Raw genomic sequence first — 56,966 nt, forward strand, 5'->3', positions numbered from 1 at the left:
GGCCGGTGCTCGGGGAGCGGCCGACGGTGTTGCGCACGCTGGGGCTGGTGCTGGCCTTTGCGGGGCTTGGCTCGATCATGGGCGGCAACGGCATTGCCGCAAGCGCTTCGAAGCTGCCGGGCATCATCATGGTGCTGGTCGGCGCGTTCGGCTTCGCCCTCGGCACCGTGCTCTCGAAGAAGTACCCGATCCAGCTGCCGCCGATCACGGCCGCGGCCTGGCAGATCGGGATCGGCTGCCTGCCGATCTCGATCGTCGGCCTTCTGATCGAGACCACGGACCTGTCGAAGGTGACGCCGGTCGGCTGGTGGCTCCTGGTCTATTCGGTCGTCGGCCAGTTCTGCATCGCCTATGTCAGCTGGTTCGCCGCACTCGCGCGCCTGCCGGCCTCGGTCGCCGCGATCGGCACCATGGCGGTGCCCGTGATCGGCGTGGTGGCCTCGGCGGTCGCACTTGGCGAGCCGCTCGGGGCAGGGCAGATCGCGGGGCTGGTGTTCACGCTGGCGGCGGTGGTGCTGGCGACGCGGGGTTAGCTCCCCAGCGCCTTCCGGATCATCTCGGCGAGCTGGTTGCGGCGGTAGGGCTTGGTCAGCAGCATCACGCCGTCATCGAGCTTGCCATGATGGACGATGGCATTGTCGGTGTAGCCGGAGGTGTAGAGCACCTTTAGCCCCGGGCGGAGTGCTGCGACCTTCTCGGCGAGCTCGCGCCCGCTCATGCCGCCGGGGATGACGACGTCGGTGAAGAGGAGATCGAACTTCTGGCCGGCCTCGATCAATTCCAGCGCGGACTTGGCGTCGGACGCGGCCACGGTCTTGTAGCCGAGGCTTTGCAGCTGCGCGGTGACGAAGTTGCGCACGAGATTGTCATCCTCGACGACGAAGATGGTTTCGGCGCCGCCTACGGCCTGCGGCGCGACCGGAGCGGTCACCTCCGCCATGCCTTCGCCGGGCGGCAGATAGAGCTTGATCGTGGTGCCGTGCGCTTCCTCGCTGTAGATCTTGATGTGGCCGCCGGACTGCTTGACGAAGCCGTAGACCATGGAGAGGCCGAGGCCGGATCCCTTGCCGACCTCCTTGGTGGTGAAGAACGGCTCGAACGCCTTCTGCTGGGTCTCCACCGACATGCCGGTGCCGGTGTCGCTGACCGCGAGCATGATATAGGGGCCGGGCGTCACGTCGGCATTGGCCTGCGCATAGGCCTCGTCCAGCACGACGCGGTGGGTCTCCAGCAGCAGCTTGCCGCCGTTCGGCATGGCGTCGCGGGCGTTGATCGCCATGTTGAGCACGGCATTGGTCAGCCTGGACGGATCGATATGCGCCGTCATCGGTCCCTGTTCCAGCACGGTCTCGATCTGGATCTGCTCACCGAGCGTGGGGCGCAGAAGCTTTGCGATATCCGATATCGCGGCGTTGATCTCGACGTTGCGCGGCTCGAGCGGCTGCCGGCGCGCGAACGCCAGCAGATGCTGGATCAGCTCGGCGCAGCGCTCGGCGGCGTCGTCGATCAGCCGTGCCGTGCGCTGAAGCTCGGGCTGGTCCTCCAGGCTCTCCACCAGCGTCTCGGTGTTGCCGGAGATGACGGTCAGCATGTTGTTGAAGTCGTGCGCGACGCCGCCGGTGAGCTTGCCGATCGCATCCAGCTTCTGCGACTGGTGCAGCTGCCGCTCGGTCTCGCGCGAGGTGGTGGCATCGTGATAGACCAGCACCGCGCCCGAGACATTGCCTTGCCCGTCCCGCATCGGCCGGCCGCTGATCATGAGATGGCGGGGAGGATCGCCGCTGTGCGGGCGGACGATCATCTCCAGCTCTTCGAACTGCTCGCCGCGCAGCACGCGCGTCGATGGCAGCTCGTCGGCCTCGAGCGGCGTGACGCCGTCGCCGTGAAACACATCGGACAGCGCGCGCAGATTGTTCAAATTCATGCCGGCGCGATGCAACAGCATGCGCTCGGCGGCCGGATTGGACAGAAGGACATTACCCTCGTCGTCGATGACCAGCACCGCCTCCGCCATGCTGCGAAACGTGCTCTGGAGCACGTTGACCGACAGGCGCAGCTCGTCATGTGCGGTGACCAGGTGCTCGGTCCGCTCCGCCACCGCTTCCTCGAGCGCCGCCTTGGCGGCTCGTGTTTGCTCGAGCGAACTCTGGAGCTCACCCGTGGTGCGCCGGCTTTCGCGCATCACCAGCGCGACCAGGAGCAGGATCAGCACGGCGCCGGCGACGTCGATACCGAGCAGCACAATGCCGGTACGGCGCGAATCCTGGGACCGCTCGGTGAGCAGGCGCTCTTCCTCGGCGCTCAGACGGTCGAGATTGGCCATCACCGTGTCCATGAGGCCGCGGCCCTCGGCCTTGCTGTTGAGCGCGGCAATGCCGGCCTGGTCGTTCTCGGCACGGAGGCGCATCGCCGTGGCGGCGATCTCCATCCGGCGCAGCGCCAGCGGTTCGGTGCCCTCCAGCAGCGCGACCTGATCGGGATTGTCGCGCACGTCGCGCTTGAGGTCGGCGAGCGCCGGCGCGATCATGGCGTGCGCCGTCTGGAAGTCCTCGCTGAAGCCCGGGGTGCGATAGAGCTCGTAGCCGCGCGCAGCGCTCTCGGCACGGCGCAGCAGCACGCGCAGATCGGAGATCTTCTTCTGCACCTGCGCGGTATGGTTGACCCATGTCGCGTCGGACCGCGACTTGACGTCGAGGGCGATCGAGGCCGCGGCGATGATCAGGAGGATGGCAAGTCCAGCACCGAAAATGACGCGCTGCGTTGGAATCAAGGGGCCTCTTTCTTGTCCTTCGGCTGTGCGCTCTCGCCAGCGCCGGCGAGGCATTCCCGGATCGTGGTCAGCAGCGCTTCCGGCGTGAACGGCTTGCGCAGGCAGCGCGTTGCGCCAAGCTCCAGCGCCATGCGGAGAAAATCGGGAGAGGGCGCGGCGGATGAGGCGAAGGCGTAGCCCGACATTGCGATCAGCGGAGTGGTCGGCGCGCGCTCGCGAAAGATGCGGATGGATTCGAATCCGCGCATATGCGGCATGAAGATGTCAACCAGCATCACGTCGAAGGCCTGCGATTCCAGCGCAGCCAGTCCTGTTTCGCCGCCGTCGGCTAGCGTGACGTCGAAGCCCTGACGTTGGAGGAGGACCTCGATGGTCGCGCCGACCATCGGATCGTCATCAACCACGAGAACACGCGGCATGACACTTCCCAGGTGATCGAAGTCCCCACTGCATTTGGTGATATCCGCGAATCGTGTGTCCGGTCAATTTTGGATTGGGCCCGCAAGGATATGCACGGCGCAGTGCATAAGGTCGTCTGCACCGGTTCTCCCCTTCCTCTGGCAGCCGCGGGACGGAGCCCTGGCGGAGCGAGGGATACGCCGATTGCGAGAAAGGCGCCGCATCGCTGCGGCGCCTTTTGCCTCATGCCCAGGCGGTCTGCTTACGGGCAGGGATGCCGCCGGCCGTCGTAGCCGAGATAGGTGCCCGAAGCCGGGTCGTACGATTTGAACCGCTGCGCGCAATAGGCAGCGGAGTCGCCGCCGCCATCCTGCACCACAGCAACCGACGGTTCGTCATAGTAGCTGCCGTAGTAATAGGGATCATCGTAATAGCCGTATCCGCCGCCGTAGCCGCCATAATAAGCGTACGAGCCGAGGCCGCCGACTGCGACGCCGGTCGCGAAGCCTGGCCAGAAGCCGCCGTGACGATGATGATGCCAGTGACGGCCGCCCCAGTTGCTCCCGCCCTGCCAGTTGCCCGCGGTCGCGACGCTGCGGGTGCCGCTGAAGGACGGCGAGAAGGACTGACGGGGTGTCGCGCCGGCTACGAAGCTGCCGCCGCTCGGACGCATCGCGGTGCCGGCTGCGAAACTGCCGCCGCTTGGACGCATCCCGGTGCCAGCTGCGAAACCGCCTCCGCTCGGACGTGCCGCGGCCCCGGCCCCGAAATTCCCGCCGCCGCCGCCCATGCGCGCGCCGCCACCGAAGTGGGCGCCGCCGCCACCACCACCACCACCGCCGATATGGGCGCCACCGCCTCCGCCAACTCCGGGACGCTGGGCAAAGCTCGGCGTCGCGAAGGGAAGAGCCAGCGCCACCGCGGCAGCGGCACTCAAAATTTTCAGACTGTTCATGGTTAAACTCCTTTCCCGGAAAGCAAACCCTATGCAAGCGCTGGGGTTCCCGGGGATCACGCCGGTTTGCGTGCGAATCGAGCCTCACGCGTTGCCGCTGTACGGGGCATGAATGGATCGCGTCCGCTTTGTGGCAGGGGCGGAAGCGGCATCGCTGAGGGAGGCCCACGCACTGCCGATCTGGACATTTCGCCGCTCCGATGGCATCAGGACCCGACGAAGCAGGGCCCGTGCCGCATGAAACAATTCTTCCTCAAGTTCTTCACCTGGTGGAACGGCCAGACTTTTGGCACCCAGCTCTGGACCAAGAGGTACGGGGAGCTGGTCGGCCAGGACGAGCAGGGCAATCGCTACTATCGCACCCGCGGCGGGGCGGTCGATCCGACGCTCGGCTTCGAGCGGCGCTGGGTCGTCTATAACGGCTATGCCGAAGCGAGCCGGATTCCGCCGTCCTGGCACGGCTGGATTCATCATGTCGTCGACGTACCGCCGACCGAGGCCAGCTACCAGCCGCGCGAGTGGGAAAAGCCGCACCAGCCGAATCTCACCGGCACGCCGAGGGCCTATCGTCCCTCCGGCTCGACACTTGCCAGCGGCCGGCGTCCGAAGGCGACCGGCGACTACCAGCCCTGGACGCCCGGCTAGCCTTTTCACCCCAGCGAACTGCCGTCGTCCGAAGCGGATGCACATGCATCCGCGCGACACTGCTGTGGACAACGGGAACAGCGGGGATGCCGATTGCGCGGGCGTTGCATCGATGCCGGCGATGCGGCTCAATGATCCCATCTTACGGAGATGGGAGACCGTCGCGTTCGGTTCGGGCCACAGTTCGCGACTGTCCCGAAATGCAGCGGCCGCCGACCAGGACTCGATCGGGAGATAGGCCCCCGGTCTGGAAGCTCCGAAATCGCCCGATGTGAATGTGCAGCCGCCGTAAGACAGGAAGGGCCGCTCGGGAAACCGGGCGGCCTTTTTCTGTTGGGGCGGACGCGGCGCAGCGCCCTCTCTGGCGATGCGCTGCAGAGCCGGGGCCATGTCGCAGCGGTCTGTGTAGTTTCCTGTGTCCCGGCTCGCCGGAGCAGCGTTGCACGCTGCACCGCGTCCGGACACGAGATCGGAGTCTAGTTCACCCGCTCGGCCGCGCGCTTGACCGCTTCCAGGCGCCGCGCCTGATTCTGCGCGCCGCGCTCCCTCAGCAACGCCATCACCTCGGCGGGCGCGGTGTCGGGCGAGCCGGAATTGAACGGCGGGGCAGGATTGTATTCCATCTGGAGCTGGATCGCTTCCGCCGTCGTGCGATCGACCATGATCGACACCAGCGTCAGCGCGAAATCGATGCCGGCGGTGACGCCGCCGCCGGTGATGCGGTTGCGATCGATGCAGACGCGCGTCTTCGTCGGCGTCGCGCCGAACTGCGCGAGCATGTCCATCGCGCTCCAATGGGTGGCGGCGCGGTAGCCCTTCAACAGGCCTGCGGCGCCGAGGGCCAGCGATCCCGTGCAGACCGAGGTGACGTATTTGGCGCCATCGGCCTGCCTGCGCAGGAAGTCGAGCACGTCCTCGTCGCCGAGCAGGTCGTTGGTGCCGCCGCCGCCGGGCACGCAGATCACGTCGAGTTGAGGACAGTTCGCGAACGTCGTGGTCGGCGTCAGCGTCATCACGGAATCGCTCGGCACCGGTTCGATCCGCTTCCAGATCAGGTGCAATTTTACGCCGGGAGCCATGGCGAACACCTGCAGGGGGCCGGTGAAGTCCAGCTGGGTGACGCGCGGAAACACCAACAGACCAATCTGGAGCGGTGACGACATCGGCAGATCCTCCAATTACGAGCTTGACGCCGGCAGGATGTCATGGTGCCTTCCCGTCCGAAATGGCATAATTCCCTCTCTTTCGGACATGTCGTTAGGAGTTGGCCCATGATCGGCATTCTGATCTTCCCGGATTTCCAGCTGCTCGATGCGGCAGGCCCGATCTCGGCGTTCGAGATCGCAGCGCGCTGCACCGGCAAGGCGCCGGCCATCCGGGTGCTGGCAACCAAGCCGGGACTCGTGCGCAGCTCATCCGGTGTCGAGATGATGGCGCGTGACTTCAAGGCCGCAAACGCGATCACGACGCTGGTCGTGGCCGGCGGTGTCGGCGTTGCCGATGCCGCGCGCTGCGAGGTCACGCGGGCCTTCGTCCAGCGGCTGGCAAAGCGTGGCGTTCGGGTCGCGAGCGTTTGCTCGGGAGCCTATGTGCTCGCCGAAGCGGGACTTCTCGACGGCCGCCGTGCCACCACGCATTGGGGGCGGACGCGCGATTTCGTCGCGCGCTTTCCCAAGGTGAAGTTCGAGCCGGACCAGATCTTCACCCGGGACGGCAATGTCTGGACCTCGGCAGGCATTTCCGCGGGTATCGATCTCGCGCTCGCGATGATCACCGAAGACCACGGTGAGGAGATCGCACAGCAGACCGCACGCCAGCTCGTGCTCTATCACCGTCGCAGCGGCGGCCAGTCGCAATTCTCCTCGCTGCTGGAGCTGAAGACGCCGAACGGGCGCTTCGGCGCGCTGTTGTCATGGGCACGTGAAAATCTCGACGCGCCGCTGACGGTGGAAGATCTCGCCGATCGCGCCGGCATGAGCGCACGACATTTTGCCCGCGCGTTTGCCGCCGAGACCGGCACGACGCCATCCAAGGCGATCGAGCGCCTGCGGCTCGAAGTGGCGCGCGAGCGCGTACAGTCCTCGCGCGAGGCGATCGAGCTCGTTGCGGAAACGACTGGATTCCGCGATCCCGAACGAATGCGCCGCGCCTTCATCCGCGCCTTCGGCCAGCCGCCGCAGGCACTGCGGCGCGCGGCGCGGGTGGGGTAGCTGCTTCACGGACACCGTTCGCGACTGGGTGGGCCAGTTCGATCACACGATGTCAGCTCGTGCGCGACGTCCCTTTGCGCGATCGGCTGGCCTGCGCCTGCTGCAAGATAATCGATTTTATCGATTAGTTTTACACGAACAATCCGTTGGATCAATTTATTGGATTCTCCGATCCTCGCTGCGCCAGCGTCGATACCGAGAGATACGCCAATGACCATCGTTCAGAATTCGCGCCCATACCCCGCCACGCGTGCCATGCGCGACAACATCCTGTCATGTTGGAACTCCGCCCTTGCGATCGTCCCCGGCGTCGCGCTGGCCGGGACCATTGCCGCGGTCGCCAACATGATGCGCAGTATTCCCGCCGTCGCGACGTTCAGCCCCATGATCCTGGCGATTGGGATCGGAATGGCCGTGCGCAATCTCGCCGGAACGCCAGTTCTCGCCCGCGCTGGAATCAGCTTCAGCGTGCGCCGGTTGCTTCGGCTCGCGATCGTTCTCCTGGGCTTCCAGATCACGCTGACTCAGCTTGCCACCGTCGGCCCCAAGGGGATCCTCATCGTCGCCAGCACGCTCGTTGCCACGTTCGGGTTCACGCTCGCAGCCGGGCGTGCGCTGGGCGTCGAACGCAAGCTCACTCAACTCATCGCCGCGGGCACCTCGATCTGCGGCGCGTCGGCCGTCGTCGCGACCAACAGCGTCACCGAAGCCTCCGACGAGGACGTCGCATATGCGATCGCGTGCGTCACGATCTTCGGCTCGATCGCGATGTTCGTCTATCCCATGCTGCCTCGCCTCCTGCATCTCGATGCCGACGCGTACGGCCTCTGGAGCGGCGCGTCCATTCACGAGATCGCCCAGGTGGCTGCCGCCTCCTTCCAGAACAGCCAGCGAGCGGGTGAAATCGCAACCGTTGCCAAGCTTGCCCGCGTCATGCTGCTCGCGCCGGTCGTGCTGACCCTGAGCGTCGTCACCCGGGCTTCGGCGCAGCGGGTCGGCGGCAAGTCGGCAAAGCCGCCCATCCCCTGGTTCGCGATCGGCTTTGTCGCGATAGCCGCACTCAACAGCGTCGTGTGCATTCCGGCGGGCCTCAGGAGCGCGACGATCACGCTCTCGACCTTCCTGCTGACGATGGCGCTCGCGGCCATGGGCCTTGAGACCGACGTCTCGAAATTGTACGCGGAGGGGCTGCGTCCGGCTATGTTGGGCGGGCTCGCGTTTCTCTTCATCGCAGGCTTCAGCCTGATCCTCATCAAACTCGTTGGATGACCATGACGCTCGAACAGCTCCGGATCTTCGCCGCTGTCGCCGACAAGCAGCACGTCACTCAGGCCGCCCACGAATTGAATCTGACACAATCGGCCACGAGCGCGGCGATCGCCGCGCTCGAAGGACGCTACGGGGTCAAGCTGTTCGATCGGGTGGGACGCGGCATCGTTCTCACGCATATGGGCCGGACGTTTCTCGGGGAAGCGCGTGCGGTGCTGGCGCGCGCGCACGCCGCTGAGCAGGTCCTGCGTGATTTTGCCGGCCTCAAGGCCGGCCGACTGGTGATCGCGGCGAGCCAGACGGTCGGGAGCTACTGGCTTCCGGGGAGATTGCTGGCGTTTCAGGCCGCCCATCCCGGCATCGAAATCAACGTCAGGATCGCCAACAGCGAGCAGGTCGCAACCGACGTTCGCGACGGCATGGCGGATGTCGGCTTTGTCGAGGGCGACATTGATGACTCCGCATTGTCCGCCCGCCGGGTCGACGGTGATGCGTTGGTCGCCGTCGTGGGTGCGCGGCACCCTCTTGCGAGCCAAAAGAAGCTGCCCTCCGACTGGATGACCCGGACACCGTGGATCCTTCGCGAGCCGGGCTCCGGAACGCGGGCCATGTTCGAACGTGCCCTGAAGAAGCGCGGGGTCCGCCTCGCCGACCTGACGGTGCAGCTCGAGCTGGCCTCGAACGAAGCGATCCGGACCGCGGTCGAGGCGGGCGGCTGCGCTGCAGCCGTTTCAGATCTCGTGGTCGAAAAGGCGATAGCGGCAAAACGTCTGGTCCGGCTCGAGGACGAATTGGCCAAGCGTTCATTCTACGCGCTTCGTCACAAGGAGCGGCACATCAGCAAGGCGGAAGCCGTCCTGATGTCCAGCATCGCTGCCGGCGCTGCACCGTAGGCAGAGCCTGCGCCCGCCCGTAGCACCTATTCCGCAACGATCGAGCCCACGTCCCGCCGGCGAGTGCGCCGGCGCGTGTGTGCAAGCGCATGAGGGAATCGATCGCAATCGACGATCAGAACGATCTGATCATCGCGTTGGATTACCGATGCGCCGAGATCTACCTCTTTGGACACAGGCAGGCACTTCGAACATTGCGTGCCGGAAATACAGAGATGGAGAACGACAATGACCCATTCACGTCGCGCCTTCCTTGCGATCGCCCTGTTCGTCGCTGCCGCGTCCACGCTTGGTGCGCCGTCCGCGCTTGCGGGCAGCCCGGTGCACGTGCCGGATCCCAGGGTTGCCGTTCACCCGGAACGAGGCTTTCGCCAGATCGACAGGCATCTTCCGACCATCCGGCAGGCGCAACCGCACCAGCACGTCGAAGATCCGCTCGCGGACTTGCTCCTCGGATGAGCCCGCGGGACTGATCCAGAAAAACCATTCCAACAGGAGGCTTCGATGTCCCAGCATCTCGACTACGCAGGGTTTCCGGCATTGTCCCGCCGCGCCATGCTTCAAGCCCTCGGGGTTGCCGGCCTCACGCTCGCCGGCTCATCGGTCCGTGCCGATCAGTCGATCCGGCTGCCGATCGCCGGCGAGCCGCGTGATCGGCCGATGACGCATGACTTTCCGCAAAAGGGGAGCATGATCCTGCAGCGCTCGCGGCCACCGCTGCTTGAGACCCCGATGGAGGTGTTCGACCGCGGCGTCTTCACCCCCAACGACCAGTTCTATGTGCGCTGGCACTGGGCGGTGATACCGACGTCCGTGGATGCGGCCGCCTTCAGGCTGTCCGTGCGCGGTCACGTCAACCAGACCCTCTCGCTGTCCATCGGCGAGCTGCTCAAGTTGCCCCGTGTCGAGCTTGCCGCCGTCAACCAGTGCTCAGGCAATTCCCGAGGGTTTTTCCTTCCCCGTGTGCCGGGCGCGCAATGGGCGCATGGCGCGATGGGCAATGCGCGGTGGACGGGAGTCCTGCTCAAGGACGTCCTGGACCGCGCGGGCGTCAAGCCGGGCGCAGTTCAGGTCCGCTTCAACGGACTGGACGAGCCGGTCGTGCCCGACGCACCGGACTTTCGCAAGTCGCTCGACATCGATCACGCCCGTGACGGCGAGGTCATGATCGCCTTTGCCATGAACGGCGAGCAACTGCCGCTCCTCAACGGCTTCCCGCTGCGGCTGATCGTGCCGGGATGGTACTCGACCTATTGGGTCAAGATGCTCAGCGACATCGAGGTTCTCGATCGCCAGGACGACAATTACTGGATGGCGACTGCCTACACCGTCCCGGATACGCCGCACGCCAACATCAAGCCGGGCCAGACAGGCGTAAAGATGGTCCCGATCAGCCGCATGGTGCCACGGTCATTCTTCACGAACATCTCGGACGGCGCATCGCTTCCGGTGGGCGCAGTCGCCACGATCCGCGGCATCGCGTTCGGCGGTGATGCCGGCGTCGCCAAGGTCGAGCTGTCGATGGATGATGGCCGGACGTGGCAACCCGCGACGCTTGGCGAGGACCACGGCAAGTACAGCTTCCGCCGCTGGCAGTTGGACATTCCACAACTGACGAAGGGCGGCCATTCGTTGATGGTCCGCTGCACGAACACCGCCGGCGACATTCAGCCGGCAGCATCAAACTGGAACACCAGCGGCTTCATGCGCAATGTCGTCGAAACGGTCCAGCTCACCGCGATCTAGGAGCAACACCATGCGTCATCCCATCTTCGTCATCGGCACCTCGTTCGCCGCTCTGCTGGCATCCACGCCTGCGCGGCCGGCCCCCGCGATCACCTCCACGACCGTGGAGCTCCCGGCGGGCGACGCGCTCTTTCCCGGTGGGCCCGAAGCGGATGCCATCAACAACAACTGCCTGGCTTGCCATTCGGCAGACATGGTGCTGAACCACCCGGCCTTGTCCAGGTCCACCTGGGAATCCGAGGTGCACAAGATGATCAAGGTCTATGGAGCCCCCGTCGAGGACAGCGACGTGCCCGCGATCGTCGACTATCTTGCCAAGGTCAAAGGAAGCGGCCAGTGATGCCCGGCACCGCTGCCAAGCGCTGCTGAATGGATGAGATCAGGACGTTCTTCCAAAGCGACCACCGCTGAATCTCCCGCCTGAGAAGCGGACTTCGGCGATGCTCATCGATCGGGCTTCTCGCGTACGATCGCGCCCGTCTTGGGGTCGGCATGGAATTCCACCTTCTGTCCGTTCTTGACGCCTTCGCCCTCCCACTGGCCATCGTCGGCTTCAAGTTTGGTGACCTCCGAATAGCCCGACTCCATGACTTTGGCTTTCACTTGCTCCATCGGCATCCAGTCGGGTCCGGGTTGATCGGCTCTCGCTGCCGAGCCCACGGCGAGCGAGCCGAGAACCAGAATTGCGGCAAACTTCATCGCGAACCTCCTTTTCGATGAGAGGCTTCAACGGGGGCCATGAATTGATGTTCCTCCACTGCGTCGGTGCGACGCAAACGGGTGACCGTCAGCCTTGTTTTCCCCGCTGGACGCATCTGCGCCGGCCGTCAGGCGCCGCGCGATCGGCATCAGCATGTACGGCGCAAGATGAATCGGGAACTGCGTCATCGCGAAATAGAGCCAGGTGGTGGGTGGCAGCGCGCCGGCCGTCGCCGCCAGCATCAGGCCGAGATTGCGCTGTGACACCATCAGCCCGAGCGCCAGCGCGCGCTCGTAGCCGATGCGGCGGAACAGCAGCGTAGTGATGGCAAGTAGTGTGAAATAGATCGCGAAGGACAGCAGCGCGAGGCCGATGGTGAACATCGGCTGGCTCACCAGGTCGCTCGCGACGTCGCCCATCACCGCGGAGGCGAACACAAGCAGGATGATGATGTTGAAGCCATCGATCGGCCGCTTCTGACGCTGGATCGCCTTCGCGCCGCAGATCCAGCGGATGGCGGTCGCGGCCAGCAGCGATGCGACGAGAATGCCGAGGAGCTTCAGGCCGAGCGTGAGCGGCGAGATGCTGAGCATGCCGCCGAGAAAGAGGCTCGCGAACAGCGACGCCGTGAATGGCACGAGCGCGGTCGAGCTCACCAGCGTGACCAGCACCAAGGTGGCATCGAGCCCCATCAGCGCGGCGAGTGCCGGCGAGGCCATCATCGGCGAGGCCATGCCCTGGAGCATCAGCGCGAGAGCAAGGCCGGGCGAATGGCTCGTCAGCCCCGTTGCATGGGCGATCAATCCGACGATCAGCGGCACGCCGATCGTGGTCCAGGCCGTGGCGGCCGCGACCAGCGCCGGCCTGCGGAGATGGCTGTAGAGCGCGGCCAGATCGACCCGCATGAACGAGATGCAGAGCAGAAGAAAAATCGCCTCGGTGACATAGGGGCGCAACAGCGCGCCGAGCGGCGGCACCGCGACTGCGATGAAGACGACGGCGGCGACTGCGCGTGTGCCCTGGCTGCCGAGCCATGTCAGTGCGCGCAGGGGGAGAGCGAAGATGGTATGAAGAAAGGAAGGCATGCAGGACGGCAGGTCAGCCCAATCCCTTCAGCCAGACGCCGATCTCGCTCACGGCGACGTTGGCCTGCCGCAACAGCTTGCCCATGGTGAAGAAGCCGTGGAACTGGCCGGGGAAGTGCTTGTAGGTCACGGGTACGCCGGCCTGCCTGAGGCGCTCGGCATATTCGTTGCCTTCATCGCGCAGCGGATCGGCGCCGGCGGTCAGCACATAGGCCGGCGGCAGACCGGCAAGGTTCTGCGCGCGCGCCGGCGAGGCGCGCCAGTCGTGGATCTCGGCGGCGCCATTGAGGTAGTGGTCGCGGAACCAGCGGATCACCGAATGCGTCAGCAGCACGCTGGTCTCGGGCTCGCTATGGGAGCCGTGCGTCATGGCGAAATCGGTCGCCGGATAGATCAACACCTGGCCCGCGAGCGCGGGGCCGCCAGCGTCACGCGCGGCGAGCGCCACGACCGCGGCGAGGTTGCCGCCGGCGCTGTCGCCGCCGATCACAAGGCGCGAGGCGTCGATGCCGAGCTGGCGCGCATTCGCGGCGATCCATTTGGTCGCGGCGATCGCGTCATCGGCGGCGGCGGGAAACTTGTGTTCGGGCGCGAGGCGATAGTCGACCGAGACCACGATCAGCGCGCCCTCGGCCGCGAGCTGGCGGCAGACCACGTCGTGGGAATCGAGATCGCCGATCACCCAGCCGCCGCCATGAAAGAACACCAGCGCCGGCGACAGGCCTTCGCGCTGGCGCGGTTCCTTGGGCACGTAGAGGCGGGCGGGGATCGTTCCGTGCGGCGCCGGGATCGCCAGCGGCGCGACGCGGGCGAGCTCCGGCGGCTCCGGGTTGGTGGCAAAGCGCGCCTGCGAATAATAGGCGCGCGCTTCGCCCGCGCTCAGGGTCTCGTAGGCGGGGCGGCCGGCCTCCTGGAAGGCCTTGTAGACGGCGGCTGCATCGGGATCGAGCACAACGGGCATGAAAGGGACCTTGGGGTTTCCGGTTATTGTTGGATGGTATTTTCGGGACAACGCCCGCGTTCGGCCCCGGGGAGGGGCTCATGACTATCCCATCCGGGAGCTGGCCTGGCCAGACCGCGCCGGGAAGGGCAGGGATGCCGCCCTTCCCCCGCCGTATTCGGCGTGTTAACCGGAGGCCTGCGAGCGGCGGTATCCCCTGTAGAATGTCCAACAAGCCCGATTCGCTGTTCAAGCCGCGCGAGATGTTCAAAACCTTTTCCCTGACAGGCCTTGCGGCGCTGCTGGCCGCCACCGCGCTGACCGTCGCGACCCCGGCCCAGGCGCAGATCGGCACGATCTTTTCGGATCCGCCGCCGCTGCGGCCGCCCGGCAGCATTCCGCGCGGCCAGCCGCAGGTCCCCGAGGACGACGAAGAGGTACCGGAGCTGCCCCCGCAGGGCCGCGTGCTGCCGTCGCGCCCGATGCCGCCGCCGCAGGGCCGCCAAGGTAACGCGATGCCGGGCCCGGTCGAGAGCCAGCCGCTGGCGCCGCCCCCGGGCTCGACCGTCGCGCCGCCAAACCAGCTGCCGTCGGCGGCGATCGCTCCGCCCGGTCCGCAAGGTGCGCCTGGTCAGCGCCAGCCCCAGCAGAAGGGTGCGCCGGGCACCGTCCCGCAGACCCCGGCGAGCCTTCAGCCGGGCGACGAGGTCGTGACCGAGCCGCCGGCCCAGAAGATCGTGAACAAGAAGGCGACCTTCTCCGGCCTCGACAAGATCACCGGGCGCATCATCAATTTCGACGAGGAGATCGGCGAGACCGTCCAGTTCGGTGCGCTCAGGGTCAAGACCGACGCCTGCTATACGCGGCCGGCGACAGAAGCCGCCAACACCGACGCCTTCGTCGAGGTCGACGAGATCACCTTGCAGGGCGAGGTGAAGCGCATCTTCTCGGGCTGGATGTACGCGGCAAGCCCGGGCCTGCACGGCGTCGAGCATCCGATCTACGACATCTGGCTCACCGACTGCAAAGAACCGCAGCAGACCATTGCGACCGCGGCACCGGATCCGGCCGCGGCAAAGCCGCCGCCACCGCCGCCCGCGCAGAAGAAGGCCGCGCCCAAGCAGGCCGTGCAGCAGCGTCCGCCGCAGCCCTTGCCGCCACCACCGCAGCAGCAACCGGCTCCGCCACCGCCGCCGCCGGAGCAGCGGCCAGGTCTGTTCGGTATTCCCGGGTTCGGCCGCTAAGCCCGGCAAACGATCATTGCCGTGAGGCGATGATCTCGAGGGCGCGTGCGCCGGGGATCGCTTCGCCGTCGGAGAGCCTCAGGAAATCTCCAGGCTCGCCCGCCAGCGCCCTGTCGAGCAGTGCCGTATAGCGTCGCCGCGAAATCTCGACCGCTCCAAAGCTCTTCAGGTGCTCGGTGACATACTGGGTGTCGAGCAGCTCGAAGCCGCCATAAATGAGCCGCGCGACCAGATGCACCAGCGCGACCTTCGAGGCATCGCGCGCGGTGTGGAACATGCTCTCTCCGAAGAACGCCCGTCCCAGGCTGACGCCGTACAGCCCGCCGACGAGGTCGTCGCCCTGCCAGGCCTCGACGCTGTGGCAATGGCCGAGCTCGAAGAGGCCGCCATAGAGGTCGCGGATGCGCTTGTTGATCCAGGTGTCCTCGCGTCCGGCCTGTGGCGCGGCGCAGCCGGCGATCGTCGCCTTGAACGCGGTGTTGACGGTCACGCGAAACAGATCCGAACGAACGGTGCGCGCAAGCCGCGAGGCGACGCGAAATCCATCGAGCGGGATGACGCCGCGCAACTCCGGCTCGACCCAGAACAGGGTCGGATCGTCGGCGTTTTCCGCCATCGGGAAGATGCCGCAGGCATAGGCGCGCAGCAGCACGGCCGGCGTGATTTCAGAGGGGGCGGAGTCGCGCGAAGTCATGGCTTGCCATCATAGCAGGATCGCAATGCGGTTGCGATGGGTGGCGCCGCCGAGCGCGAGCTCAGCTCGCGGCGGCGGTGCTGGTCTTGCCGGGGGCTGCGGGCATGCGGCCGAACTTCAGCACGACCCGGGTTCCGGAATGCACGGGATCGCGCTCGACCGAGGCGTCGAGCTTGGAGGCCATGGCCGCGACGATGCGCTGGCCCATGCCGGTGGAGCGTGGATCGGCCTTGGCGTTGTCGCCGACGCCGTCGTCGGTGATCGAGAGCAGGAGATCGTCGCCCTGCGAGATCAGCTCGACATGGATCGGGCCGGCGCCGTCGGGATAGGCGTATTTCACAGCGTTCATCACCAGCTCGTTGACGATGATGCCGACGGCGACCGCACGGTCCGGATCGATCTCGATCGGCTCGGCCTTCAGCGTCAGGCGCGACATCCGGTTGCCTTCGGCCGAGCGGCGGAGATCCTCCAGCAGCGAGTCCAGATACTGGCTCAGGACCACGCTTTTCAGGTCCTGTGAGGTGTAGAGGCGGCGGTGCACCTGCGCGACCGCGGCGACGCGGCCCATCGCGTTGGTCAATGCCGCCTTGACCTCGTCCTGGGCGGCGGAGCTCGCCTGAAGGTGCAACAACGAGGCAATGATCTGGAGCGAATTGCCGACACGGTGGTTGACCTCGCGCAGCAGGAGCTCGCGTTCGGCGGCGAGCGCCGCGTAGCGGTCGCGCGAGGCGTGGATCTCGGCTTCGGCTTCCTCGCGCGCCCTCTGCAACGCGGCCTGGCGCAGCGCGCCTTCGGCGGCGACATGGAGGAGCGGGATGAAGTCGCCCTGGACATCCTTTACCAGATAGTCGGCCGCCCCCGCCTTCAGCGCCGTGACCGCGATGCTGGAATCCTGCGAGGCGGTAACGAATACGACCGGTGGCGCGTCCGGGATCGCCATGATCTGCTCGAGCGTCTCCAGCCCGTCGAGGCCCGGCATGTACTGATCGAGCGCCACGACATCGATGCCGCCTTCGGCGCTGGCGCGGCGGATGCGCTCGAGACCTTCCTCGCCGCTCGCGGCATGAACGACCCTGTAACCGCGCCGCGTCAGGCCGCGATCGACCAGGCGCGCCAGCGCGTCGTCGTCGTCGATGTAGAGCAGTGTCGGCGTGCGCTGGTTCATGTGGCGGCGGGCGGGACCTGGATGACCGAGAAGAACAGCCCGAGCTGCCGGATGGCATTGGCGAAATTCTCGTAGTTGACGGGCTTGGTGATGTAGACGTTGCAGCCGAGCTCGTAGCAGCGCTTGATTTCCTGGGAATCGTCGGTGGTGGTCAGCACCACCACGGGCGAGGCCTTCAGATATTTGTTTTCCTTGATCTGCCTCAGGATGTCGATCCCGGTCATGTCGGGAAGGTTGAGGTCGAGCAGGATCAGGAGCGCATTGCCCTTCTGCACGAGGCCCGAGCCGTCGGCGCCGAACAGGTGCCGCATCGCGTCGGTGCCGTTGGTGAACGAGACGATCTCGTTGTTGACGCCCGAGCGGCGGATGTTGCGCTCGATCAGGCGGGCGTGGCCCTCGTCGTCCTCGATCATGATGATGGTGACAGGCTGGGTCATCGATCTCTGTTCCGGTTGCTCACATTCCAGGCGATCGGCAGCGTGATCGTGAAGGTGCTGCCCGCGTTCAGTTCCGATGATACCGACATGGTGCCGCCGAGGCGACGCACAAGTGCACGGACATGCGCAAGACCGATGCCCTGGCCGGGCTTGTCCTGGGTTCCCGCGCGGCGGAATAGGTCGAATATCCGCTGGTGATCCTTCGGATCGATTCCGCGGCCGTTGTCGCTGATCTCGAAAATAGCGTAGCCGAGCTTGGTCCGCCCGCGGATTCTGATCTCGCCGGGCGCGCCGGGCTTGAGATATTTGATCGCGTTGTCGATCAGATTGGAGAAAATCTGCTCGAGTGCGAGACGATCGCTCACGAGGTTCGGCAGGGGCTCGACGTGGATCTCGGCCTGTGCCTCGGCCGCCTGGTGCGCCAGCGTCGAGACGATGGCCTCGATCAGCTCGCGCGTGTCGATCTTCACCGGCTGGAATTCGCGCCGGCCCTCGCGCGTGAGGTTGAGGATAGCCGAGATCAGCCGGTCCATCTTGGCGATCGACGTCTTGATAAAGCCTAGAGCTTCGGAAAAATCCTCCGAAAGCTGTTTGTCGGCGCCTTCGAGCGCGATCTCGCCCGGCCCGGCGGGGGCCAGCGGCGCTCCCTCCGCAGGGACGTGAGCGAGGCTGCTGATGCGGCGGAAGATATCGCCGCCGAGCTCCTCGAGCTCGCTGGTGAAGCCCATGATGTTGACGAGCGGCGAGCGCAGATCGTGGCTGACGATATAGGCAAAGCGCTGGATCTCGTCGTTGGCTTCGCGCAGGTCGGCCGTGCGTTCGTCGACTACGGCCTCCAAATTGACGTTGGCATCGCGCAGGCGCGATTCGGCCTCGTCGCGGGCGCGGGTCGACCGCCGGACCAGCCAGATCGAGAGCATCGCCAGCACCACCACGAGGCCGGAGCCGATGCCGGTCATCGACGCGGCGAGGGTCTGGCTGCGGTCGGAATTGGCAGTGCGGAGGCGGAATAGGCGCTCCTCCTCCTGGATCATCGCATTCGCAACGGTGGCGATCCTCGTCGTGGTGTCCTGGGCCGCGGCCTCGCGCACCAGTGCCACGGCCTTGTCCGGCTGGCCCTGCCGGATGAACACCATTTCCTGCGCGAACTGGCCGAGGCGGATTTCGATCGCCGCGCTCAGCTTTTCGACGTTCTCGCGTTGCGCTGGATTGTCGCCGCTCAGGCGCGTCAGCTTGTCGAGGGCGGGGATGATCGCCGCCACGGCCTTTTCATGGTCGACCCTGAAATTCTCACCCTGCGTCAGGAGATAGCCGCGAGCGCCGCTCTCGGCGCGCCGGACTTCTAGCAGCAGAGCGTTGACCTGGTTCTCCACCTCGATGGTGTGAACCACCCATTTGCTGTCCTCCCGCGCCTTGTTGACGAGGTAGACGGAGCCGGCACTAATCACGGTCAGCACCAACAGCCCCGCCGCGAACAGCAGGATCTGCCAGAATGCGCGCCGTCGGTGGGCTTCAGCCGTCACGACGGTTCACCTGTCGATGTTCAGTGGAGTTCAAAACGCCCCCTTGGAACTGCGCCCGCCGTCCAGAACGCGATCGGGGCCAAAGGGTTCCAGAAGGGGCGGAAGATTATCTCGCTGCAGGTTCCGGCTTGCCGGCGAGGTACTGCTCCAGCCAGTGGATGTGGTAGTCGCCGTTGATAATGTCGTCTTCGCGCACCAGTGCACGGAACAGCGGCAGCGTGGTCTCGATGCCTTCGACCACCATCTCATCCAGCGCCCGGCGCAGCCGCATCAGGCATTCGGCGCGGGTCTTGCCGTGGACGATCAGCTTGCCGACGAGCGAATCGTAATAGGGCGGGATCGTGTAGCCCTGATAGACGGCGGAATCGATCCGGACCCCGAGGCCGCCGGGCGGATGATACTGCTGGATCCGCCCGGGCGAGGGGCGGAAGGTCTGCGGGTTCTCGGCATTGATGCGGCACTCGATCGCGTGGCCGATGACCTGGATTTCATCCTGTCTGGCGGGCAGGTCGCCGCCGGCGGCGATGCGGATCTGTTCCAGCACGAGGTCGATATCGGTGATGCTCTCGGTGACGGGATGCTCCACCTGGATACGCGTGTTCATCTCGATGAAGTAGAACTCGCCGTCCTCGAACAGGAACTCGATGGTGCCGACACCGAGATATTTCATCTCGCGCATCGCTTTCGCGCAGGTCTCGCCGATCTTGGCCCGCGCGGCGGCGGACAGCACGGGCGAGGGGCCTTCCTCCCAGACCTTCTGATGACGGCGCTGCAGCGAGCAGTCGCGCTCGCCGAGATGGATCGCGCCGCCGCGGCCGTCGCCGAGGATCTGGATCTCGATATGGCGCGGCTTCTGGAGATATTTTTCCAGATAGACGGAAGCATCGCCAAAGGCGGACCTGGCCTCGTTGGCCGCCGTCGACAGCGCCAGCAGGAGGTCGGCCTCGCTGTGCGCGACCTTCATGCCGCGGCCGCCGCCGCCCGCCGCCGCCTTCACCAGCACCGGGAAGCCGATCGCCTTGGCGATCGCCATCGCGTCGTCATCGGGACCGACCGCGCCGTCGGAGCCGGGCACCACGGGGATGCCGAGGCGCTTCGCCGTCTTCTTGGCCTCGATTTTGTCGCCCATCAGGCGGATGTGCTCGGCCTTCGGGCCGATGAAATGCAGATTGTGCTCGGCGAGAATTTCCGCAAAACGCGCGTTCTCGGAGAGGAAGCCGTAACCGGGATGCACAGCGTCGGCGCCCGTGATCTCGCAGGCCGCGAGCAGCGCGGGCACGTTGAGATAGCTGTCCTTGGATGAGGGCGGCCCGATGCAGACGCTCTCATCCGACAGCCGCACATGCATGGCATCGGCGTCGGCCGTGGAGTGCACGGCGACGGTCGCGATCCCGAGCTCCTTGCAGGCCCTGAGGATGCGAAGGGCGATCTCGCCGCGATTGGCTATGAGGATCTTGTCGAACATGGTGCCTCGGGGCGCGAATGGGGAATAGCGAATGGCGAATAGGGCAGGAGCAGCTATTCGCTACTCGCGATTCGCCACTCCCTCACTCAATGATGACGAGCGGCTCGCCGTACTCGACCGGCTGGCCGTCCTCGACCAGGATCTGCGTCACCGTGCCGGCGCGCGGCGAGGGAATCTGGTTCATCGTCTTCATGGCTTCGATGATCAGCAGCGTCTGGCCGACCGCAACCTTGGTGCCGACCTCGATGAACGGTTTTGCGCCCGGCTCCGGCGCCCAATAGGCGGTGCCGACCATCGGAGAGGTCACGGCGCCGGGATGCTTCGACAGATCGGCCGCGGCAGTGGCGGGCGCGGCGGCGCTTCCTGCCGCCGCCACGGCGGCAGGACCGGCTGCCACCGGCATCGGCATGGTCGCGGCAACGCTGATGTTGCGGGCGACGCGCAGGCGCAGCCCCGCCCGCTCGATTTCGATCTCGGTAAGGCTGGTCTCATCGAGCAGCAAGGCAAGCTCGCGGACGAGCGCGGAATCCTCGCTGGAAAATTTTGCGGCTGCTTTGTCGTCTGGCTGGCGCGCCATGTTGTTTGATCCGAATGTTCTGTTGAAAAGGGGGCGTCAGGCGTTGGGCTTGATGCCGAGCTTGGCGGCAAGGCCCTGAATGGCGAGGCGGTAGCCCTCGATGCCGAAGCCGCAGAGCGAGGCGAAGGCCGCGCGTGCGGTGTAGGAATGGTGACGAAAACTCTCGCGGGCGTGGATGTTGGTCACGTGCACCTCGACCGTCGGGATCTGCACCGCGAGCAGTGCGTCATGCAGCGCGATCGAGCTGTGGGAATAGCCGCCGGCATTGATGACGATGCCCTTCATCTTGCGCCGATGCGCCTCGTGGATGAAGTCGATCAGTTCGCCTTCGCGGTTGGACTGCCGGCAATCGGCCTTCAGGCCGAAGGTCGCCGCTGTCTCCCGGCATAGCGCCTCGACGTCGGCCAGCGTCGCATGGCCGTACTTTTCGGGCTCGCGCGTCCCCAGCATGTTGAGGTTCGGCCCGTTCAGGACGAGGATCGTGTCGGTTGCAGGTTCGGCCATTCCATTCCCGGAAGAGGTGCTTCGGCGTGGCGGGGGTTATAGGTAACAAAGCGCGTGAGGGGAAGCCTCGAAGGGCCTGAGGAGTGGGTTCAGGCACCTCATCCAGCGCGCAAAAACCTGTGCGCAAACTACGGAAATTGCTTGTTAACCAGTCCGAAGCATGGCTGCGGGCCGAATGCAAAGGGGCGGGCATCGCTGCCCGCCCCCGAAGTTGCCGCTGTCCTGCCTTAGGCGTTCAGGACCGCCACGATCTCGTAGGTGTCCGGATTGATGATCACGATCTCATCGCGGACCAGGACGTACCTGTAGGTCCGCCACTCCGGATAGATGGTCGCGACCCGCGAGGGCAGGGTGTGCAGCGTAATGCCCTCACGCGGGATGCGAGTGCCGACCGCGATCGAGAAGTTCACGTTCGTCACCGGAGCAACGCGCTGCTCCCGGATCACCGACGTGATCTGCGTTCGCTGCTCCGTCGAAAGCTTGGCAGCGGCGCCGGCCTGGCCGACCGTGGTCGAGCTCTGGCCCTGCGCGTTCTGGGTCGTGCTGGTGCCGGTCTGGCCCTGAGCATTCTGGTTGGTGCTCGTGCCGGTACCCGGCCGGTTCTCGGCGTTGTTGGTCGAGGAACCGCTCTTGCTGCCCTCAGCCTTCATGTCCTTCTGGTCCCTGCTGCCGGACTTGCTGGTGTCCTGGCTCATGCTCTTGGACTTGTCGTGCTGGGACTTATCCATTTGACCCTGCGCGCGTTCGTCGGTGCGCTGGCCCTTGGTGGCGCCAGCCTTGTCCTCGGCCGCGTTCTTGTTCATCGCGCCGCCCGAGCGCTCGTCCTTCATCGCGCCGGACTTGTCTTCGGACGCGCGATCGGACTTCATCGTGCTGGAGCCGCCAGCCTGGCCGACGGTACCCTTGTCGTGGCTCATGGAATCGCGACCCATCGAGCCGCCGCGCTCTGCGGCGCCGCCGGAGGGCTGCGAGTGCTGCATCTGCTGCGAGCCACCGGCGCCGCCACCGCTGTCGCGGCCCATGGTGCCCTGTGCGTTTGCCAGACCGGTGCCCGCGACGAGTGCGATTGCGGCAACCGAGATCATAAAGCGGTTCAACATCGAAAATTCTCCTCACGTGTCTTGCGTCATTGCCCGCGCCGACAACGAAAGGAGATTTGAGTTGTTCCGGAACTTCGCCTGTTCCGCGGCATTTGTTTGTTGAACGCCAGATGAATGACTTTGCACGAGACAACGTTAGGCGCGCGAAAAAGGCCGGCTCTTCAGCCGGCCCTTTTGCTTGCATGCACGAGTTGCGAAGAGCGCGATCAGCAAGTCGCCTCTAGCAGGTCGCTTCTAGCAGGTTGCCTTGCCGCAGCGGGCGATGCCGATCTTTTCTCTGAGGCCTTCGACGCCGACGGCGCCGATCACGATCTGCTTGCCGATGACGTAGCTCGGCGTGCCGTTCATGCCCATCGCTTCGGCAAGCTTGAAATTCTCCTCGATGGTGGCGCGCACCTCGGGGCTGGCCATGTCCTTCTCGATTCGAGCAGTGTCGAGGCCGGCTTCCTTCGCCGCCTGAATCGCGCGCGCCTTGTCGGCCGCGCCCCGGCCGCCGAGCAGTCTCTGGTGGAAGTCGAGGTATTTCTTGCCTGAGGGATCCTGCATGCGCACCGCGACTGCGACCTGGGCGGCTTCGACCGAACCCTGGCTCAGCACCGGAAATTCCTTCAGCACGATCTTCAGCTTCGGATCGCTCTTCATGAGGGTGAGCATGTCGTCCATCGCGCGCTTGCAGTAGCCGCAATTGTAGTCGAAGAACTCGACGAAGGTGACGTCGCCATCCTTGTTGCCGAGCACGACCTGGCGCGGCGAGTTGAAGATCGCATCAGCGTTCTGCGCGATGCTGGCCTCGTGCTTCTGCGTTTCGGCCGCGGCCTGGCGCTTGCTGAGCTCGGCCATGGCCTCCTCGAGCACCTCGGGGTGGCTGACGAGGTAGTTCTTGATGATGGCCTCGATGTCGGTGCGCTGGGCACCGGAGAAGCTGTCGGCCGAGGCGGGCACGGCTGCGCCGAACATGGCGAATGCGAACAATGCAGGAGCAAGCAGGCGCAGCGAAGGCATAGGCAAATCCTCTTATCCAAAGCAGGTTTCGAAAAACGTCCCGGTGGACTTGGGCTCGGTGTCGTGACGTCGTGGTATCGGGGCGTCGAGTTGCGTCGGTTGCATCAATTGCGCGGCGGCTTCGCCGCCACGATGTCGTCGGCCTTGACCCATCCGGGCGTGCCGACGGCAAAACGGGTTTTCGCGCGCGTAGCAAGCTCGCGGGCGGTCTTGTTGTCGCCGCGCAGGTAAGCGGCCTGGGCCGAGGCGAGATCTGCCTCGGCATAGTCTCCCTTCCGGCCGTAGGCCATCGCGAGCTGGGTATAGCCGAGCGCCGCCTCGGGCTCTCGGGCCACAGCAGCGCGGAGAATCCGAACGGCATCGTCCGTGTAGGCTTTATTTTCGGTTCCAACCAGAGCCTGCCCAAGTAACATCTCGATGAGGGGGGCGTTGTTCGAGAGGGCGACCGCCTTGCGCAGGGCAGGGATCGCCTCGGCCGGCTTGCCGCTCTCCAAGAGCGCCTGGCCGCGCACCTCGTAGAAGTAGGGGTTGTTCGGCTGAACCTGGATCAGCGCGTCGATCTGAGTGAGCGCGCTGCGCAGATCCCCGTGCAGATAGGTGCTGATGGCGCGGGCATAGCGCGCCGGCAGGCTGTCGTTGGTCTGGGGATAGCGGCGGTACACCGTCTCCGGCCGCTCCATGAAGGCGGATATCTTGGCGCGGACCATGTCGTGCCGGAGCTGAAGCGCGGGATCGTCCTTCTTGTTCCAGTATGGGCTGGAGCCTGCGAATTCCTGGAGTGCGGCGACGCGTTCGGCCGGCATCGGATGCGACTGGAGATAGGGATCGGCGCCGCGCGATGCGAACAGGCTCTCGCTGGTGAAGCGCTTGAAGGTCTCGTACATGCCCTTCGGCGATTGCTGGGTCGCAGTCAGGAATTTCACGCCGGCGCGGTCGGCATTCTCCTCCTGCTGGCGCTGGTAGGACAACAGCGTACGGCGGATCATCTCCTGCGGAGCGGCGATCGCGGCCGCACCGGCATTGGCCAGCCCGTTGTTGCCGGCGCTCGAGCTGCGGGTGCTGCCGGCGGCGATCGCGCCGGCGCCGAGCAGCATCGCGATGATCATCTGGGTCTGGGCCGTGGCGAGCTGCTCGCGCAGCTTGGACAGATGACCACCGGCCAGATGTCCAGTCTCGTGCGCGAGCACGCCGATGATCTGGTTCGGCGTCTCGGACTGGAGGATCGCGCCCCAATTGACGAAGATGCGGCGGCCGTCCGCGACGAACGCGTTGAACGAGCCGTCGTTGATGATCACCATCTGGATGTTCTGCTTTTCCAGACCGGCGACGCGCAGGATCGGGCGGGTGTATTCGCGCAGCAGCTGCTCCGTCTCGGTGTCGCGCAGGACCGGCGGCCCTTTGGCCTGTGCCCGCGCGGCCGAGAACGGCGTCAGCGCGATCGCCGCGGCCGTGACGAGGGTGGTGAGAGCGGAAGACTTCTGGCGCAATGCGATCTGGAGCAACATCGAGCGGTCTGGGTCAAACGGTCTTGGTCAGGCAGTTTCGTGATTGGTTTTGGCGATTGGCGGCGGACCGGATACGCGATATGCCCCTTGTGAGCCGCGCCCTTTATGAGCCGTACAATGCGGCCAGTCTGGGGCGCAAGCGCCCTGTTTTCCGGACCGGACGGATCGGTCCGCCAGCGAATAGCAGAAATCGATGCACGAGGCGACATTGAGGAATCGGTTGGGGCAGTGGCTCGAGCCCTCCCGCCGCAGCGAAGTTCCCCCGTTCATGGTGATGGACGTCATGGCGGCGGCGGCCCGAATCGAGGCCGCCGGTGGCCATGTCATCCATATGGAGGTCGGTCAGCCCGCGGCCGGCGCGCCCAGAACGGCGATCGCCGCCGCTCATGCGGCGCTGGAGGCCGGACGGATCGATTATACCTCCGCGCTCGGCATCCCCAGTCTGCGCGAGCGCATCGCACGCCATTATCGCGACACCTATGGCTGCGACGTCAGCTCCGAGCGGATCGTGGTGACCACGGGCTCCTCCGGCGGCTTCATCCTGGCTTTCCTATCGATGTTCGAGCCCGGCGATCGCGTCGCCGTAACCGTGCCGGGCTATCCACCGTACCGTCACATCCTCACCGCCCTCGGCTGTGAGCCGGTGCTGATCGAAACCACGGACGAGACGCGCCACGCACTCACCGGTGAGGCGCTGCTCGCCGCCCATCGCAAGGCGCCGCTGAAGGGCGTGCTGGTCGGCAGTCCCGCCAATCCGACGGGCACGATGATGTCCCGCGAGGCGCTTGCCGGCCTCATCGCGGCCGCGGAAGACGCGGGCATCCGCTTCATCTCGGATGAGATCTATCACGGGCTCGATTACGCGTTTCCAGCCGTGACGGCGGCGGCGCTGTCCGAGCACGCACTCGTGATCAACTCCTTCTCGAAGTATTTTTGCATGACGGGCTGGCGTGTCGGCTGGATGGTCGTGCCCGAGATCATGGTGCGCCCGATCGAGCGGCTTCAACAGAACCTCTTGATCTCGGTGCCGTCCCTGTCGCAGATCGCGGCAGAGGCTGCCTTCGACGGCGCGGCCGAGATGGAGGAAATCAAGCACGGCTATCAGGAAAACCGGCGTATCCTGATCGATGGATTGCCCAGAGCCGGACTGACGAGATTCCTGCCCGCCGACGGCGCCTTCTATCTTTACGCCGACGTCTCGGATTTTACCTCGGACAGTTTCGAGTTCGCCAAGCAAATGCTGGAGCAGGCGCGCGTGGCGGCGACGCCCGGCGTCGATTTCGATCCCATCCATGGCCGTTCATTCATACGGTTTTCCTATGCCCGCTCGCTCGATGAGATGCGAGAGGCAGTTGACCGGATTGCTGAGTGGCTTAAATAACTGCGCCAGTTTTCTTCAGCCTTCCGGAGTTCAACTTGTCAGACCGTTCCATCCCGTCCGCCGCTGCGCCACATTCCTCTCTCTCCGCTTTGATGTGGCCGACCCGGCCGGGCGAAGCCGTCGGCGCTCTGCGTGCCGTCGTGCTGATTGTGCTCGGCACCGCGCTGATGGCGCTGTCGGCCAAGGTGAACCTGCCGCTGCCTTATGTGCCGATGACGCTGCAGACGCTGGTGGTGCTGATGATCGGCGCCGCCTATGGCTGGCGGCTTGGCAGCGCAACCATGATTGCCTACCTCGCCGAGGGCGCGATCGGGCTGCCGGTGTTCGCCGGTCCCGTGGGTGGGATTGCTCCGCTGGTCGGCCCAACCGCGGGCTATCTGTTCGGTTTCGTGCTGGCTGCCTTCGCGACCGGCTGGCTCGCCGAGCGCGGCTGGGATCGCAGCGTGATGCTGCTGTTTGCGGCGATGGCCGTTGGCCATATCGCCATTCTGGCCGCCGGCTTCGGCTGGCTGGCGTTCGGACTCGGCTTTGGTGCCGCCAAGGCCTGGCAAGTCGGCATCGCGCCGTTCATTGCGGCCTCACTGGTCAAGAATGCGCTCGGCGCGGCCCTGATGCCGGCGGCACGCCGGATCGTCGAGCGCCGCGGGTAAGACGCGCTACAACCAGCAGTTCCAGTTGACAGGGCCGGCCAAGTTGATCTTGGCTGGCCCGGTGTTTTGAGGGGGAGTGAAACCATGACGACGACAACGATGGCGGGAGCGCCGGTCGCGCCGCCCGTCGCCAAGCCGTGGTACAAGGTCCTCTACGTCCAGGTGCTGATCGCGATCGTGCTCGGTGCCATCGTCGGCTGGCTGTGGCCGCAGGTCGCCACCAATGAATGGATCAAGGCGCTCGGCGACGGCTTCATCAAGCTGATCAAGATGGTGATCGCCCCGATCATCTTCTGCACCGTCGTCTCCGGTATTGCCCACATCCAGGACGCCAAGAAGGTCGGCCGCATCGGCGTCAAGGCGCTGGTCTATTTCGAGGTCGTCTCGACCTTCGCGCTGGTGATCGGTCTCATCGTCGGCAATCTCGTCAAGCCGGGCTCCGGCTTCGGCAATGCGGCGGCGAACGAGGCGGCCGTTGCAGGCTACGCCAAGCAGGCCGCCGGCCAGAGGTCCGTCGACTTCGTGCTGCACATCATTCCCGACACGGTGGTCGGCGCCTTCGCGCAAGGCGAAATTCTGCAGGTGCTGCTGTTCGCGGTGCTGTTCGGCTTTGCCTTGATGAGCCTCGGCGAGCGCGGCCATACGATTCGCAGCTTCATCGACGATGCTGCGCACGCGGTGTTCGGCGTCATCTCGATCGTGATGCGCGCGGCGCCGATCGGTGCGTTCGGCGCGATGGCCTACACGATCGGCAAGTTCGGCACCGGCGCCATCCTCAACCTGGTCGGTCTGATCGCCACGTTCTATGTCACCGCGGCGCTGTTCGTGTTCGTCGTGCTCGGCCTTATCGCGCGCATTGCCGGGTTCTCGATCTTCAAGTTCCTGGCCTACATCAAGGACGAGCTGCTGATCGTGCTCGGCACCTCGTCGTCGGAAAGCGCGCTGCCGTCGCTCATGGAGAAGCTGGAGCGGCTCGGCTGCTCCAAGTCGGTCGTCGGCCTCGTGGTGCCCACGGGTTACTCCTTCAACCTCGACGGCACCAACATCTATATGACGCTGGCGACGCTGTTCATCGCGCAGGCGCTCGGCGTCGATCTTTCCTTCGGCCAGCAGCTCACGATCCTGGTCGTGGCGATGCTGACCTCGAAGGGCGCCTCCGGCATCACCGGCGCAGGCTTCATCACGCTGGCCGCGACGCTCGCCGTGGTCGACCCGCGCCTCGTGCCGGGCATGGCGATCGTGCTCGGCATCGACAAGTTCATGAGCGAGTGCCGCGCGCTGACCAATCTGTGCGGCAACGGCGTCGCCTGCGTGATCGTCGCATGGTGGGAGGGTGAGCTCGACCGCGACAAGCTCAACGCCAATCTCGCCAAGCAGATCGATCCGACCGACATGGAGACGGCGATCACCACGGACTGATCCGACGATCGCCTGTGGCGGCGCAATGCGCCGTCGGGTCCCGAACCAAAAGAGCTGGTCGATATCCTCGATCAGCCCTTTTCCTTTATGCTAGAACCGCTCAGGCCGATATGGCGTGGGATCGACCGCCGGCGTCTCGCCGCTCATGATCTCCGCGAGCAGGCGTCCGGTTGCCGGTCCTAGCGTGAAGCCCTGATGGCCATGGCCGAAGTTCATCCAGAGGCCGGGGTGGCGCGGGGCGGGGCCGAGCACCGGCAGCATGTCGGGCGTGCAGGGCCTTGTGCCGAACCACGGGTCCGGCTCGACCCGCTTGCCGAGGTCGATCAGCTCGCGTGCAGAAGCTTCGGCGCTGGCGAGCTGCACCGGCGTTGCCAATGCGTCCGCGCCCGTTAATTCCGCGCCGGTGGTGATGCGGATGCCCTTGGCCATCGGTCCCATGGCGTAGCCACCGCTTTTGTCGATGAGAGGCAGGTCGAGCGAAGCGCCGCCGCTGTAGTGCATGTGGTAGCCGCGCTTGCGCACCAGCGGGATGCGATAGCCGAATTTGTGGAGGAGGTCGGGCGACCACGGTCCGAGCGTCACGACGGCGTCGGGAGCATCGAGGCGTCCGTTGTCGGTGTCGACCGACCAGCCGGTCGCGGTCTGTTGCAGCGACTGCGCATCACCGAGTACGATCCTGCCGCCGAGGCGCTCGAACAACTCGGCATAGGCCGTGACCAGTGCCCCGGGATCTGACACGGTCCAGGTGTCGAGCCAGTGGATCGCGCCTGGGAGATCGTCGCGCAGGATCGGCTCGGCCTTGGCAAGCTCGCTGCCCGACAGCACGCGAAAGTTCACGCCGAATTCGCGCTGATCCTCTTCCGCGGCCTTGATCGAGAGATCCAATGAAGCGGGGTCGCGAAACAACGCTCGGTAGCCGGCACGGCGGATGAGATTGTCGGCATGGGCCTCGCGGATCAGGATGTCGTGCTCGGTCGTTGCGTAGGCGATCAGCCGTGCCCATGCCTCGATCGCCTCGCGATGCCGCTTCGGCGCCGAATGCCACCAGTAGCGGAGCAGGGGCTCGATGTGGAGATGGAGGGAGGAGAGGCTGTAGCGCACGTCGTTGGTGCGGCCGGTCGCGATCTTCAAGAGCGAAGCGAAGTCGCGCGGCATGGGATAGGGGCGTACCGCTTCCGCCTGGATCATCCCGGCATTGCCGTAGCTGGTCTCGCGGCCAGGCTCCCTGCGGTCGACGAGCGTGATGGACCAGCCGCGCTGCTGCAGGTGCAGCGCCGCGCTCACACCGACCATGCCGCCGCCGAGAATTATTGCACGTCGCATCGAAACTGACCTCGCCAACCAAAAAACCGCCCGGTTTGGCCGGGCGGTTTCATCTGGATGTCCCTCTTATTCGCCGCCGCCGAAGCGGCGCGACCACCAGCCGGCGCGACGTGGGGCTGCCGGGGTTTCGCGCGCGGCCTCCGGCGCGGGCTCAGGTGCCGGCGCGGGCACAGCAACCGGTTCGGTCACTTGCGCGACCGGCGTGGCCGGCTCGGGCTGGCTGTTCAGCAGGAGGCTCACCTTCTCCCGGACCGTGGAGCGGCGCCTCGCGGCCTTGTCTCCGGCGGAATCTTCGTCTGACGCTGCAATCGTCGTGGCGGGAGCCGGCTCCGGCTGGGCCGGCGCCTCGGTCTGTACCTCGGCGCGCGGCTCGGGCTGCGCAACTTGCGGCTCGGTGCTGAGTTCGGCCTGCGCGATCGAGGGCGAAGCCTGGCTGCCGAAGCCATCGAAATCGGCAACTGCGTCGACGGCTTCGAGCGGCTGGCTGGTGCCGAGCTCGTCGCTGATGGAGCCGGCAAGACCTTCCTCGCCGCCACCGCGACGGCGGCGTCCACCGCGGCGACCACGCCGGCGCCGGCGATCACTGCTGCCCTGCTGTTCGCCACGGGCTGCCTGTTCTTCGCCTTCCTCGCCATCCTGCTCGGACTCGGTCTCCTCCTCGCCTTCGCCGGCGATCATCGCGGGCTCGGGCAGGGTCGGCGCCGTATCCTCGCGCAACTCACCCTCGCGCTGGCCACCGCGGCCGCGCCGTCGGCGACGGCGCTTGCGGCGCTGGCCGTCCTGCTCGGAGGTTGCCTCGCCGCCAGCCTGCTCGTCAGCAAGGCCTTCGGTCTCGTCGGTCTCGACCTCGGATTCGGTCTCCAGGTCGAAGCCATCCTCGTCGTCATAGGCTTCTTCGGCCTGTGGCGGCGGGCTCGCAGCCACTTGCGCCGCGAGCAGCGCCTTGGCGGCTTCGAGCGTATGCACCTGCTCGCCGCGGTCGATCACATATGCCTGCGGCCCGCTGACGCTTGCGTCGGCGATGACTGACAGCGTGACCTTGAAGCTGTTCTCGAGGTCGCGCAGATGGCCGCGCTTGTGGTTCAGCACGTAGAGCGCGACATCGGTGCGGGTGCGGACCACGAGATTGTGGGTCGCGCCCTTCATCAGGATCTCTTCGAGGCCGCGCAGCAGCTGGAGCGCCACCGAGGATACCGAGCGGACATGGCCGGTGCCGCCGCAATGCGGACACGGATCGGTCGAAGACTCCAGCACGCTGGCGCGGATGCGCTGGCGCGACATCTCGAGCAGGCCGAAATGCGAGATGCGGCCGACCTGGATGCGCGCGCGATCCTGCCTGAGGCAATCGGACAGCTTGCGCTCGACCGCGCGGTTGTTGCGCTTCTCGTCCATGTCGATGAAGTCGATGACGATCAGGCCGGCGAGGTCGCGCAAGCGCAGCTGGCGGGCGACCTCTTCGGCCGCTTCCAGATTGGTCTTGAGCGCGGTGTCCTCGATATGGTGCTCGCGGGTCGATCGTCCGGAATTGACGTCGATCGAGACCAGCGCCTCCGTCTGGTTGATCACGATGTAGCCGCCGGAGCGCAGTTGCACGGTGGGCGAGAACATCGCATCGAGCTGGCTCTCGACGCCCATGCGCGAGAACAACGGCTGGCCGTCCCGATATTGCTTCACCGCGCTGACATTGGCGGGCATCAGCATCTTCATGAAGTCGCGCGCTTCGCGGTAGCCGGATTCGCCGGCCACCTGGATCTCGTCGATCTCCTTGTTGTAGAGGTCGCGCAGCGAGCGCTTGATCAGCGAGCCTTCTTCATAGACGAGGGTCGGGGCCTGCGACTTCAGCGTGAGGTCGCGTACCGTTTCCCACATCCGGATCAGATATTCGAAGTCGCGCTTGATCTCGGGCTTGGTGCGAGAGGCGCCTGCCGTGCGCAGGATGATGCCCATGCCCTCGGGCACGTCGAGATCCTGCACCACTTCCTTCAGGCGCGAACGATCCTGCGCGCTGGTGATCTTGCGGCTGATGCCGCCGCCGCGCGCGGTATTCGGCATCAGGACGGCGTAGCGGCCGGCGAGCGAGAGATAGGTCGTCAGCGCCGCGCCCTTGTTGCCGCGTTCTTCCTTGACCACCTGCACCAGCATCACCTGGCGGCGCTTGATGACTTCCTGGATCTTGTACTGGCGGCGCGGACGGAAGGTGCGCTCCGGCACTTCCTCCAGCACGTCGTCGCCGCCGACGGATTCGACGACTTCTTCCTCGGCTTCCTCGCCGTCCTCGTCCTCATCCTCGTCGTCTTCGCTGGTTGCTTCCGCAGCCTCGGCGGACGTCTCGGCATTCTCGACGGCGGCGTACACCGCATCGGCCGGCTCAGCGGCCGATGTCACGGCCTCAGCCAGAGCTTCCGCATGGGCTTCGGAAGCGTGCGCTTCGGAGGCCTCCGCATCCTGTGGCGCGGCAACGGTCTCGGTCGCAACCACCGGCTCGGCACCGACGGCCGCGACGGGCGCTGGCGTCTCGTCGGCATGCTCATGGTCGTGATGATCGTGATCACGGGCGTGCTCGTCGTCATGGCCGTGATGATCGTCGTGATCATGCTCGCCATGAGCATGTTCGCCGTGATCGTGGTCGTGGTGATCATGGCCTTCGTGCTCGCCGTGGTGCTCCGCATCCGCCTGCAGATGCTCGCCTTCGGGCAGGGCGTTCTCGGCATGCTCCGGCAGCGCCTCGCCCTCCAAGGGCTGGGCTGCGGGATCGGCGCCGACCTCGAGCCCTTCGACGATGTCGCTGCGCACGCGCTCGCCATGACCGCGGCGGCGGGCGCTGCGGTGGCGCGAACGGCGGCGGCCGAGCGAGCGGTTCTCGCTCTCTTCCTCGGCCTCGCGATGGGCCTGTTCCTCGGCCTCGATCAGCGCCTGCCGGTCGGCGACCGGGATCTGATAATAGTCAGGATGGATTTCGCTGAAGGCGAGGAAGCCGTGGCGATTGCCGCCATATTCGACAAAGGCGGCCTGGAGCGAGGGTTCAACCCTTGTGACCTTGGCGAGGTAGATGTTCCCGCGCAGTTGCTTGCGTTGCGCGGTCTCGAAGTCAAACTCTTCGACGCGATTGCCGCGGACCACGACGACCCGGGTCTCTTCCGGGTGGGTGGCATCGATCAACATCTTGTTGGGCATGTCTTAACTCTTGGCGGCGGCGGGCGCGATAAACCGTGGGCGCGTATCGCGCCGCCGGGTGACGCGACGGTCCACCTGATTCGGGGGTGAGGGGAAGGCCGAAACGCCGTCTCTCGCGCCTTGCCGAACCGGAAGCTTCGGGACCATTGCGACGCGCGGGATTGTCACTCCGCAGCGTCGCGAATGGTCCTTCAGATTTCGTCGGCACAGTCTGGCGCATCAAGCGTCGGCCCGTATGAAACATTGGGCGGCGAGGCCGCCCTTCAATCAGTTGCTGTTGGCCAGGCACGGCGCGAGCGCGCTCGCCTTGAGACCACGAACCGCTCCCCTGGGATCAAGGGACCGGGTAATGGGTTATGCCGCTGTCAGAACCGTCCCGGTAACGTGAGTGGTAACCCGAGACCGTCCACCGCCGGTGCCTGACCCGCTCCACCTCGCTGCCGCGCACCGCGCTGGTCTTCGAGGGAAGCGGAAAACGCTGGAATTCCCAAATCTTGGGAGTTCCGGCGCAGCGCCGGGAGGCTGAATGCGACACAACCTGAAATATCGGCCGTCAGCATCCCGTACATACGAGGAATGAGCCATCCGTGCAAGGGAGCGTCGCACGGCGGTCACAGTCGGCGATTTTCGCGCTTCCGTCATTAAGGAGCGATTAACCCTGTGGTTCTATTGCGTTAAGAGGGCTGCTCGGAGGCACGGAATTGGTGGCGAGCCGCACAAATCGACGGGTTTTGCTGGCGGGCGTGTTGCTGTGCACCGCAGCGCTTCCGTGTGCCGATTCCTCGCGCCTCATTGCTGCAGAGAGCCAGCCGCAGCCGGCTATTGCGGCAGCGAATTTTCCGGTGGCCTCGGCCGCCCGGCTGGCCGGCGATGGCAAGCAGACCCGCTTCATCCTCGACCTCGACCGGACTGTCACCTTCCGCACCGCCACGCTGGCCGACCCATACCGCGTGGTGGTGGACGTGCCGCAAGTCAATTTTCAGCTGCCCGCCGGTGCCGGGAGCGGGGGGCGGGGGCTGATCAAAGCTTTCCGCTACGGGCTGGTCATGCCCGGCGGCTCGCGAATCGTGTTCGACCTGACGGGACCGGCGAAGATCGCCAATTCCTACGTGGTGGAAGCCGCGAACGGCCAGCCGGCGCGGCTCGTGCTCGACCTGGAGGAGGTCGAGCGCGCCGCCTTCGTGGCATCGCTTCCCCCTGAAAACCGTCCCGAGTTGCGGTCCGCGATCGCGGAGGCGCCGCCGGCCACGGTTCCCGCCAAGGCAACCACGGATGCCACGCAGCAGAAGGCCGATGGCCGTCCGGTGGTCGTGGTTGATCCCGGCCATGGCGGCATCGACAACGGCACGCAGTCGGGCGGCGAGAGCGAGAAGAACCTGGTGCTGGCTTTTGGCCTGGCGCTCCGCGACAAGCTGGAGAAGGCCGGTAAATACCGCGTGGTGATGACACGCGAAGACGACACCTTCATCCCCCTCAGTGACCGGACCAAGATCGCCCGCAACCAAAAGGCCGCTTTGTTCGTCTCGATTCATGCCGATGCGCTGCCTCGTGCCGAGGGTGATGCGCAAGGCGCGACTATCTACACGCTCTCCGACAAGGCGTCCGACGCCGAGGCCCAGCGGCTGGCGGATGCCGAGAACCGGGCCGATGCGATCGCCGGCTTCAACCTCGCGGAGGAGCCCACCGACGTCGCCGATATCCTGATCGACCTCACGCAGCGGGAAACCCGCACGTTTTCAAACCGTTTCGCCCGCCTTTTGATGGGGGAAATGAAGTCGACGGTGCGGATGCACAAGCATCCCCTGAAGTCCGCCGGCTTCCGGGTCCTGAAGGCGCCCGATGTGCCCTCGGTGCTGGTCGAGATCGGTTACGTCTCCAACAAGGGAGACCTCGAGCACCTGGTTTCCGAGGGGTGGCGGTCCCGTGCCGTGGGCTCGATGGCGCAGGCGATCGACGGATTTCTGACCAAGCGGATGGCCACGGCCGGGACTCCGAACTGAAAGGGTTTAGCCCTGCCGACCCAAAGGCCCTAGTTTGGCCACAGCGGACGCTTTATAAAAACCGCGCAGGGGGTTCCGGAATCGGCGAGAATCCTGCTCGGCAAGCGTCTGAAATCCGGCATCGATGTGATTGCGTAAGCTGGCGAATTCGCGACGTGAGGTTGGCGCCTGTTTGGGGCGCCAAGGGGCTGATACTGGGCTGATCCAGAGTTTGAACGGATAAACAGATAATGCGCTTGCTGGTGCGGTTCATGGGCTTCCTGTTCGCCGCGGGAACGGTGGTGTTCCTTGTTGGTGTCGGGGCCGTGGCAGGCCTGATCTGGCACTTCTCCAAGGACTTGCCGGACTACTCTCAGCTTCAGGATTACGAGCCGCCGGTGATGACCCGCGTGCACGCGGTCGACGGTTCGCTGCTTGGCGAATACGCCAAGGAGCGGCGGCTGTATCTGCCGATCCAGGCCGTGCCCAAGCTCGTGATCAACGCGTTCCTGGCCGCCGAGGACAAGAATTTCTACGAGCATGGCGGCATCGACTACACCGGCATGGCGCGCGCCGGATTGCTGTATCTGCAGAACTACGGCTCCAACCGCCGCCCGCAGGGGGCGTCCACCATCACCCAGCAGGTCGCCAAGAACTTCCTGCTCACCAACGAGGTCTCCTTCGCCCGCAAGATCAAGGAAGCCTTGCTGGCGATGCGCATCGAGAAAACCTACTCGAAGGACAAGATCCTCGAGCTGTACCTGAACGAAATCTATCTGGGCCTCGGCGCCTATGGCATCGCGGCCGCCTCGCTGGTCTATTTCGACAAGTCGGTGAACGAGCTGACGGTGGCGGAAGCGTCCTACCTGGCGGCGCTGCCGAAGATGCCGGCGACGCTGCATCCGGTCCGCAACCGCGACCGCGCCATCGAGCGCCGCAATTACGTGATCGACCGTCTCCTGGAGAACGGCTGGATCAAGCAGGCCGATGCCGACAAGGCGCGCAAGGAGCCTCTGGCCGTCACCAGCCGGTCCAACGGCGCCCACACCTTCGCCGGCGAATATTTCGCCGAGGAAGTCCGCCGCGACATCTTCGAACGCTACGGCGAGAAGAAGCTATATGAAGGCGGCCTGTCGGTTCGCACCACGCTCGATCCGAAGATCCAGGTCATGGCGCGCAAGGCCATGGTCGCCGGCCTCGTGAACTACGACGAGCAGCAGGGCTATCGCGGCGCCATGAGCAAGCTCGATGTTTCGGGCGACTGGGGCGTGAAGCTCGCCGAGATCAAATCGCTCTCCGACATCTCGCCATGGCGCATGGCGGTGGTGCTGGAGACCAGCGACCAGTCGGCGCGCATCGGCTTCCAGCCGAGCCGCGAGCTTGGCGGCGCCGTCAGCAAGCAGCGCGAGACCGGCATCGTCACGGTCGACGGCGTGCGCTGGGCGCGGGCGTTGCAAGGCGGCACGAAGGGCAAGACGCCGACGGCGGTGTCGCAGGTGCTTCAGCCTGGCGACGTGATCTATGCCGATCCGCTCTACAAGGACGGTCACCCCGTCGAAGGCCAGTACCGGCTCCGCCAGATCCCCGAAGTCTCCGGCGCCATGGTGGTGATGGATCCCTGGACCGGCCGCGTGCTCGCGATGGTCGGCGGCTTCTCGTTCGACCAGAGCCAGTTCAATCGCGCCACGCAGGCCTACCGTCAGCCGGGTTCTTCGTTCAAGCCGATCGTCTATTCGGCCGCGCTCGACAACGGCTATACGCCCTCGACCGTCGTGCTCGATGCGCCCATCGAAATCGATCAGGGTCAGGGCGCCGGCGTGTGGCGGCCTGAAAACTTCTCCTCGGGCAAGTTCCAGGGACCGGTGACGCTGCGCAACGCGCTACGGCAGTCGCTGAACACCGTGACGGTGCGCCTCGCGCAGGACATCGGCATGCCCCTGATCGGTGAATACGCCCGCCGTTTCGGTGTCTATGACGAGCTGCCGAACTATCTCTCCTACGCGCTCGGCGCCGGCGAGACGACGGCGATGCGCATGGTCACCGCTTACTCGATGCTTGCCAATGGCGGCCGCCGCGTGAAGCCGACGCTGATCGACCGCATCCAGGACCGCTACGGCCACACCATCTTCAAGCACGACCAGCGCGAATGCCGCGGCTGCGACGCGCCGGGCGGCTGGAAGAACCAGCCCGAGCCGCAGCTGATCGACCGCCGCGAACAGGTGCTGGATTCCATGACCGCCTATCAGATCACCGAGCTGATGGAAGGCGTCGTGCAGGCGGGTACGGCCACGGTCATCAAGGATGTCGGCAAACCCGTCGCCGGCAAGACCGGCACCACCAACGAGGCCAAGGACGCCTGGTTCGTCGGTTTCTCGCCCGATATCGCCGTCGCCATTTATATGGGCTACGACAAACCGCGTCCGCTGGGCAGGGGCAATGCCGCGACCGGCGGCCATCTGGCAGCTCCGATCGCGCGCGATTTCCTCAAGCTCGCGCTCGCCGACAAGCCGGCCGTGCCGTTCAAGGTGCCGGCCGGAATCAAGCTCGTGCGCGTCGTCGCCAAGACCGGCATGCGCGCCGGCCCGGGCGAGACCGGCGGGACCATCCTCGAGGCCTTCAAGCCGGGCACGGCGCCGCCGGATAATTATTCGGTTATCGGCGTTGCCGACGCCGATGGGCGTATGCCGGCCTCGCAGCAGCAGCAACCGGATTCCGGCTTCTTCATGCGGCCGGGCACCGGCGGGCTGTACTAAGGCTTAGGACAAGACAGACGATCGCGGTTCCGGCGGTTGCGCTTTGCAGCCGCCGCCGCTACATCCCATCTCGAATTGCACGCGGGATTCCGCGAGAGCCGAGAACAACATGCGCGCCGAAATCGAACGGTTGGTAGAAGAGATCAAGCAGTCAGTCGGGCTGCTGAGGAGGCATCTTTGACGTCGAGAAATCGACGGCGCGCCTCGCTGAGCTGAACAAGCTCGCAGAAGATCCCAACCTCTGGAACGATCCTCAGAAAGCCCAGAAGCTGATGCAGGAGCGCACCTCGCTCGAGGATGCGCTCTCAGGTATCGGCAAGGTCGAGCAGGAGCTCGAAGACGACATCGGCATGATCGAGCTCGGCGAGGCCGAGGGCGATGACGGCGTCGTTGCGGAAGCCGAAGCTGCGCTGAAGAACCTCAAGAAGGAGGTGGCGCGGCGCGAGCTCGAGGCGCTGCTGTCGGGCGAAGCCGACCGCTTCGATTCCTATCTCGAGGTCCATGCCGGCGCCGGCGGCACCGAGAGCCAGGACTGGGCGCAGATGCTGCTGCGCATGTACACGCGCTGGGCCGAAAACCACGGCTTCAAGGTCGAGTTCCTGGAAGAATCCGAGGGCGAAGAGGCCGGCATCAAATCCGCGACCATCCAGGTCTCCGGGCACAACGCCTATGGCTGGCTGAAGACGGAAGCCGGCGTGCATCGCCTGGTGCGCATTTCGCCGTTCGATTCCAACGCGCGGCGTCACACCTCGTTCTCGAGCGTGCAGGTCTTCCCCGTCATCGATGACAGCATCAAGATCGACATCAAGGAATCCGACGTCCGCACCGACACCATGCGTTCGGGCGGCGCCGGCGGGCAGCACGTCAACAAAACCGAATCCGCGGTGCGCCTGACTCACATTCCGACCGGCGTTGCCGTGGTCTGCCAGGCCGGCCGCTCCCAGCACAAGAACCGGGCGCAGGCCTGGGACATGCTGCGCGCGCGCCTCTACGAGATGGAGCTGAAAAAGCGCGAGGAAAAGGCCGCCGCCGATCAGGCGGCCAAGACCGATATCGGCTGGGGACATCAAATCCGCTCCTACGTGCTGCAGCCCTACCAAATGGTGAAGGATCTGCGCACGGGCGTGCAGACCTCCGACACCTCGGGCGTGCTCAACGGGGAGCTCGACGAGTTCATGGCCGCGACGCTGGCGCAGCGCGCGTTCGGCACCACGACCGGCGAGATCGAGGACGTGGACTAGCCATGCCCCGCGTCGCCTTCATCGGGTTGGGGCGGATGGGTCATGGCATGGCCGGCCGCTATCTCGATGCCGGCTTCACGGTGACGCTGTGGAATCGCAGCAAGGCAAAAGCGGAAGACCTGATCGCGCGCGGCGCGCATTGGGCGACATCGCCCGAGGATGCCGCGATCGATGCCGACGCTGTTGTGACCATGGTGGCCGACGACGAGGCATCGCGCGCGGTCTGGCTTGGGCCGAAAGGCGCCGCCAAAACCGCAAAGGCCGGCACCATTGCGATCGAATGCTCCACCGTCTCCTATGACCACGCGCGCGAGATGGGCCGCGAGCTCAATGCGCGCGGGCTGATCTACATCGATTGCCCCGTCACCGGATTGCCGGACGCGGCGGCCGCCGGCAAGCTGACGCTGCTGGCCGGCGCCGATCCGGCCGATCTCGAGCGAGCGCGGCCCTATCTCGAACCGATCGGCTCGACCATCCGCCATTTCGGCCCGGTCGGCGCCGGCACGGTCTACAAGCTCATCAACAATCTGATGGGTGCGATCCAGATCGCCGGTCTCGCCGAAGGCCTTGCCATCGCCGAGCAGGCCGGGCTCGACATGAACCTGGTGCTGGAGTCGATCCAGGCGGGCGTCGCCGCAAGCCCGCAGGTAGCGCGTCACTCCAAGCGCATGGTCGCCCGCGATTTCAGCGGCGCGACCTTCACGGCCGCGCTGCGGCACAAGGATGCCGCGTATGCGGTGAAACTCGCCGAGAGCCTCCTCGCCGATAAGCCGCTGGTCGCACGCGCCGCGGTCGAGGCCTACGCGCAGGCGAAGGCGGAGATGCCGGATGATGATGAAGGCAGGATGATCGAGCTGGTGTCGCGGCCGAAGAAGCCGTCTTAGGCCAGGCGCATCAGCATGGGGCAGACTCGTTCGGAACGCGGTCTCGGCATTGCCCTCGTCGTCGCCGCCGCGATTGCGTGGAGCACCGCTCCGTTCTTCACCCGGTTGCTGCCGTTCGATCCCTGGACCATCCTGTTCTGGCGCGGCCTGTTCGGCGGCAGCCTCATCACCGCTTTTCTCGTGCTAATGCAGGGCCGCGGCGCACTGCGGCAATTGGCGGCGCCGGGACGCAGCGGCCTGCTCGTCGCGTCGTTGTCGACGATCGGCATGGTCTCCTTCATCCCCGCGCTTCAGATGACCAAGGTAATGAACGTCGCTGTGCTGATCGCCACGCAACCGTTTGTCGCTGCAGCCCTGGCATGGCTGTGGCTCGGTGAGGCCGCGACATGGCGAACCTTGATCGCGAGCCTCGTCGCCTTCGCCGGCGTGGCCATCACCGTCGGTGGCCTCGCGGCGGGCGCCGATATCGGCGGCATCGTATTAAGCTGTCTGATGGTGCTCGCGATCTCGGCCATGACAGTCGTCGTTCGGCGCCACCGCGAGACGTCGATGGTGGCGGCAGCCGCGCTCTCCAACTTCCTGGGAAGTCTCGTCAGCCTGCCGTTCGCCCGCGACATCGCCCATGTCGGCGGCCACACCCTCGCGATCCTCGCAATGTTCGGCTGCCTTCAGGTCGCGCTCGGCCTGACATTCTACATGCTCGGCTCGCGCCTGCTGCCGTCAGGTCAGGCCTCCCTGATTGCGACGCTGGAAACGCCGTTGATGCCATTCTGGATCTGGGTTGCCTTCCGCGAGCTGCCTGCCGTCCACGCGCTCATTGGGGGTGCGCTGGTGATCGGAGCCGTTCTTGCTGACATCGCCGGCGATGCGCGGAAGCGCGGGAGGTCTGAATCTGCGCCTTCGTGAAACACTGGCCTTTGCCGGAACCCGGGTGGAACGTTTTCAGCACCACCCAATTGAAGCTAGCCCGCGCTGAGCCGCACGCCGGCGCGCAGGAATTTCTGCGGATCCACCGCTTCGCCCTCGATGCGGGTCTCATAGTGCAGATGCGGACCGGTCGAACGGCCCGTCGAGCCGACCAGCCCGACGACCTGGCCGATCTTCACGATCTCGCCGACCCTGACATTGATCTCGGAGAGATGGCCGTAGCGAGTCGAAAGCCCGTTGCCGTGGTCGACCTCGACCATGCGGCCGTAGCCGCCGGACCATCCCGCTGAAACCACCTTGCCGTTGGCCGTGACGCGAACGGGATCGCCGGTGGCGGCACGGAAGTCGAGCCCGGTATGCATCGCGGGCCGTCCGAGGAATGGATCGCTGCGCACGCCGAAACCGGAGGTGAACTCGACCTCGCCGATGACGGGCTTGCGGTAAGGCACCAGTGCCAGCGTGCGGTTGAGGCGGTCCATCTCGGCGCGCGTGGTGTTGATGCGGTAGAGCTGCTTCTCGAACGGTCCGGCATTGGCCGTCAGCTTGACGGGGACGAATGGACCGCCCATCGCGCTGCGGGGCACGGCGGATTCGAGATGGGCAAGGTTCAAGCCGAGGTCACTGACCACCCCGCGCATCCGGCGCATGCGTGAATCCATGCTTTCCTCGACGGCGCTGAGCGCCGCCATCTGGCGCCGCTCGACCTGGTCGAGTGAGTTCGTGAGCCGGACCAGCACGTTGTCGAAACCGTTGTTCCTGGCAAATTGGCTGGTCGGCGGCGCCGCCACGGTCGGGGCGCGCGATTCGAGGCGCGCTTCACGGTCCGGCGGCGCCACGAAGATGACGGTGTCGCTGATCGGCGACGGCTTCGGCGTGGCCTGGCTCGAATCGCCCCGCTGCGGGGCGGCGCGGGGAATCGAGCCGGTCACGTCGGGCATGGCCCCGAGCGCCGTGGCCCGGGACTCCAGCGCCGTCTGGCGCTTCATGATCTGGTCGAGCTTCTGGTCGAACTGTTCCTGGTCGAGCAATTGGCGGCTGGTGGTGCGGTCGACCTTGGCGCGCAGCTCGGCGATGCGGTCCTCATAGGCATATTGCATCTCGGCCTGGCGGGCGATCAGCCGGGTCAGGACGTCGTCACGGAACGCAAAATAGGTGGCGGTCGCTGCCGACCACAGACCGAGCAGCACCACGGTGCCGACCACGATCCAGAACACCACGGGTCCGAACCGAACCTGCTTGCCGGCATGGACGATGGTGTAGGCGTCGTCGGTCGCGGGCAGGGGAATCGCGGTTGCGGCGGCCGCAGCGGCCGGGCGGCGCTGGTAGGCTCGTCCGTGGTCGTGAGGGTGATGTTGGGGGTACTGCGAGTATTGAGCAGAACTTTTCGACATCGGCACTCCCGCGCCGGTCGGATGGGTTCCTTGCGGCTCAATTGCCGCCGCAATCTGGGCCGGTCATGGTTAATTTTCCGCAAATGGGAACGGGCGAATTTAAGGGACTGGTTAAAGGCTTCTTGCCGCTTCCAGCACCTGGTCGGCGTGGCCATCGACCCGCACATTGCGCCAGATCCGAGCAACCCGGCCGTCGGTCCCGACTAGTATCGTGGTGCGAAGAATTCCCAGAAAGCTCTTGCCATACATGGATTTTTGGCCCCAGGCGCCATAGGCCTCCAGCATCTCATGTTTCTCATCCGAGATGAGGGGGACGCCGAGCTTGTGTTTGTCGCGGAATCTCTCCTGGGCCTTTAACGGATCGGCGGAGATGCCGAGCACGGCGGTACCGGCGTCAGCGAAAGCGGCGGCCAGGCGGGTGAAGTCGATCGCCTCCCGGGTGCAGCCGGGCGTGTCGGCCCGGGGATAGAAGAACAGGACGAGCTTTCGGCCGGTATAATCCGCCAGTGTGACCACGTCGCCGCCATCGCGGGGCAGGCGGAAGGCGGGGGCTTTCTGGCCCTCAACCAAGCCGGACTTCGCCTCAGCGGGCGCGGAGGAGGCCGATTTGGATGAATTTAACTGTTTCGATGCGGCTCTATGTGATCCTGCTTTTGCTATGCTCCGGGTTGATTTGCTTGCCGGTGTCCGCTGTGTTGTCGCGGACCGTGTTCGAGTCGATGCCCGCGTTTTCGCGGTTCTCTTTTTGGCGGTCGAACTGCCGGAGGACGTTTTGGACGATTTCTTTCGGGATTTCTTGGACATACGCCTTCCTTTCGACGCTTTCGGCGGGTCAATCGAAGCGGTATTGCAGCCCTCGTCCGGCGCGCCGGAATCGCGCCCTCCGTTGGGAAAGTCTGACGACGCCGGAGTATGGTTACAAGGAATTCGACAGACTACCCCACTGCTCGTTGAACGCGCTCCCGGGGCGAAATGACGAACAGCAGGAACATACGAGGTATGGCGGCAGTGCCGGCGCAGGGAGCATCAGCTCCCGTGGCCGGCTGCGGTCCGGGCGGCGCTCAATCCTATGACGGGCGCCTGTATCGAGAAGCAATGGCAAGGAATACGTCGCCCCAGAACCATAACCGGGACTTCGATCGGCGCGGCGGCCAATATGAGCCGCAGGAATGGGACGGCGCCGACTGGGATCCGGATCAGGAAGCGGCGGCGGGCCATCGTGCGCGCCGGCTGCTGGCGCGTTCCGGTTCGGGCTTCCATCGTTTCGGGGACGGATTCGGCGGGGTGCGCCGCTGGGTGGGTGGTGGTCGCTGGCTGAAGCGCATCGCGGTGGTTCTCGGCACCCTGCTCGTCATCTTCGTCGGTTGTTTCGGCGCGCTGTGGTGGCGGCTCGGCGCCGGTCCCATCAATCTGGATATCGCAACGCCATGGTTGGCGGCCGCGATCGAGGACAATATCGGCCACGGCAACACGGTTGAGATCGGCGGCACCCAGATCGAGCGCGCCGGGCGTGTCCGCATCGCCGTGCGCATCCGAGACATCATCGTTCGCGACCGCGATCACGCCGTCGTCGCCAGCGCGCCGAAGGCCGAGGTGAAGCTGTCGGGTGCGGGTCTCCTGATGGGGCACCTGCGCGCCGAAAGCCTCAATCTCGTCGATGCCGAGCTCGCGATCCGCATCGCCCCCGATGGCACCGTCACCGTGTCGGCCGGCGACACCGCCAAGCCGCTGGCGACTGGCGTCGCGTCCAAGAAGGACGCGGGCCTGCCACCGACATTCCCGCGTAGCGGTGTCCCACCGCCGCCATTCGCGACCGCGCCTGCGAGCCCCGAGGTGTCGCAAGCCGCTCCGCAGACGACAGCGCAGAGTGGCATTCTCCAGGGCCTCGACTGGCTCGACAGTCTGAGCATGACCGGCCTCGACGGCCAGAACCTCAACGAGATCGGTCTCAAGAACGGCAACCTGATCGTCGACGATCAGCAGCGCGGCAGCAAATGGTCGTTTGAGAACATCACGCTCAGCCTGCGCCGGCCGAGCCGCGGCGGCGTCGCGCTCAGCCTCGGCGAGGAGGGCGCGCGCCCCTGGATGCTGCGCGCCACGATCGGTCCCGCCGAGAACGGCGTGCGATCCGTCGACATCAAGGCCGACAAGGTCTCGACCTCCAATATCCTCCTGGCGCTGCGGGTGAAGGACTTCACCTATACCGCCGACCTGCCGCTGACCGGCGAACTCAAGGGCGAACTCGGCCGCGACGGCGTGCCGACCTTCTTCCGCGGCAAGATCGCGGTCGGCGCCGGCAACATCATCGACACCGACACGCCCGACTATCCGATGGGAATTGACTCGGCCGAGATCAATGTCGAGTGGGACGCCAACCGGCGCGTGCTGGTCGCTCCGTTCAAGATTCTTTCCGGCGCGAACCGCCTGACGCTGCTGGCTCATCTCGAGCCGCCCAACGGCACCACCAACGACTGGCAGCTCGGCTTCAGCGGCGGTTCGATTCTCCTCGGCGGTATCGACGATGAGCCGCCGCTCGTCTTCAACCGCATTGCGATCGGTCTCCGCTTCGACACGGATCACAAGCGCCTCTTGCTGACGCAGGCCGACATCAGCAATGGCGAGATTGGCGTCGCCGGCACCGGTGCCATCGACTATTCCGGCGAGCCGCGGCTGACGCTCGGCTTTGCGGGAACGCCGATGTCGGCCTCCGCCTTGAAGCGGATGTGGCCGACGCTGATCGTCCCTGAATTGCGTGAATGGGTGATCGAACGGATCGAGCGCGGTACGCTCCAGCGCATCGAGATCGGCGTCAACTCGCCGACCAAGAACCTGCCCCGCAGGGGCCCGCCCATTCCGGACGACGGCCTGTCGGTCAATATCGTGGCGAGCGGCGTCGCGGTCCGCCCCGTGGATGGCATGCCGGTGGTGCGCGATGCCGATTTGAAGGCGCGCGTGACCGGGCGCACTGCGACCGTGAACATCGGGCAGGGCGTTGCGGATACGCCCTCGGGTCGCAAGGTCACGATCTCCGATTTCGTCTTCGAGGTACCCGACATGGCGCCCAAGCCGTCGCCGTCACGGAGCAGGTTTCGGGTCGATGGTCCGGTGCCTGCAGCCGCTGAATTGCTCGCCAATGATCGGCTGAGCGATCTGTCGTCGACAGTCGTCGATCCCAACACCAGCAAGGGGACGTTCTCGGCGAACATCCAGCTCGGCATGCCGGTCAAGGGCGAATTGACCAAGGCTGACACCACCTATGCCGTCACCGCCGACCTCAACGGCTTTGCCGCCGAGAAGCTCGTGATGAACCAGAAGCTGGAGGCCAACAACCTGAAGATCGTCGCCAACAACCAGGGCTATCAGGTCAAGGGCGACGTCAAGATCAACGGCCAGGCGGCCTCGGTCGATTATCGCAAGCCGGCCGAGGGCGACGCGGACGTCCGATTGCAGGCGACGCTGGACGATGCCGGCCGCGCGCGCCTCGGATTCGATTTGAGCCCCGCCGTCAGCGGATCGTTGCCGATCAAGCTGTCTGGCAAGATCGCAAGCGGTCCGGATCAGACGACCAAGCTCGGCGTCGAGGCCGACCTGACCTCGGTCAAGCTCGACAATATCCTTCCCGGCTGGGTCAAGCTGCCGGGCAAATCCGCCAAGGCCAGTTTCAAGGTGGTGCCGACGACCCAATCGACGCGATTGGAGGACATCGTCATCGAGGGCGGCGGCGCCTCGATCAAGGGCTCGCTCGAGGTCGACGCGAACGGCGATCTCATGAACGCGAACTTCCCGACCTACGCGCCCTCCGACGGCGACAAGGCGTCGCTCAAAGTGGAGCGCAGCCAGGACGGCGTGGTGCGCGGCACGATGCGTGGCGACGTGTTCGACGGCCGCGGTTTCCTGAAGTCGGCGATCTCGGGCAATTCCAAGGATGACGGCAAGAGCAAGCTGAAGAACGTCGATTTCGACATCGACGTGAAGCTCGGCGCCGTCGCCGGATTCAACGGCGAAGCCATGCGCAGCGTCGATGCCAAGATGTCGAAACGAAGCGGCGCGGTCAAAGCGTTCACGCTGAGCGGCAAGATCGGCCGCGACACGCCTGTGGCAGCCGATCTGCGCGGCGGCCGCGCGCAGGGCAACCGCGAGGTGATCTATCTGCAGACCAACGATGCCGGCGCGCTGCTGCGCTTCACCGACACCTACACCAAGGCGGTTGGCGGCCAGATGGTGGTGGCGATGGAGCCTCCGACGTCCGAGCAGAACACCGCGCGCGAAGGCCTCATCAACGTGCGCGACTTCACGGTGAAGGGCGAGGCGCAGCTCGAACGCGTTGCCGCCGGCGCGCCCAACGGCACCGGGAATGGCATCTCTTTCAGCGCGCTTCGCGCCGAGTTCACCCGGCAGAATGGCGCGCTCACGATCCGCGACGGCGTGGTCAAGGGGCCGATGATCGGTGCCACCATCGAGGGCTCGATCGACTATCCCGGCAACCAGGTGTGCATGAGCGGCACCTTCGTGCCGATGTACGGTGTCAACAACATCTTCGGCCAGATCCCGTTGTTCGGCATCTTCCTCGGCGGCGGCAACAACGAGGGACTGATCGGCGTGACCTACGAGGTCGTCGGCACCCCGGCGGCCCCGGTGATGCGCGTCAATCCGATCTCGGCGATGGCCCCGGGGCTGTTCCGCAAGATCTTCGAGTTCAACACCGGCAAGCAGAACTCGCCGTTCGACGAATTCCCCTCGCAGTCCAACGACGGCTCGACGGGATCGACGCGCCAGCTGTCGAGCGGTTGCAACCTCGCGCGGCGATAAACGCCCACCTTCCCAAGTGCTCGTCATCCCGGGCTTTCCCGGGTATCCACATTCTTCGTGCGGCGCGGCCAAAAACGTGGATGGCCGGGACAGGCCCGGCCATGACGAATGTGGCGACGCTTTCGCGCTAAACGTCTCGAGTCGGGGGGCGCGTCAGGCGGCGCGCACGCCCTTCAGGAACGTTCCGACTTCGCCGGAGAGCTGCTCGGCCTGCTTGGAGAGGTTCGAGGCTGCGGCGAGCACCATGCCGGCGGCGTTGCCGGTCTCGTTGGCGGCGGTGGAGACGACCCCGATATTGGTGGTGACCTCCTTGGTCGCCTCCGCCGTCTGCGAGACGCTGCGGGCGATCTCGGCGGTGGCGGCGCCTTGCTCCTCGATGGCGGCGCCGATCGAGGTCGCGATGCGGCTGACCTCCTCGATGGTGGCGGTGATGCCGCCGATCGCATCCACCGCTTCCTTGGTCGCACCCTGGATCTGGGCGATCTTGTCGCCGATCTCGCGGGTGGCTTCCGCGGTCTGGCTTGCCAGCGACTTCACCTCGGAGGCGACGACGGCAAAGCCGCGGCCGGCTTCGCCGGCGCGCGCCGCCTCGATGGTGGCGTTGAGCGCGAGCAGGTTGGTCTGGGCCGCGATGCTGGAGATCAACTCGGCGACGTGCTCGATCTGCTGGGCGCCGTCGGACAATGCGCGCACGATGGTGTCGGTGCGGCGGGCGCTGTCGACGGCACGGCCGGTGACCTCGGCTGATTGCGCGACCTGACGGCTGATCTCGGTGATGGAGGAGGAGAGCTCCTCGGCGGCGGCCGCGACGGTCTGGACGCGCTGGCTGGCTTCGGTGGCGGCGGAGCCGACCACGGAGGCACGGCGGTTGGTGCCTTCGGCGGTCGAGGACATCGACTTGGCGGTGGCCTCGAGCTCACCGGAGCCGGAGGCCATCAGGCCGACGAGCTGGCCGACGGAGGCATCGAAGCGGTCGGCAAGCGCGATCAGGGCCTCGCGCTTCTCCTGCTCGGTGCGCGTCTTGGTGGCGGCCTGTTCGGCCTCCAGCGCGCGCGCCGTCAGTGCCGTCTGGCGCAGGATCTCGAGGGTCTCGGCCATGCGGCCGATCTCGTCGCCGCGATCGGTCTCCTCGACCGGCTTGTCGATGGCGCCTTCGGAGATCTCCTGCATGCGATTCTTCTGGCGCTCGAGCGCGCCGAGCACGTCGCGGGCGATCAACCAGGACAGCGTCGCCATCAGCAGCATCAGGCCGAGGCCGATCGCGCCGAGCTCCAGCGTCAGCGCGCGCACGTCGGCGTCGATGTCGTCGACATAGAGGCCGTAGCTGATGGTCACGTTCCAGGGCGCGAATTTGCGTGCGAACACGGTCTTGCGGACCGGCTCGGTCTGGCCGGGGCGGGGATAGAGATAGGAGGTCACGCCGCCCTGCGCGGTCTCGCTGCCGGCCTTGATGATGGCGTCGGCGATGAGCACGCCGTTGGAATCCTTGGCGCCGGTGATCTTGCCTTCGAGCTGCTGATTGGCGCCGTTGACGACCAGGGAGCCATCCTGATTGTAGACCACCGGATAGCCCTGGTTGCCGTTGAAGTTCATGCGACGGCCGCGCTGGTGGAACAGGCTCTTGGCCTCGGCCGGCGTCAGCTTGCCGGCGGTCACTTCGTCCTGGAGCGCTTGGGCGTAATTGTAGAGGAGCTCGACGGCGGTCCGCATCTGCTGGACGCGGTCCTCCATCATGCGGCTCTTGCTGAGCACGGCCGATACGCCGATGATGGCCGTGACTGTGAGAGCCGCAAGGCAGACCATGCTGGCAAGCTTGGTGCGGATCTTCAAATGGCTCAGCAGCTTCATCACAGCCCCTACGGAATGGTTGTTGTTGCTCGCATGGGTAGCAGGAAGTTCTTACCAAACGTGAACATGCGCGCGCAGAACCGCGCTGCGCGAAAGCTGCCGTGCGGTCTTATGCGCAAGCCTGCAACCAGACCGACGACAGGCGCCGGTGCAGGCCAATGCGAAGGCCGGAGAGAATTGGTTTTTCGCTTTGGTGGTCGGCCGGTCTGGCAGGAGCGCTCATGAACCGATTCGTTCACCGAATCATCATGTCCGTGCTGCTCGTGGCGGTCCTCGTTCTCATCTGGAACGTGCTGGGCGCGCGCTGAGCCGCACCGGCTGATCCGCCGGTGCCGTCTTACTTTCAGGTTAACCGGCGAAGCGCGTCAGCGCCGCGCATAAGCGTCGCCGCCTGCGCCGCTCTCCTTGCCCATTGCGGCATCGACGCTCACCGAGCCGCCGCCGGCCGCCGAGAGATAGAGACAGGCGAAGCAGAACAGGATCGCGGCGGTGCCGCCGTTCAGCAGCGGCAGGAACACCGGCGTCTCGCCCTTGAGCATGTGGCCCATGAAGTAGGCGAAGGCCATTTCACCCGAGAGGATGAACGCGGTGAGCCGCGTGAACAGGCCGAGCATCAGGAGCGCGCCGAGCACGAGCTCGATCGCGCCGGCCGTCCAGATCAGCGGCGGAATGTTGGCGAAGTAGGGAAGCACCGGAAACTTGAACAGCTTGGCGACGCCATACTGGAACAACAAGAGGCCGGTGATGAAGCGAAACAGGCTCAGAAGAACCGGCTGAAAGCGAGAGAGATAAGGAAAGTCCATCGGTTTGCCCTCCATCCAATGCTGCGACTTGGACCGCATTCGGTTTCGTCTCGCAAGCCACCCGGGATCAATTCCGCGCTGACATTTTTGTCATGTCGGACAAAACACCGCAGGCACGACTTTTCATCCGCGCGCGATCCGCTTTTTCGCACATGTTCGCCTCGCGCCCGTACGTAATAGCCCGGTGATGCCAAGGGATGCAGGTTACGTCGAGGAGACCTACTCCCGCAAGGCGGGGACGATCAGGAATGGAATCATTCCGAGAATCACGCTCGCAAGTGCGAAGACCAGCAGGAGATTGTAACCGTGCGTTGCATCGTGAATCAGACCGCCGCTCCATGAGCCGAAGGCCGAGCCCAAGCCGCTGCCGATCGAGATGGTGCCGAAAATTGTGCCGACGCGCTTGCCGCGAAAGATCTTCATCGCGGTTGCGGTGATCAGCGGCCCGCGGGAGCCCATCATGCTGCCGAAGCAGACGACGAAACCGGTGAGCAGGATGACGTTCGGATAGTACTGCAACAGCCAGAGCAGAACGATGCCGAGAATCGAGATCGCGTAGCTGAGCAGCACCGACGGCCGGCGTCCGATCAGGCCATCGAGCGCCGAGACCCCCAGCATGCCGAACACCAGCACGATGCCGGAGAAGCCCCAGGCGGTCGCGGCCTGGAGCGGCGGAAAGCCGGCGTCGATCAAATAGGCCACGATCTGCGCCGCGATGGAATACATGCCGACCGCGGTGAAGAAGAAGGTCGAGAACAGCGCCCAGAAGGCATGATGACGCATCGCGCTCGCAAGGGTCCAGCCGCTGTCAACGAAATCCGGATCGCTCTTCTTGGTCACGTGCGGTGAGCCGGCCGCGAACATGCGCCAGGGCAGGAGCAGCAGCGGCACCAGCAGCCCGAGCGCGGCGAGGCCGTAGACCTGATAGGTTTCACGCCAGCCGAGATGATCGATCAGAAGCTGCGAGGCCGGAAGCAATGCCAGCACGCCGCCGCCCATCGCCGAGAAGACCACCGCCATGGCTGTCGGCAGCTTTGGGCCGAACCAGCGGCCGAGCAGGATCGAGTTGGGCACATTGCCGATGAAGGCAACGCCGATGCCGACGCAGATGCCGATCGACAGCTGGAATTGCCAGAGGGCTTGCGCATGGCTCGCGATCAGAAAGGCCGAACCGAGCAGGAGCAGCCCGAGCGCATAGACGATACGGGGCCCGGAATGATCGAACAGGCGCCCGACCAGCGGTGCGGTCAGTCCGCTGACGAGCCAGGTCAGTGAATAAATCGAGACGACCTGGGCGCGATCCCAGCCGAAGTTTTCGGAGATCGGCTTGAGGAAGACGGTGAAGCTCTCGCTGAGCCCGCGTCCAAGAACCGCCAGCGTAAAGCACAGGCCCAGCACGACGAGAGCGGTGCGCACCGCCTTCGGCCTGGTGCTTCCGGCTTGTTCCTTGCTCGCTTCCGCTGTCGTTTCTTTAGTCGCGTTCTGGTCCATTGCCGGTCAGGAGGCGCGCTTCGGCGCGACCTGACAAGCAGTGAAAAGCTCATACGCCTATGCAGGCTTGATGAGCACGTGCTTCTTCTTGCCGAAGGACAGCTTGATCACGCCTTCCGGCGTCAGATTGCCCGCCGACAGGGCCATCTTCTCGTCGGTAACTGGCGCGTCGTTGACGCGCAGGCCGCCGCCCTTGATCTGCCGTCGGGCTTCGCCGTTGGAGGCAACGAGGCCTGCCTTGACGAAGGCGTTGAGCACGCCGAGGCCGGCGTCCAGCTCGCTACGCGGAATTTCCACGGTCGGCAGGCTTTCGGCGAGCGCGCCTTCCTCGAAGGTGCGGCGCGCGGTCTCCGCGGCTTCGTTCGCGGCGTCGCGGCCGTGCAGCAGCGCGGTCGCTTCGGTCGCGAGCACCTTCTTGGCCTCGTTGATCTCCGAGCCGCCCAGCGCCTCGAGCTTCCTGATCTCGGCCATCGGCAGCGTCGTGAACAGCTTCAAGAACCTGGCGACGTCGGCGTCCTCGGTGTTGCGCCAGTACTGCCAGAAATCGTATGGGCTGAACTGGTCGGCATTGAGCCAGACCGCGCCTTGCGCGGTCTTGCCCATCTTGGCGCCCGACGCAGTCGTCAGCAGCGGCGTCGTCAGCGCGAACAGCTGGTGGGTCCCCATGCGGCGGCCGAGATCGACGCCCATGATGATGTTGCCCCATTGGTCCGATCCGCCCATCTGGAGGCGGCAGCCGGTGCGCTTGGCTAGCTCGACGAAGTCGTAGGCCTGGCAGACCATGTAGTTGAATTCGATGAAGCTCATCTCCTGCTCGCGCTCGAGACGCAGCCGCACGGAGTCCATGGTCAGCATGCGGTTGACCGAGAAGTGGCGGCCGACATCGCGCAGCATCTCGATCCAGTTCAGCTTGGTCAGCCATTCCGCATTGTCGAGCATGATGGCGTCGCTCTTGCCCTCGCCATAACGCAGCACCTTCGCGAACACGCCGCGGATCGATTCCTTGTTGGCCTCGATCTCGGCAATGGTGCGCATCGCGCGCGTCTCGTCCTTGCCGGAGGGGTCGCCAACCATGGTGGTACCGCCGCCCATCAGCGTGATCGGCTTGTTGCCGGACTGCTGCAGCCAGTGCAGCATCATCATGGTCAGGTAATTGCCGATGTGCAGCGAGCGGGCGGTGCAATCGTAGCCGACATAGGCGATGGCTTCGCCCTTGGCGGCAAGCGCATCCAGCCCCTCGAAATCGGAGCATTGGTGGATGAATCCTCGTTCCTGCAGGATATTGAGGAAATCCGATTTAAATGCAGTCATCTGTCGGCGCGCCTGACAATTTTTGGTTTACTGTTTTGGGGGCAATTTAGGGGTCTTCCGCGGGAACCCGATGTCGCCCGCCACCTGGCGCGTTGGCATTATAAGATGTGTCCCTCTGGCACAAGATCAGCAGGCCAGGGCGGGTCTCTTGAGGACGCTGATCCATGATGTTGACGGCACTCGGTCTGATGAGCGGCACCTCGCTGGATGGGGTGGATGTCGCGCTGATCGAAACCGACGGAAAGCAGGTGAAGGCGTTCGGGCCGACCGGCTACCGGGCCTACAGCCCGGCCGAGCGCAACCTGCTGCGTCAGGCGCTGAACGAGGCCTTGCATCTGCAGCAACGCGACGCCCGCCCGGGCATTCTGGCCGATGCCGAGCGCGCGGTGACGCGGGCTCATGCCGAGGCGGTCACGGCCTTCCTCGCCCAGAACCGCATGAGACCGGAGGACATCGACATCGTCGGCTTCCATGGCCAGACCGTGCTGCACCGGCCCGAGAAGCGGCTGACGGTGCAGATCGGCGATGGGCCGGCACTGGCCAAGGCGATCCATATTCCCGTCATGTATGATTTCCGCGCCGCCGACGTCGAGGCCGGCGGGCAGGGCGCCCCCTTCGTGCCGGTCTACCACCGAGCGCTCGTCCAATCGCTGGAGCGCGAGGCGCCGATCGTCGTGGTCAATATCGGCGGCGTCTCCAACATCACCTATATCGACGGCAACGACGCTTTGATTGCCTGCGATACCGGCCCCGGCAATGCATTGCTGGACGATTTCATGTACCGCACCATGAGCCAGGCGTTCGATGCCGAAGGCAAATTCGCAGCGCTCGGCAAGGTGGATGAGGCCTGGATCAGCCGGGCGCTGGAGCTGCCGTTCTTTGCACTGCCGCCGCCGAAATCGCTCGACCGCAACGATTTTGCCGCCCTGAAGCTCGGCGACGTCGCGCCGGCCGACGGCGCCGCGACGCTGACCGCCTTCACCGCGGCGGCGATCGCCCGCATCATTCCGCTGTTGCCGCGGCGACCGCGGAGCTGGATCGTCTGCGGCGGTGGCGCGCGCAACCTCACCATGCTGCGGATGCTGCGGGAGGGGGTGGGCTCGGCCACCGTCGAGGCCGCGGAGACACTCGGCTGGGCCTCCGATGCCATCGAGGCGCAAGCCTTCGGCTTTCTCGCCGCCCGCGGCCTGAAGGGCCTGCCGCTGTCCTATCCGGCGACGACGGGCGTGCCGATGCCGATGACGGGTGGGATCATGACCCGGCCCTGAGATCACGGCCGATTAATGCAAGTGCATTGATCTTGACAGTTTCATGCAAATGCATCTAGATTGGATGCATCTGCATCTAGCCGCCGGGATCATCGCCATGACCGCCTCGCTCAAACTGATCAGCCACAAGCTTTGTCCCTATGTGCAGCGCGCGGTGATCGCGCTGAAGGAGAAGGGCGTGCCGTTCGAGCGGATCGACATCGATCTCGCCAGCAAGCCCGACTGGTTTCTGAGGCTGTCACCGCTCGGCAAGGTGCCGGTGCTTGTGGTGACGACGGAGAAGGGCGAGGTCGCGCTGTTCGAGAGCAACGTCATCTGCGAGTACATCGAGGAGACGCAAGGCGGTGCGAAGCTGCATCCGGCGGATGCTTTGAAACGCGCCGAGCACCGCGGCTGGATGGAGTTCGGCTCGGCGATCCTCGGTGATCTCTGGGGCCTGGAAACCACGAGTGACCCGGCGATCTTCGAGAACAAGCGCCAGGCGCTCGCGGCGAAATTTGCGCGCGTCGAGGCCGCGCTTGGCACAGGTCCACTCTTTGCCCGCGACGCGTTCAGCCTCGTCGACGCCGTATTCGCGCCGATCTTCCGCTATTTCGACCTGTTCGACGAACTGACCGAGCACGGCATCTTCCGCGATGTGCCGAGGGTCCGTGCCTGGCGCGCCGAGCTCGCGAAGCGTCCGAGTGTGCGCACCGCAGTCGGCACAGACTATCCGCAATTGCTGCGCGCCTTCCTCCTTCGCCACGACGCGCATCTGCTCAAGCTCGCGGCCTGAGCACGGTCCGATGTCGCAATCCCTGGCTTGGCTGATGCTGGTGATCGCAGGCGCGCTCGATGTCGGCTGGGCGATCTCGATGAAATATGCGGAAGGCTACACGCGCGTCGGCTGGAGCGTCGCTTCGCTGGTGCTGCTCGCAGCCTTCGTCTTCCTGCTCGGCCGGGCCTTGAAGGTGCTCGAGGTCGGCGTCGCCTATTCGGTCTGGACCGGCATCGGTGCCGCCGGCACCTTCTTGATGGGCGTGGTGTTGTTCGGCGAGTCCTTAAGCGCGATGAAGCTTGCGGGCATCGCGCTCGTCTTAATGGGGATCGTCGCGCTGAAGCTGGCGTAGACAGTTGTGTGATCAGATGCACCCATCGGCAAGGAGCAGCCTGCTGGTCGTCGTCGCCTGGCGCAGTTTGAACAGAGGCTGAATGTCGGGATCATCCAAGAAGGCCTGAGCTTTCTCGCGATCCGCAAATTCGATGATGACGAGGCGCTCGGGCGCCCAGTCGCCCTCGATCGTGGTCGGCTCGACGCCGCGCACGATGTATCGTCCTGAATGCTTCGCAATGAATGCCGGGATTTCAGCGATATAAGTCTTGAATCCGGCGTGGTCGTTCACCGACAGATCAAGAACCAGATACGCCTTCATCGCTCGCAATCTCCAGCGTGACGGTCCGTAGCCATGCCACGAACCTGTCTACGCCGGAAGATCTCACCGCACGTTGGCCAGGCGCATGTCGAGATAGGCCGTGATGGTTTCCATCAGCGGCTCGAGCTTGGCGTCGAAGAAGTGGTTGGCGCCGGGGATGATCTGCTGGTCGATCACGATGCCCTTCTGCGTCTTCAGCTTCTCGACCAGAGTGTTGACGTCCTTGGGCGGCACCACCGCATCCTTCTCGCCATGCACGATCAGCCCCGACGACGGGCAGGGCGCGAGGAACGAGAAGTCGTAGAGGTTCGCGGGCGGCGCGATCGAGATGAAGCCTTCGACCTCGGGGCGGCGCATCAGCAGCTGCATGCCGATCCAGGCGCCGAACGAGAAGCCGGCGACCCAGCAGGCGCGCGCTTCGGGATTGATGGTCTGCGCCCAGTCGAGCGCGGCGGCTGCATCCGACAATTCGCCGGTGCCGTGGTCGAACGAGCCCTGGCTGCGGCCGACGCCGCGGAAATTGAAGCGCAGCACCGAGAATCCGCGATGTGCGAAGGCATAGTAGCACTGGTACACGATCTGATGGTTCATCGTGCCGTGGAACTGCGGATGCGGATGCAGGATCATCGCGATCGGCGCGTTCTTCTGCTTGGCGGGGTGATAGCGGCCTTCGAGACGGCCCGCAGGGCCGGTGAAAATGACTTCAGGCATGGATGTCTCTGATTGAGTCCCTTGGAGGTGATCCCTGCGCAATCAACCGACTGTGGCTCCATCAGCGTTGCTGCCGACGGGAGCACGAATGAGGGTGGAAAGGCGCGCCCTCGGATGATGCGTGAGTGGCGCGCAGGTGAACTGACGCGCGCGTTCTAACACAAGGCAAGGGTCAAAAAGCAAGCTTCTTCGACATCTCTCAATGCGCTCAAGAGCTTAGTCAGTCAAGGCAACGTCATCTTCGGCCTGCCGCCCATGACCGGACCTGCTCGGGTTCAACCGGAGAACAGTGGTGGTTGGCCGCTCTGCCGGAGGGCAGTGCTCAACCAATTGGAATCATGACTGTTTCGCCGGTCGATCGGCAGTGGTGATTTCCGCCGGGGCGGTTCGGCCTCCGAGCGAAGCGACCGCCGGCCGGTAACGTCGGCTGCCCCCGAGCGACTGGCCGTTGTCGAAGGCGAGCTCGAAATCTCCGGAAGGCTTGAGGTCCACGCCGCGCACCCGGTCGAGATTGGCAAGCTTGGTTCGATGAACGCGGACGATGGAAAAGCGCGCCAGCTCGCTTTCCGCGGCGGCCAGCGTGCCCCGGATCAGGTGCCGGGTGCCGTCGGCGAGGCTGTATTCGATGTAGTTGCCGGCGGACGCGACCCAGAGGATGTCTTGAGGCACCACGCGAACGCGGCTCGTGCCGTCGCGCAGCCAGATCACATCTGGCGATAAAGCCTGTCGGCGGGCCGGTGGTGTCGGCGGAGCAGCCGCGGCGCGCTTCAGCTCGCGGCGGCTTTCGAGCAGCCAGATCGTGCCGACGATCAGGACGGCCGCCACGGCATCCTTGCGGAATTCGTAAAGGACCGTCGCAAGCGAAAAACGGAAATCGTAGGCGCCTCCTGCGAGCCAGAGCGCAAGCTTCCGCACCCAGACCATGCCGCTGATGTGGAGCGCCGAAAAGCCGAGCAGGGTGATCGCCCCGATTGCTGCGCGGGCGGCAAGGCCGGGCGTCCGGCGCATGCGGCGGACCGCCCGCACCAGGATCGGCAGCAGCAGGAGGATGACGGCAATGCTCGACATCTCCCAGAACAGCCGCCGGCCGATGTCGTAGCGGTCGCCGCGCCAGGCGGCGTCCTGGGCGAACGAAAACGCATTGACCATTCCGATCGCGAGCGCGACGGCCGCAATCGCGGCGAACATCATCCGGTCGCCGCCGCTGATCCCAAAAGACCCGCGACTCGTCCCGGCCGCGGGCGGCTCGTCCCCTCGCGCCCGAGTCTGATCCCAAACCGGCTCGACGCGCGCCGCAGGCGGAGCATTTTCGGTGTCAGCAGCCATGGCCCGGAAACCGCGTTCGTCGTCCCGTCAAGGAGCA

The 56,966-nt window shown here is 65.4% G+C and carries 49 protein-coding genes (1 of these 49 only partly in view); 20 read left to right on the forward strand and 29 right to left on the reverse strand.

Annotation, left to right across the window (positions count from 1 at the left end; translation table 11 throughout):
* Positions 1–533: the 3' portion of a DMT family transporter gene (locus ABIG06_RS29430; RefSeq protein WP_370139545.1), read on the forward strand. Its footprint begins 367 nt before the window's first position; the window shows 533 of its 900 coding nt (coding positions 368–900); its start codon lies off the left edge, out of view; it ends in the stop codon at positions 531–533.
* Here the strand turns inward: ABIG06_RS29430 and ABIG06_RS29435 are convergent.
* The 3 genes from ABIG06_RS29435 to ABIG06_RS29445 form a co-directional block, all read right to left on the reverse strand.
* Complete coding sequence (locus ABIG06_RS29435; RefSeq protein ID WP_370139546.1) at positions 530–2,770, reverse strand: CHASE3 domain-containing protein; 2,241 nt, start codon at positions 2,768–2,770, stop codon at positions 530–532. The genes ABIG06_RS29430 and ABIG06_RS29435 overlap by 4 nt on opposite strands.
* A complete protein-coding gene (locus ABIG06_RS29440; RefSeq protein ID WP_370139547.1) occupies positions 2,767–3,189 on the reverse strand; it encodes a response regulator in 423 nt (140 codons plus the stop codon). Before ABIG06_RS29440 ends, ABIG06_RS29435 begins: the two co-directional genes overlap by 4 nt.
* A 242-nt stretch (positions 3,190–3,431) precedes the next feature.
* Positions 3,432–4,124, reverse strand: coding sequence for a BA14K family protein (locus tag ABIG06_RS29445; RefSeq protein WP_370139548.1), 693 nt, complete (start codon positions 4,122–4,124; stop codon positions 3,432–3,434).
* A 237-nt stretch (positions 4,125–4,361) separates the two neighbouring features.
* Between ABIG06_RS29445 and ABIG06_RS29450 the strand changes: the two genes are divergently transcribed.
* Positions 4,362–4,769: an NADH:ubiquinone oxidoreductase subunit NDUFA12 gene (locus tag ABIG06_RS29450; RefSeq protein ID WP_124162603.1), complete on the forward strand. Its 408-nt coding sequence runs from the start codon at positions 4,362–4,364 to the stop codon at positions 4,767–4,769.
* 476 nt (positions 4,770–5,245) lie between these two features.
* On the opposite strand, the gene ABIG06_RS29455 is transcribed toward ABIG06_RS29450, so the two are convergent.
* On the reverse strand, positions 5,246–5,932 hold the full coding sequence (locus ABIG06_RS29455) for a DJ-1/PfpI family protein (RefSeq protein WP_124162604.1): 687 nt from the start codon (positions 5,930–5,932) through the stop codon (positions 5,246–5,248).
* 108 nt (positions 5,933–6,040) lie between these two features.
* Here ABIG06_RS29455 and ABIG06_RS29460 point away from each other — a divergent pair, with 108 nt between their 5' ends.
* The 3 genes from ABIG06_RS29460 to ABIG06_RS29470 all read left to right on the forward strand — a co-directional run bounded on the left by ABIG06_RS29460 (position 6,041) and on the right by ABIG06_RS29470 (position 9,141).
* Positions 6,041–6,979, forward strand: a complete 939-nt coding sequence (locus ABIG06_RS29460) for a GlxA family transcriptional regulator (RefSeq protein ID WP_124162605.1) — start codon at positions 6,041–6,043, stop codon at positions 6,977–6,979.
* Between the two features lie 255 nt (positions 6,980–7,234).
* Complete coding sequence (locus ABIG06_RS29465) at positions 7,235–8,248, forward strand: YeiH family protein (protein ID WP_370139549.1); 1,014 nt, start codon at positions 7,235–7,237, stop codon at positions 8,246–8,248.
* 2 nt (positions 8,249–8,250) lie between these two features.
* Complete coding sequence (locus tag ABIG06_RS29470; RefSeq protein WP_370139550.1) at positions 8,251–9,141, forward strand: LysR family transcriptional regulator; 891 nt, start codon at positions 8,251–8,253, stop codon at positions 9,139–9,141.
* A 237-nt stretch (positions 9,142–9,378) separates the two neighbouring features.
* Here the strand turns inward: ABIG06_RS29470 and ABIG06_RS29475 are convergent, their stop codons facing one another.
* Positions 9,379–9,633: a hypothetical protein gene (locus ABIG06_RS29475; RefSeq protein ID WP_124162608.1), complete on the reverse strand. Its 255-nt coding sequence runs from the start codon at positions 9,631–9,633 to the stop codon at positions 9,379–9,381.
* A 12-nt stretch (positions 9,634–9,645) separates the two neighbouring features.
* Here ABIG06_RS29475 and ABIG06_RS29480 point away from each other — a divergent pair, with 12 nt between their 5' ends.
* On the forward strand, positions 9,646–10,887 hold the full coding sequence (locus tag ABIG06_RS29480; protein WP_370139551.1) for a molybdopterin-dependent oxidoreductase: 1,242 nt from the start codon (positions 9,646–9,648) through the stop codon (positions 10,885–10,887).
* Between the two features lie 10 nt (positions 10,888–10,897).
* The gene (locus tag ABIG06_RS29485) at positions 10,898–11,227 is read left to right on the forward strand and encodes a cytochrome c (RefSeq protein ID WP_370139552.1); all 330 of its coding nucleotides are present in this window, start codon (positions 10,898–10,900) and stop codon (positions 11,225–11,227) included.
* A 104-nt stretch (positions 11,228–11,331) separates the two neighbouring features.
* Here the strand turns inward: ABIG06_RS29485 and ABIG06_RS29490 are convergent, their stop codons facing one another.
* The 3 genes from ABIG06_RS29490 to ABIG06_RS29500 are packed head-to-tail and all read right to left on the reverse strand — an operon-like array spanning position 11,332 to position 13,633.
* Positions 11,332–11,586 (reverse strand): PepSY domain-containing protein, encoded by a 255-nt coding sequence (locus ABIG06_RS29490; protein WP_370139553.1) that lies wholly within the window; start codon positions 11,584–11,586, stop codon positions 11,332–11,334.
* Positions 11,587–11,613: 27 nt separating this feature from the next.
* Positions 11,614–12,672: a Na+-dependent transporter gene (locus ABIG06_RS29495; RefSeq protein ID WP_370139554.1), complete on the reverse strand. Its 1,059-nt coding sequence runs from the start codon at positions 12,670–12,672 to the stop codon at positions 11,614–11,616.
* Positions 12,673–12,685: 13 nt separating this feature from the next.
* Positions 12,686–13,633 carry an alpha/beta hydrolase gene (locus ABIG06_RS29500; RefSeq protein ID WP_124162611.1) on the reverse strand — a complete coding sequence of 316 codons (948 nt, stop codon included), beginning with the start codon at positions 13,631–13,633 and terminating at the stop codon, positions 12,686–12,688.
* 203 nt (positions 13,634–13,836) lie between these two features.
* On the opposite strand from ABIG06_RS29500, the gene ABIG06_RS29505 reads away from it, so the two are divergent.
* Positions 13,837–14,856 carry a DUF2155 domain-containing protein gene (locus ABIG06_RS29505; protein ID WP_370139555.1) on the forward strand — a complete coding sequence of 340 codons (1,020 nt, stop codon included), beginning with the start codon at positions 13,837–13,839 and terminating at the stop codon, positions 14,854–14,856.
* Positions 14,857–14,869: 13 nt separating this feature from the next.
* Here ABIG06_RS29505 and aat read toward each other — a convergent pair whose 3' ends face one another.
* The 10 genes from aat to ABIG06_RS29555 all read right to left on the reverse strand — a co-directional run bounded on the left by aat (position 14,870) and on the right by ABIG06_RS29555 (position 24,828).
* Positions 14,870–15,550, reverse strand: coding sequence for a leucyl/phenylalanyl-tRNA--protein transferase (aat, locus tag ABIG06_RS29510; RefSeq protein ID WP_124162612.1), 681 nt, complete (start codon positions 15,548–15,550; stop codon positions 14,870–14,872).
* 61 nt (positions 15,551–15,611) lie between these two features.
* The gene (locus tag ABIG06_RS29515; protein ID WP_124162613.1) at positions 15,612–16,715 is read right to left on the reverse strand and encodes a sensor histidine kinase; all 1,104 of its coding nucleotides are present in this window, start codon (positions 16,713–16,715) and stop codon (positions 15,612–15,614) included.
* The gene (locus ABIG06_RS29520) at positions 16,712–17,152 is read right to left on the reverse strand and encodes a response regulator (protein ID WP_124162614.1); all 441 of its coding nucleotides are present in this window, start codon (positions 17,150–17,152) and stop codon (positions 16,712–16,714) included. The genes ABIG06_RS29515 and ABIG06_RS29520 overlap by 4 nt, the downstream gene beginning before the upstream one ends.
* Positions 17,149–18,675 carry a sensor histidine kinase gene (locus ABIG06_RS29525; RefSeq protein ID WP_370139556.1) on the reverse strand — a complete coding sequence of 509 codons (1,527 nt, stop codon included), beginning with the start codon at positions 18,673–18,675 and terminating at the stop codon, positions 17,149–17,151. The genes ABIG06_RS29520 and ABIG06_RS29525 overlap by 4 nt, the downstream gene beginning before the upstream one ends.
* Positions 18,676–18,781: 106 nt before the next feature.
* Entirely contained in the window at positions 18,782–20,140 is a 1,359-nt protein-coding gene (gene accC / locus ABIG06_RS29530) for an acetyl-CoA carboxylase biotin carboxylase subunit (RefSeq protein WP_124162616.1), read from the reverse strand.
* An 82-nt stretch (positions 20,141–20,222) separates the two neighbouring features.
* Positions 20,223–20,717 (reverse strand): acetyl-CoA carboxylase biotin carboxyl carrier protein, encoded by a 495-nt coding sequence (gene accB / locus ABIG06_RS29535; RefSeq protein ID WP_124162617.1) that lies wholly within the window; start codon positions 20,715–20,717, stop codon positions 20,223–20,225.
* A 36-nt stretch (positions 20,718–20,753) separates the two neighbouring features.
* On the reverse strand, positions 20,754–21,221 hold the full coding sequence (gene aroQ, locus ABIG06_RS29540) for a type II 3-dehydroquinate dehydratase (RefSeq protein ID WP_124162618.1): 468 nt from the start codon (positions 21,219–21,221) through the stop codon (positions 20,754–20,756).
* Between the two features lie 227 nt (positions 21,222–21,448).
* Entirely contained in the window at positions 21,449–22,321 is an 873-nt protein-coding gene (locus ABIG06_RS29545) for a DUF1236 domain-containing protein (RefSeq protein WP_124162619.1), read from the reverse strand.
* 234 nt (positions 22,322–22,555) lie between these two features.
* A complete protein-coding gene (locus ABIG06_RS29550) occupies positions 22,556–23,323 on the reverse strand; it encodes a DsbA family protein (RefSeq protein WP_124162620.1) in 768 nt (255 codons plus the stop codon).
* Between the two features lie 104 nt (positions 23,324–23,427).
* A complete protein-coding gene (locus ABIG06_RS29555; protein ID WP_124162621.1) occupies positions 23,428–24,828 on the reverse strand; it encodes a M48 family metalloprotease in 1,401 nt (466 codons plus the stop codon).
* A gap of 193 nt (positions 24,829–25,021) precedes the next feature.
* Between ABIG06_RS29555 and ABIG06_RS29560 the strand changes: the two genes are divergently transcribed.
* The 3 genes from ABIG06_RS29560 (at position 25,022) to ABIG06_RS29570 (ending at position 28,278) form a co-directional block, all read left to right on the forward strand.
* Positions 25,022–26,209 carry a pyridoxal phosphate-dependent aminotransferase gene (locus ABIG06_RS29560; protein ID WP_370139557.1) on the forward strand — a complete coding sequence of 396 codons (1,188 nt, stop codon included), beginning with the start codon at positions 25,022–25,024 and terminating at the stop codon, positions 26,207–26,209.
* 92 nt (positions 26,210–26,301) lie between these two features.
* The gene (locus ABIG06_RS29565; RefSeq protein WP_370140940.1) at positions 26,302–26,859 is read left to right on the forward strand and encodes a biotin transporter BioY; all 558 of its coding nucleotides are present in this window, start codon (positions 26,302–26,304) and stop codon (positions 26,857–26,859) included.
* A gap of 84 nt (positions 26,860–26,943) precedes the next feature.
* Complete coding sequence (locus tag ABIG06_RS29570; RefSeq protein WP_370139558.1) at positions 26,944–28,278, forward strand: dicarboxylate/amino acid:cation symporter; 1,335 nt, start codon at positions 26,944–26,946, stop codon at positions 28,276–28,278.
* Between the two features lie 90 nt (positions 28,279–28,368).
* Here the strand turns inward: ABIG06_RS29570 and ABIG06_RS29575 are convergent, their stop codons facing one another.
* Entirely contained in the window at positions 28,369–29,601 is a 1,233-nt protein-coding gene (locus ABIG06_RS29575) for an NAD(P)/FAD-dependent oxidoreductase (protein ID WP_370139559.1), read from the reverse strand.
* Positions 29,602–29,667: 66 nt separating this feature from the next.
* On the reverse strand, positions 29,668–32,775 hold the full coding sequence (locus tag ABIG06_RS29580; RefSeq protein ID WP_370139560.1) for an Rne/Rng family ribonuclease: 3,108 nt from the start codon (positions 32,773–32,775) through the stop codon (positions 29,668–29,670).
* Positions 32,776–33,479: 704 nt separating this feature from the next.
* Between ABIG06_RS29580 and ABIG06_RS29585 the strand changes: the two genes are divergently transcribed.
* From ABIG06_RS29585 to ABIG06_RS29605, 5 genes are all read left to right on the forward strand, one after another.
* Positions 33,480–34,775: an N-acetylmuramoyl-L-alanine amidase gene (locus ABIG06_RS29585; RefSeq protein WP_370140941.1), complete on the forward strand. Its 1,296-nt coding sequence runs from the start codon at positions 33,480–33,482 to the stop codon at positions 34,773–34,775.
* A 230-nt stretch (positions 34,776–35,005) separates the two neighbouring features.
* On the forward strand, positions 35,006–37,507 hold the full coding sequence (locus ABIG06_RS29590) for a penicillin-binding protein 1A (protein WP_124162627.1): 2,502 nt from the start codon (positions 35,006–35,008) through the stop codon (positions 37,505–37,507).
* A 109-nt stretch (positions 37,508–37,616) separates the two neighbouring features.
* A protein-coding gene (prfB, locus tag ABIG06_RS29595) for a peptide chain release factor 2 (RefSeq protein ID WP_124162628.1) occupies positions 37,617–38,748 on the forward strand; the annotation gives its coding sequence in 2 pieces (ribosomal slippage) (positions 37,617–37,685 and positions 37,687–38,748; 1,131 coding nt in all).
* Between the two features lie 2 nt (positions 38,749–38,750).
* The gene (locus ABIG06_RS29600; RefSeq protein ID WP_370139561.1) at positions 38,751–39,632 is read left to right on the forward strand and encodes an NAD(P)-dependent oxidoreductase; all 882 of its coding nucleotides are present in this window, start codon (positions 38,751–38,753) and stop codon (positions 39,630–39,632) included.
* A gap of 15 nt (positions 39,633–39,647) precedes the next feature.
* Positions 39,648–40,538, forward strand: a complete 891-nt coding sequence (locus tag ABIG06_RS29605) for a DMT family transporter (RefSeq protein ID WP_370139562.1) — start codon at positions 39,648–39,650, stop codon at positions 40,536–40,538.
* A 56-nt stretch (positions 40,539–40,594) separates the two neighbouring features.
* Here ABIG06_RS29605 and ABIG06_RS29610 read toward each other — a convergent pair whose 3' ends face one another.
* Together ABIG06_RS29610 and ABIG06_RS29615 are read right to left on the reverse strand one after the other, a co-directional pair.
* On the reverse strand, positions 40,595–41,950 hold the full coding sequence (locus ABIG06_RS29610; RefSeq protein ID WP_199752094.1) for a M23 family metallopeptidase: 1,356 nt from the start codon (positions 41,948–41,950) through the stop codon (positions 40,595–40,597).
* 111 nt (positions 41,951–42,061) lie between these two features.
* Positions 42,062–42,754, reverse strand: coding sequence for a peroxiredoxin (locus tag ABIG06_RS29615; protein WP_370139563.1), 693 nt, complete (start codon positions 42,752–42,754; stop codon positions 42,062–42,064).
* Positions 42,755–42,949: 195 nt separating this feature from the next.
* Here ABIG06_RS29615 and ABIG06_RS29620 point away from each other — a divergent pair, with 195 nt between their 5' ends.
* Positions 42,950–46,759 (forward strand): DUF3971 domain-containing protein, encoded by a 3,810-nt coding sequence (locus tag ABIG06_RS29620; RefSeq protein WP_370139564.1) that lies wholly within the window; start codon positions 42,950–42,952, stop codon positions 46,757–46,759.
* 153 nt (positions 46,760–46,912) lie between these two features.
* Here the strand turns inward: ABIG06_RS29620 and ABIG06_RS29625 are convergent, their stop codons facing one another.
* The 4 genes from ABIG06_RS29625 to tyrS form a co-directional block, all read right to left on the reverse strand.
* A complete protein-coding gene (locus tag ABIG06_RS29625; protein ID WP_370139566.1) occupies positions 46,913–48,607 on the reverse strand; it encodes a methyl-accepting chemotaxis protein in 1,695 nt (564 codons plus the stop codon).
* Between the two features lie 365 nt (positions 48,608–48,972).
* The gene (locus ABIG06_RS29630; RefSeq protein ID WP_124162635.1) at positions 48,973–49,410 is read right to left on the reverse strand and encodes a DoxX family protein; all 438 of its coding nucleotides are present in this window, start codon (positions 49,408–49,410) and stop codon (positions 48,973–48,975) included.
* Between the two features lie 219 nt (positions 49,411–49,629).
* The gene (locus ABIG06_RS29635; RefSeq protein WP_370139568.1) at positions 49,630–50,901 is read right to left on the reverse strand and encodes an MFS transporter; all 1,272 of its coding nucleotides are present in this window, start codon (positions 50,899–50,901) and stop codon (positions 49,630–49,632) included.
* Between the two features lie 57 nt (positions 50,902–50,958).
* Positions 50,959–52,212 (reverse strand): tyrosine--tRNA ligase, encoded by a 1,254-nt coding sequence (gene tyrS, locus ABIG06_RS29640; RefSeq protein WP_370139569.1) that lies wholly within the window; start codon positions 52,210–52,212, stop codon positions 50,959–50,961.
* A 164-nt stretch (positions 52,213–52,376) separates the two neighbouring features.
* Between tyrS and ABIG06_RS29645 the strand changes: the two genes are divergently transcribed.
* The 3 genes from ABIG06_RS29645 to ABIG06_RS29655 all read left to right on the forward strand — a co-directional run bounded on the left by ABIG06_RS29645 (position 52,377) and on the right by ABIG06_RS29655 (position 54,589).
* Positions 52,377–53,480 (forward strand): anhydro-N-acetylmuramic acid kinase, encoded by a 1,104-nt coding sequence (locus ABIG06_RS29645; protein ID WP_370139570.1) that lies wholly within the window; start codon positions 52,377–52,379, stop codon positions 53,478–53,480.
* A 97-nt stretch (positions 53,481–53,577) separates the two neighbouring features.
* Complete coding sequence (locus ABIG06_RS29650; RefSeq protein ID WP_370139571.1) at positions 53,578–54,255, forward strand: glutathione S-transferase family protein; 678 nt, start codon at positions 53,578–53,580, stop codon at positions 54,253–54,255.
* Positions 54,256–54,265: 10 nt separating this feature from the next.
* Complete coding sequence (locus ABIG06_RS29655) at positions 54,266–54,589, forward strand: DMT family transporter (RefSeq protein ID WP_124162640.1); 324 nt, start codon at positions 54,266–54,268, stop codon at positions 54,587–54,589.
* Positions 54,590–54,601: 12 nt separating this feature from the next.
* Here ABIG06_RS29655 and ABIG06_RS29660 read toward each other — a convergent pair whose 3' ends face one another.
* The 3 genes from ABIG06_RS29660 to ABIG06_RS29670 form a co-directional block, all read right to left on the reverse strand.
* Positions 54,602–54,892, reverse strand: coding sequence for a DUF1330 domain-containing protein (locus ABIG06_RS29660; RefSeq protein WP_124162641.1), 291 nt, complete (start codon positions 54,890–54,892; stop codon positions 54,602–54,604).
* A 63-nt stretch (positions 54,893–54,955) separates the two neighbouring features.
* Positions 54,956–55,603, reverse strand: coding sequence for an alpha/beta hydrolase (locus tag ABIG06_RS29665; protein WP_024337874.1), 648 nt, complete (start codon positions 55,601–55,603; stop codon positions 54,956–54,958).
* A gap of 336 nt (positions 55,604–55,939) precedes the next feature.
* A complete protein-coding gene (locus ABIG06_RS29670) occupies positions 55,940–56,794 on the reverse strand; it encodes a LytTR family DNA-binding domain-containing protein (protein ID WP_370139572.1) in 855 nt (284 codons plus the stop codon).
* Positions 56,795–56,966: the final 172 nt, after the last annotated feature.

The organism is Bradyrhizobium sp. USDA 326, from assembly GCF_049739485.1.
GTDB lineage: Bacteria > Pseudomonadota > Alphaproteobacteria > Rhizobiales > Xanthobacteraceae > Bradyrhizobium.

Bases quoted from the DNA above. Each gene is read 5' to 3' on its own strand.
- ABIG06_RS29440 (WP_370139547.1), bottom strand. From the start codon at position 3,189: ATGCCGCGTGTTCTCGTGGTTGATGACGATCCGATGGTCGGCGCGACC.
- ABIG06_RS29445 (WP_370139548.1), bottom strand. From the start codon at position 4,124: ATGAACAGTCTGAAAATTTTGAGTGCCGCTGCCGCGGTGGCGCTGGCT.
- ABIG06_RS29450 (WP_124162603.1), top strand. From the start codon at position 4,362: ATGAAACAATTCTTCCTCAAGTTCTTCACCTGGTGGAACGGCCAGACT.
- ABIG06_RS29455 (WP_124162604.1), bottom strand. From the start codon at position 5,932: ATGTCGTCACCGCTCCAGATTGGTCTGTTGGTGTTTCCGCGCGTCACC.
- ABIG06_RS29460 (WP_124162605.1), top strand. From the start codon at position 6,041: ATGATCGGCATTCTGATCTTCCCGGATTTCCAGCTGCTCGATGCGGCA.
- ABIG06_RS29465 (WP_370139549.1), top strand. From the start codon at position 7,235: ATGCGCGACAACATCCTGTCATGTTGGAACTCCGCCCTTGCGATCGTC.
- ABIG06_RS29470 (WP_370139550.1), top strand. From the start codon at position 8,251: ATGACGCTCGAACAGCTCCGGATCTTCGCCGCTGTCGCCGACAAGCAG.
- ABIG06_RS29480 (WP_370139551.1), top strand. From the start codon at position 9,646: ATGTCCCAGCATCTCGACTACGCAGGGTTTCCGGCATTGTCCCGCCGC.
- ABIG06_RS29485 (WP_370139552.1), top strand. From the start codon at position 10,898: ATGCGTCATCCCATCTTCGTCATCGGCACCTCGTTCGCCGCTCTGCTG.
- ABIG06_RS29490 (WP_370139553.1), bottom strand. From the start codon at position 11,586: ATGAAGTTTGCCGCAATTCTGGTTCTCGGCTCGCTCGCCGTGGGCTCG.
- ABIG06_RS29495 (WP_370139554.1), bottom strand. From the start codon at position 12,672: ATGCCTTCCTTTCTTCATACCATCTTCGCTCTCCCCCTGCGCGCACTG.
- ABIG06_RS29500 (WP_124162611.1), bottom strand. From the start codon at position 13,633: ATGCCCGTTGTGCTCGATCCCGATGCAGCCGCCGTCTACAAGGCCTTC.
- ABIG06_RS29505 (WP_370139555.1), top strand. From the start codon at position 13,837: ATGTCCAACAAGCCCGATTCGCTGTTCAAGCCGCGCGAGATGTTCAAA.
- aat (WP_124162612.1), bottom strand. From the start codon at position 15,550: ATGACTTCGCGCGACTCCGCCCCCTCTGAAATCACGCCGGCCGTGCTG.
- ABIG06_RS29515 (WP_124162613.1), bottom strand. From the start codon at position 16,715: ATGAACCAGCGCACGCCGACACTGCTCTACATCGACGACGACGACGCG.
- ABIG06_RS29520 (WP_124162614.1), bottom strand. From the start codon at position 17,152: ATGACCCAGCCTGTCACCATCATCATGATCGAGGACGACGAGGGCCAC.
- accC (WP_124162616.1), bottom strand. From the start codon at position 20,140: ATGTTCGACAAGATCCTCATAGCCAATCGCGGCGAGATCGCCCTTCGC.
- accB (WP_124162617.1), bottom strand. From the start codon at position 20,717: ATGGCGCGCCAGCCAGACGACAAAGCAGCCGCAAAATTTTCCAGCGAG.
- aroQ (WP_124162618.1), bottom strand. From the start codon at position 21,221: ATGGCCGAACCTGCAACCGACACGATCCTCGTCCTGAACGGGCCGAAC.
- ABIG06_RS29545 (WP_124162619.1), bottom strand. From the start codon at position 22,321: ATGTTGAACCGCTTTATGATCTCGGTTGCCGCAATCGCACTCGTCGCG.
- ABIG06_RS29550 (WP_124162620.1), bottom strand. From the start codon at position 23,323: ATGCCTTCGCTGCGCCTGCTTGCTCCTGCATTGTTCGCATTCGCCATG.
- ABIG06_RS29555 (WP_124162621.1), bottom strand. From the start codon at position 24,828: ATGTTGCTCCAGATCGCATTGCGCCAGAAGTCTTCCGCTCTCACCACC.
- ABIG06_RS29560 (WP_370139557.1), top strand. From the start codon at position 25,022: ATGCACGAGGCGACATTGAGGAATCGGTTGGGGCAGTGGCTCGAGCCC.
- ABIG06_RS29565 (WP_370140940.1), top strand. From the start codon at position 26,302: ATGTGGCCGACCCGGCCGGGCGAAGCCGTCGGCGCTCTGCGTGCCGTC.
- ABIG06_RS29570 (WP_370139558.1), top strand. From the start codon at position 26,944: ATGACGACGACAACGATGGCGGGAGCGCCGGTCGCGCCGCCCGTCGCC.
- ABIG06_RS29575 (WP_370139559.1), bottom strand. From the start codon at position 29,601: ATGCGACGTGCAATAATTCTCGGCGGCGGCATGGTCGGTGTGAGCGCG.
- ABIG06_RS29580 (WP_370139560.1), bottom strand. From the start codon at position 32,775: ATGCCCAACAAGATGTTGATCGATGCCACCCACCCGGAAGAGACCCGG.
- ABIG06_RS29590 (WP_124162627.1), top strand. From the start codon at position 35,006: ATGCGCTTGCTGGTGCGGTTCATGGGCTTCCTGTTCGCCGCGGGAACG.
- ABIG06_RS29600 (WP_370139561.1), top strand. From the start codon at position 38,751: ATGCCCCGCGTCGCCTTCATCGGGTTGGGGCGGATGGGTCATGGCATG.
- ABIG06_RS29605 (WP_370139562.1), top strand. From the start codon at position 39,648: ATGGGGCAGACTCGTTCGGAACGCGGTCTCGGCATTGCCCTCGTCGTC.
- ABIG06_RS29610 (WP_199752094.1), bottom strand. From the start codon at position 41,950: ATGTCGAAAAGTTCTGCTCAATACTCGCAGTACCCCCAACATCACCCT.
- ABIG06_RS29615 (WP_370139563.1), bottom strand. From the start codon at position 42,754: ATGTCCAAGAAATCCCGAAAGAAATCGTCCAAAACGTCCTCCGGCAGT.
- ABIG06_RS29620 (WP_370139564.1), top strand. From the start codon at position 42,950: ATGGCGGCAGTGCCGGCGCAGGGAGCATCAGCTCCCGTGGCCGGCTGC.
- ABIG06_RS29625 (WP_370139566.1), bottom strand. From the start codon at position 48,607: ATGAAGCTGCTGAGCCATTTGAAGATCCGCACCAAGCTTGCCAGCATG.
- ABIG06_RS29630 (WP_124162635.1), bottom strand. From the start codon at position 49,410: ATGGACTTTCCTTATCTCTCTCGCTTTCAGCCGGTTCTTCTGAGCCTG.
- ABIG06_RS29635 (WP_370139568.1), bottom strand. From the start codon at position 50,901: ATGGACCAGAACGCGACTAAAGAAACGACAGCGGAAGCGAGCAAGGAA.
- tyrS (WP_370139569.1), bottom strand. From the start codon at position 52,212: ATGACTGCATTTAAATCGGATTTCCTCAATATCCTGCAGGAACGAGGA.
- ABIG06_RS29645 (WP_370139570.1), top strand. From the start codon at position 52,377: ATGATGTTGACGGCACTCGGTCTGATGAGCGGCACCTCGCTGGATGGG.
- ABIG06_RS29650 (WP_370139571.1), top strand. From the start codon at position 53,578: ATGACCGCCTCGCTCAAACTGATCAGCCACAAGCTTTGTCCCTATGTG.
- ABIG06_RS29655 (WP_124162640.1), top strand. From the start codon at position 54,266: ATGTCGCAATCCCTGGCTTGGCTGATGCTGGTGATCGCAGGCGCGCTC.
- ABIG06_RS29660 (WP_124162641.1), bottom strand. From the start codon at position 54,892: ATGAAGGCGTATCTGGTTCTTGATCTGTCGGTGAACGACCACGCCGGA.
- ABIG06_RS29665 (WP_024337874.1), bottom strand. From the start codon at position 55,603: ATGCCTGAAGTCATTTTCACCGGCCCTGCGGGCCGTCTCGAAGGCCGC.
- ABIG06_RS29670 (WP_370139572.1), bottom strand. From the start codon at position 56,794: ATGATGTTCGCCGCGATTGCGGCCGTCGCGCTCGCGATCGGAATGGTC.